The 57,671-nt window shown below is 66.7% G+C and carries 49 protein-coding genes and 1 pseudogene (2 of these 50 running past the window's edge); 25 read left to right on the top strand and 25 right to left on the bottom strand.

From position 1 onward, the window contains the following. From AC5Y4H_RS04160 to rpmF, 3 genes are all read right to left on the bottom strand, one after another. A protein-coding gene (locus AC5Y4H_RS04160) for a HAMP domain-containing sensor histidine kinase (protein ID WP_499978801.1) crosses the window boundary here: on the bottom strand, nt 1–148 show its beginning. Its footprint begins 1,424 nt before the window's first position; the window shows 148 of its 1,572 coding nt (coding positions 1–148); its start codon is at nt 146–148; its stop codon lies off the left edge, out of view. Nucleotides 149–164: 16 nt separating this feature from the next. Next, the gene (gene mprA, locus AC5Y4H_RS04165) at nt 165–851 is read right to left on the bottom strand and encodes a two-component system response regulator MprA (RefSeq protein ID WP_499978802.1); all 687 of its coding nucleotides are present in this window, start codon (nt 849–851) and stop codon (nt 165–167) included. 99 nt (nt 852–950) lie between these two features. Further along, nucleotides 951–1,124: a 50S ribosomal protein L32 gene (gene rpmF, locus AC5Y4H_RS04170; RefSeq protein ID WP_003872812.1), complete on the bottom strand. Its 174-nt coding sequence runs from the start codon at nt 1,122–1,124 to the stop codon at nt 951–953. A gap of 267 nt (nt 1,125–1,391) precedes the next feature. On the opposite strand from rpmF, the gene AC5Y4H_RS04175 reads away from it, so the two are divergent. The 7 genes from AC5Y4H_RS04175 to AC5Y4H_RS04205 all read left to right on the top strand — a co-directional run bounded on the left by AC5Y4H_RS04175 (nt 1,392) and on the right by AC5Y4H_RS04205 (nt 10,598). Further along, entirely contained in the window at nt 1,392–3,113 is a 1,722-nt protein-coding gene (locus AC5Y4H_RS04175; protein ID WP_499978804.1) for an acyclic terpene utilization AtuA family protein, read from the top strand. Next, the gene (locus AC5Y4H_RS04180; RefSeq protein ID WP_499978805.1) at nt 3,110–4,258 is read left to right on the top strand and encodes an acyl-CoA dehydrogenase family protein; all 1,149 of its coding nucleotides are present in this window, start codon (nt 3,110–3,112) and stop codon (nt 4,256–4,258) included. The genes AC5Y4H_RS04175 and AC5Y4H_RS04180 overlap by 4 nt, the downstream gene beginning before the upstream one ends. 88 nt (nt 4,259–4,346) lie before the next feature. Next, a complete protein-coding gene (locus AC5Y4H_RS04185) occupies nt 4,347–5,936 on the top strand; it encodes an acyl-CoA carboxylase subunit beta (protein ID WP_499979159.1) in 1,590 nt (529 codons plus the stop codon). A gap of 5 nt (nt 5,937–5,941) precedes the next feature. Next, entirely contained in the window at nt 5,942–7,921 is a 1,980-nt protein-coding gene (locus tag AC5Y4H_RS04190) for an acetyl/propionyl/methylcrotonyl-CoA carboxylase subunit alpha (RefSeq protein WP_499978806.1), read from the top strand. After that, nucleotides 7,918–9,084: an acyl-CoA dehydrogenase family protein gene (locus tag AC5Y4H_RS04195; RefSeq protein WP_499978808.1), complete on the top strand. Its 1,167-nt coding sequence runs from the start codon at nt 7,918–7,920 to the stop codon at nt 9,082–9,084. The genes AC5Y4H_RS04190 and AC5Y4H_RS04195 overlap by 4 nt, the downstream gene beginning before the upstream one ends. Next, the gene (locus tag AC5Y4H_RS04200; protein ID WP_499978809.1) at nt 9,084–9,863 is read left to right on the top strand and encodes an enoyl-CoA hydratase family protein; all 780 of its coding nucleotides are present in this window, start codon (nt 9,084–9,086) and stop codon (nt 9,861–9,863) included. The genes AC5Y4H_RS04195 and AC5Y4H_RS04200 overlap by 1 nt, the downstream gene beginning before the upstream one ends. A 132-nt stretch (nt 9,864–9,995) precedes the next feature. After that, nucleotides 9,996–10,598 (top strand): DUF1707 SHOCT-like domain-containing protein, encoded by a 603-nt coding sequence (locus AC5Y4H_RS04205; RefSeq protein ID WP_499978810.1) that lies wholly within the window; start codon nt 9,996–9,998, stop codon nt 10,596–10,598. 9 nt (nt 10,599–10,607) lie between these two features. On the opposite strand, the gene AC5Y4H_RS04210 is transcribed toward AC5Y4H_RS04205, so the two are convergent. From AC5Y4H_RS04210 to AC5Y4H_RS04240, 7 genes are all read right to left on the bottom strand, one after another. Continuing rightward, on the bottom strand, nt 10,608–11,456 hold the full coding sequence (locus AC5Y4H_RS04210; RefSeq protein WP_499978811.1) for an aldo/keto reductase: 849 nt from the start codon (nt 11,454–11,456) through the stop codon (nt 10,608–10,610). Between the two features lie 82 nt (nt 11,457–11,538). Further along, nucleotides 11,539–13,518, bottom strand: coding sequence for a vWA domain-containing protein (locus tag AC5Y4H_RS04215; RefSeq protein WP_499978813.1), 1,980 nt, complete (start codon nt 13,516–13,518; stop codon nt 11,539–11,541). After that, a complete protein-coding gene (locus AC5Y4H_RS04220; RefSeq protein ID WP_499979162.1) occupies nt 13,511–14,890 on the bottom strand; it encodes a sigma 54-interacting transcriptional regulator in 1,380 nt (459 codons plus the stop codon). The genes AC5Y4H_RS04215 and AC5Y4H_RS04220 overlap by 8 nt, the downstream gene beginning before the upstream one ends. 93 nt (nt 14,891–14,983) lie before the next feature. Then, nucleotides 14,984–16,564, bottom strand: coding sequence for a bifunctional phosphoribosylaminoimidazolecarboxamide formyltransferase/IMP cyclohydrolase (gene purH / locus AC5Y4H_RS04225; protein ID WP_499978814.1), 1,581 nt, complete (start codon nt 16,562–16,564; stop codon nt 14,984–14,986). Continuing rightward, the gene (gene purN, locus AC5Y4H_RS04230) at nt 16,561–17,205 is read right to left on the bottom strand and encodes a phosphoribosylglycinamide formyltransferase (RefSeq protein ID WP_499978815.1); all 645 of its coding nucleotides are present in this window, start codon (nt 17,203–17,205) and stop codon (nt 16,561–16,563) included. Before purN ends, purH begins: the two co-directional genes overlap by 4 nt. Before the next feature lie 135 nt (nt 17,206–17,340). Continuing rightward, the gene (locus tag AC5Y4H_RS04235; RefSeq protein ID WP_499978817.1) at nt 17,341–18,789 is read right to left on the bottom strand and encodes a cell division protein PerM; all 1,449 of its coding nucleotides are present in this window, start codon (nt 18,787–18,789) and stop codon (nt 17,341–17,343) included. Nucleotides 18,790–18,836: 47 nt separating this feature from the next. Next, a complete protein-coding gene (locus tag AC5Y4H_RS04240) occupies nt 18,837–19,742 on the bottom strand; it encodes a DUF5336 domain-containing protein (RefSeq protein WP_499978819.1) in 906 nt (301 codons plus the stop codon). A 254-nt stretch (nt 19,743–19,996) separates the two neighbouring features. Here AC5Y4H_RS04240 and AC5Y4H_RS04245 point away from each other — a divergent pair, with 254 nt between their 5' ends. Continuing rightward, nucleotides 19,997–20,845 (top strand): LLM class F420-dependent oxidoreductase, encoded by an 849-nt coding sequence (locus AC5Y4H_RS04245; RefSeq protein ID WP_499978820.1) that lies wholly within the window; start codon nt 19,997–19,999, stop codon nt 20,843–20,845. A 22-nt stretch (nt 20,846–20,867) separates the two neighbouring features. On the opposite strand, the gene AC5Y4H_RS04250 is transcribed toward AC5Y4H_RS04245, so the two are convergent. The 3 genes from AC5Y4H_RS04250 to sucC all read right to left on the bottom strand — a co-directional run bounded on the left by AC5Y4H_RS04250 (nt 20,868) and on the right by sucC (nt 24,591). Then, the gene (locus AC5Y4H_RS04250) at nt 20,868–22,391 is read right to left on the bottom strand and encodes an acetyl-CoA acetyltransferase (protein ID WP_499978821.1); all 1,524 of its coding nucleotides are present in this window, start codon (nt 22,389–22,391) and stop codon (nt 20,868–20,870) included. A 121-nt stretch (nt 22,392–22,512) separates the two neighbouring features. Next, nucleotides 22,513–23,415, bottom strand: coding sequence for a succinate--CoA ligase subunit alpha (gene sucD, locus AC5Y4H_RS04255; protein WP_499918483.1), 903 nt, complete (start codon nt 23,413–23,415; stop codon nt 22,513–22,515). Nucleotides 23,416–23,427: 12 nt separating this feature from the next. Further along, nucleotides 23,428–24,591 (bottom strand): ADP-forming succinate--CoA ligase subunit beta, encoded by a 1,164-nt coding sequence (gene sucC / locus AC5Y4H_RS04260; protein WP_499978823.1) that lies wholly within the window; start codon nt 24,589–24,591, stop codon nt 23,428–23,430. A gap of 329 nt (nt 24,592–24,920) precedes the next feature. On the opposite strand from sucC, the gene AC5Y4H_RS04265 reads away from it, so the two are divergent. Continuing rightward, a complete protein-coding gene (locus AC5Y4H_RS04265) occupies nt 24,921–25,961 on the top strand; it encodes a M23 family metallopeptidase (RefSeq protein WP_499978825.1) in 1,041 nt (346 codons plus the stop codon). Between the two features lies 1 nt (nt 25,962). After that, the gene (locus tag AC5Y4H_RS04270; RefSeq protein ID WP_499978826.1) at nt 25,963–26,553 is read left to right on the top strand and encodes a hypothetical protein; all 591 of its coding nucleotides are present in this window, start codon (nt 25,963–25,965) and stop codon (nt 26,551–26,553) included. A gap of 87 nt (nt 26,554–26,640) precedes the next feature. Here the strand turns inward: AC5Y4H_RS04270 and pcrA are convergent, their stop codons facing one another. Beyond that, nucleotides 26,641–29,043 carry a DNA helicase PcrA gene (gene pcrA / locus AC5Y4H_RS04275; RefSeq protein ID WP_499978828.1) on the bottom strand — a complete coding sequence of 801 codons (2,403 nt, stop codon included), beginning with the start codon at nt 29,041–29,043 and terminating at the stop codon, nt 26,641–26,643. A 379-nt stretch (nt 29,044–29,422) separates the two neighbouring features. On the opposite strand from pcrA, the gene AC5Y4H_RS04280 reads away from it, so the two are divergent. Together AC5Y4H_RS04280 and pgi are read left to right on the top strand one after the other, a co-directional pair. After that, entirely contained in the window at nt 29,423–29,743 is a 321-nt protein-coding gene (locus AC5Y4H_RS04280; protein ID WP_499978830.1) for a chorismate mutase, read from the top strand. Between the two features lie 130 nt (nt 29,744–29,873). Beyond that, nucleotides 29,874–31,538 carry a glucose-6-phosphate isomerase gene (gene pgi / locus AC5Y4H_RS04285; RefSeq protein WP_499978831.1) on the top strand — a complete coding sequence of 555 codons (1,665 nt, stop codon included), beginning with the start codon at nt 29,874–29,876 and terminating at the stop codon, nt 31,536–31,538. 3 nt (nt 31,539–31,541) lie between these two features. Here pgi and AC5Y4H_RS04290 read toward each other — a convergent pair whose 3' ends face one another. From AC5Y4H_RS04290 to cobF, 4 genes and pseudogenes are all read right to left on the bottom strand, one after another. Continuing rightward, on the bottom strand, nt 31,542–32,291 hold the full coding sequence (locus tag AC5Y4H_RS04290; protein WP_499978832.1) for an SDR family oxidoreductase: 750 nt from the start codon (nt 32,289–32,291) through the stop codon (nt 31,542–31,544). Between the two features lie 41 nt (nt 32,292–32,332). After that, a complete protein-coding gene (locus AC5Y4H_RS04295; protein ID WP_499979165.1) occupies nt 32,333–32,791 on the bottom strand; it encodes a zinc finger domain-containing protein in 459 nt (152 codons plus the stop codon). A gap of 162 nt (nt 32,792–32,953) precedes the next feature. Beyond that, a pseudogene (locus AC5Y4H_RS04300) lies at nt 32,954–33,295 on the bottom strand (DNA-formamidopyrimidine glycosylase family protein); the annotation flags it as partial. Beyond that, nucleotides 33,201–33,947 (bottom strand): precorrin-6A synthase (deacetylating), encoded by a 747-nt coding sequence (gene cobF / locus AC5Y4H_RS04305; protein WP_499978834.1) that lies wholly within the window; start codon nt 33,945–33,947, stop codon nt 33,201–33,203. The pseudogene AC5Y4H_RS04300 and the gene cobF, both read right to left, overlap by 95 nt. Nucleotides 33,948–34,071: 124 nt before the next feature. Here cobF and AC5Y4H_RS04310 point away from each other — a divergent pair, with 124 nt between their 5' ends. The 4 genes from AC5Y4H_RS04310 (at nt 34,072) to AC5Y4H_RS04325 (ending at nt 38,311) form a co-directional block, all read left to right on the top strand. Further along, nucleotides 34,072–34,977, top strand: a complete 906-nt coding sequence (locus AC5Y4H_RS04310; protein WP_499978836.1) for an AurF N-oxygenase family protein — start codon at nt 34,072–34,074, stop codon at nt 34,975–34,977. Nucleotides 34,978–35,231: 254 nt separating this feature from the next. Next, nucleotides 35,232–36,212: a DUF4873 domain-containing protein gene (locus tag AC5Y4H_RS04315; RefSeq protein WP_499979168.1), complete on the top strand. Its 981-nt coding sequence runs from the start codon at nt 35,232–35,234 to the stop codon at nt 36,210–36,212. Nucleotides 36,213–36,609: 397 nt separating this feature from the next. Continuing rightward, complete coding sequence (locus tag AC5Y4H_RS04320) at nt 36,610–37,332, top strand: STAS domain-containing protein (protein ID WP_499979171.1); 723 nt, start codon at nt 36,610–36,612, stop codon at nt 37,330–37,332. 112 nt (nt 37,333–37,444) lie between these two features. Further along, entirely contained in the window at nt 37,445–38,311 is an 867-nt protein-coding gene (locus AC5Y4H_RS04325) for an LLM class flavin-dependent oxidoreductase (protein WP_499978838.1), read from the top strand. 105 nt (nt 38,312–38,416) lie between these two features. Here AC5Y4H_RS04325 and AC5Y4H_RS04330 read toward each other — a convergent pair whose 3' ends face one another. Beyond that, a complete protein-coding gene (locus AC5Y4H_RS04330; RefSeq protein ID WP_499978841.1) occupies nt 38,417–39,223 on the bottom strand; it encodes an enoyl-CoA hydratase/isomerase family protein in 807 nt (268 codons plus the stop codon). A gap of 74 nt (nt 39,224–39,297) precedes the next feature. Between AC5Y4H_RS04330 and AC5Y4H_RS04335 the strand changes: the two genes are divergently transcribed. Further along, nucleotides 39,298–40,215, top strand: a complete 918-nt coding sequence (locus AC5Y4H_RS04335; protein ID WP_499978843.1) for an SAM-dependent methyltransferase — start codon at nt 39,298–39,300, stop codon at nt 40,213–40,215. Between the two features lie 13 nt (nt 40,216–40,228). Here the strand turns inward: AC5Y4H_RS04335 and AC5Y4H_RS04340 are convergent, their stop codons facing one another. Beyond that, entirely contained in the window at nt 40,229–42,169 is a 1,941-nt protein-coding gene (locus AC5Y4H_RS04340; protein WP_499978844.1) for a fumarylacetoacetate hydrolase family protein, read from the bottom strand. Continuing rightward, nucleotides 42,166–44,442, bottom strand: coding sequence for an ATP-dependent DNA ligase (locus AC5Y4H_RS04345; protein ID WP_499978845.1), 2,277 nt, complete (start codon nt 44,440–44,442; stop codon nt 42,166–42,168). Before AC5Y4H_RS04345 ends, AC5Y4H_RS04340 begins: the two co-directional genes overlap by 4 nt. 128 nt (nt 44,443–44,570) lie before the next feature. Between AC5Y4H_RS04345 and AC5Y4H_RS04350 the strand changes: the two genes are divergently transcribed. The 5 genes from AC5Y4H_RS04350 (at nt 44,571) to ku (ending at nt 50,305) form a co-directional block, all read left to right on the top strand. Continuing rightward, complete coding sequence (locus tag AC5Y4H_RS04350; RefSeq protein ID WP_499978846.1) at nt 44,571–46,097, top strand: mannitol dehydrogenase family protein; 1,527 nt, start codon at nt 44,571–44,573, stop codon at nt 46,095–46,097. Next, nucleotides 46,094–46,948, top strand: coding sequence for an HAD family hydrolase (locus tag AC5Y4H_RS04355; RefSeq protein WP_499978848.1), 855 nt, complete (start codon nt 46,094–46,096; stop codon nt 46,946–46,948). The genes AC5Y4H_RS04350 and AC5Y4H_RS04355 overlap by 4 nt, the downstream gene beginning before the upstream one ends. 34 nt (nt 46,949–46,982) lie before the next feature. Continuing rightward, nucleotides 46,983–48,395, top strand: a complete 1,413-nt coding sequence (locus AC5Y4H_RS04360) for a mannitol dehydrogenase family protein (protein ID WP_499978850.1) — start codon at nt 46,983–46,985, stop codon at nt 48,393–48,395. Next, nucleotides 48,392–49,303 (top strand): carbohydrate kinase family protein, encoded by a 912-nt coding sequence (locus AC5Y4H_RS04365; protein WP_499978852.1) that lies wholly within the window; start codon nt 48,392–48,394, stop codon nt 49,301–49,303. The genes AC5Y4H_RS04360 and AC5Y4H_RS04365 overlap by 4 nt, the downstream gene beginning before the upstream one ends. A gap of 96 nt (nt 49,304–49,399) precedes the next feature. Further along, nucleotides 49,400–50,305: a non-homologous end joining protein Ku gene (gene ku, locus AC5Y4H_RS04370; RefSeq protein ID WP_499978854.1), complete on the top strand. Its 906-nt coding sequence runs from the start codon at nt 49,400–49,402 to the stop codon at nt 50,303–50,305. A gap of 6 nt (nt 50,306–50,311) precedes the next feature. Here the strand turns inward: ku and pstA are convergent, their stop codons facing one another. The 4 genes from pstA to pstS (AC5Y4H_RS04390) all read right to left on the bottom strand — a co-directional run bounded on the left by pstA (nt 50,312) and on the right by pstS (AC5Y4H_RS04390) (nt 54,713). Further along, nucleotides 50,312–51,214 (bottom strand): phosphate ABC transporter permease PstA, encoded by a 903-nt coding sequence (gene pstA, locus AC5Y4H_RS04375; RefSeq protein WP_499978856.1) that lies wholly within the window; start codon nt 51,212–51,214, stop codon nt 50,312–50,314. 22 nt (nt 51,215–51,236) lie between these two features. Continuing rightward, nucleotides 51,237–52,211, bottom strand: coding sequence for a phosphate ABC transporter permease subunit PstC (pstC, locus tag AC5Y4H_RS04380; protein ID WP_499979174.1), 975 nt, complete (start codon nt 52,209–52,211; stop codon nt 51,237–51,239). A 30-nt stretch (nt 52,212–52,241) separates the two neighbouring features. Next, nucleotides 52,242–53,354, bottom strand: a complete 1,113-nt coding sequence (gene pstS, locus AC5Y4H_RS04385) for a phosphate ABC transporter substrate-binding protein PstS (RefSeq protein ID WP_499978858.1) — start codon at nt 53,352–53,354, stop codon at nt 52,242–52,244. A gap of 252 nt (nt 53,355–53,606) precedes the next feature. Further along, nucleotides 53,607–54,713 (bottom strand): phosphate ABC transporter substrate-binding protein PstS, encoded by a 1,107-nt coding sequence (gene pstS, locus AC5Y4H_RS04390; protein ID WP_499978860.1) that lies wholly within the window; start codon nt 54,711–54,713, stop codon nt 53,607–53,609. 245 nt (nt 54,714–54,958) lie between these two features. Between pstS (AC5Y4H_RS04390) and AC5Y4H_RS04395 the strand changes: the two genes are divergently transcribed. The 3 genes from AC5Y4H_RS04395 to AC5Y4H_RS04405 form a co-directional block, all read left to right on the top strand. Next, the gene (locus tag AC5Y4H_RS04395) at nt 54,959–55,750 is read left to right on the top strand and encodes an SDR family oxidoreductase (protein WP_499978861.1); all 792 of its coding nucleotides are present in this window, start codon (nt 54,959–54,961) and stop codon (nt 55,748–55,750) included. 23 nt (nt 55,751–55,773) lie between these two features. Next, a complete protein-coding gene (locus tag AC5Y4H_RS04400; protein ID WP_499978862.1) occupies nt 55,774–56,850 on the top strand; it encodes an NAD(P)H-dependent amine dehydrogenase family protein in 1,077 nt (358 codons plus the stop codon). Nucleotides 56,851–56,923: 73 nt separating this feature from the next. Beyond that, nucleotides 56,924–57,671, top strand: partial view of an Nramp family divalent metal transporter gene (locus AC5Y4H_RS04405; RefSeq protein WP_499978863.1) — the 5' portion only. 503 nt of this gene lie beyond the right edge of the window; 748 of the gene's 1,251 nt are visible here — the first part of the coding sequence; its start codon is at nt 56,924–56,926; its stop codon lies off the right edge, out of view.

Consider the following 57,671-nt stretch of genomic DNA (forward strand, 5'->3'; position numbering starts at 1 on the left):
CGGCGTAGACGGCGAAGGCCATCAACACCACGACCATGGCGACCATCGACATCGCCAGCAGCATGACCCGCCACCGCAACGACAGGGAGGGCGTTGCGCGCAGCGGCGGGCGCAGCGGTGGACGTTGAGGCCGGGGGAACCGGATCATTGAGGGACCCGCATCGTCACGGGGGCGTCTCCCGAAGGACGTAACCCACGCCGCGCACCGTGTGGATCAGACGCGCCTCCCCATCGGCCTCGGTTTTGCGCCGCAGATAGCCCACGTACACCTCCAACGCGTTGCCGGAAGTGGGGAAGTCGAACCCCCAGACCTCCTCGAGGATCCGGCTGCGGGTGAGCACCCGGCGCGGATTGGCGATCAACATCTCCAGCAGCGCGAATTCGGTACGGGTCAGGCTGATGCGGCGCTGTCCGCGGGTGACCTCGCGGGTCACCGGGTCGAGCGTCAGGTCGGAGAACGTCATCGCCACCGATTCGGCGTCGTCCTCCGGCTTGGTGCGGCGCAGCAGCGCGCGCATCCGGGCCAACAGTTCCTCCAGGGCGAACGGCTTCGGTAGGTAGTCGTCGGCGCCGGCGTCCAGCCCGGCGACCCGCTCCGACACCGAATCGCGCGCGGTGAGCACCAGGATCGGCAGGTCGTCACCGGTACTGCGGAGCTGGCGGCACACCTCGAGGCCGTCCAGCCGCGGCATCATCACATCCAGGACGAGCGCGTCGGGGCGATCGCTCGCGATCAATTCGAGGGCCTCGACCCCGTCATGGGCCAGCTCAACGGAGTAGCCGTTGAAGGACAACGACCTACGCAGCGACTCGCGCACCGCGCGATCGTCGTCGACGACCAGTATTCGCACGGCCCCTAGTTTCGTCCCACCGCCTGAGACTGACCTGAGAGGCGCGCCGTGAGGCGGTCGCAAGCGCGGCGAAGCCGGGCGCTGCGGGCAGCCCCCTGACTAGCGGCGGTCGAGGTCGATCAGACCGAGGCGGGCCGCCTTGAGCAGCCTGCGGGGCACTTTGTGCCGCTGACCTGCGACCGTCACACCGACGAGTTCGGTCTTCTCGGCCTTCCACTGCGCGCGCCGGCTACGGGTGTTCGCGCGCGACATTCTGCGCTTGGGTACGGCCATAGTCGGGCCTAACTCCTCAATGTGGGACTTGCTGGTTCGGCATGTCGCGCGGCGTGGCCGGTGGGCCGAACGGGCGACGATCGCATATCAGGATAGTCGCTGGTCCGCTTGTCGCCAAAATGGGCGTCTCGCACGAATTCCTGCCCGCCGGACGCGCCATGGGCAACCGCTCCGAAGTGGGATCCTTGACGTGACACCGACGGTACCCGATAACCTACCGGTTGGTTGGTTGGTCCGAACCGGTTAATCCCCGAATGGAGGACAGGCATGGCCTCTGCTTCCGGCGCTTCCGGCAGTTCCGGCGCCGTCCGGATCGCGAACTGCTCGGGGTTCTACGGCGACCGGCTGTCGGCCATGCGCGAGATGCTCACCGGCGGTGACGTCGACTATCTCACCGGCGACTATCTGGCCGAACTCACCATGCTGATCCTGGGTCGCGACCGGATGAAGCACCCCGACCGCGGCTACGCCAAGACCTTTCTGACGCAGCTCGAGGACTGTCTGGGCGAGGCCCGCGACCGCGGGGTCCGCATCGTCGCCAACGCAGGCGGCCTCAACCCGGCCGGCCTGGCCGACGCGATACGCGCGCTGGCCGAGCGCCTGGGCATCGACGCCCGGATCGCCCACGTGGAAGGTGACGACCTGTTGCCGCGCGCGGCCGAACTCGGGCTGGGCACCCCGCTGACCGCGAACGCGTACCTGGGTGCCTGGGGGATCGTCGATTGCCTCGACAACGGCGCCGACGTGGTCGTCACCGGCCGCGTCACGGACGCCTCGGTGATCGTGGGGGCGGCCGCGGCGCACTTCGGCTGGGAGCGCACCGACTACGACCGGCTCGCCGGCGCCGTCGTCGCCGGTCACGTCATCGAATGCGGGGTCCAGGCCACCGGGGGCAACTACTCGTTCTTCACGGAGATCCCCGACCTCACCCACGCCGGCTTTCCCCTCGCCGAGGTCAGCGCCGACGGATCCTCGGTGATCACCAAACACCCCGGCACCGGCGGCCTGGTCGACACTGACACGGTCACCGCGCAGCTGCTCTACGAGATCACCGGGGCGCGCTACGCCAACCCGGACGTCACCGCCCGGATGGACAGCGTCGAGTTGTCGTCCGACGGACCCGACCGGGTACGCATCAGCGGGGTGCGCGGCGAGGCCCCGCCGCCCACCTACAAAGTGTCGATGAACAGCATCGGCGGTTTCCGCAACTCGATGACCTTCGTGCTGACCGGCCTGGACATCGAGGCCAAGGCCGACCTGATCCGCCGGCAACTCGACGCCGCGCTCACCGTCAAGCCCGCCGAACTGCAGTGGTCCTTGGCCCGCACCGACCACCCCGACGCCGACACCGAGGAAGCCGCCAGCGCCCTGCTGCACTGTGTGGTGCGCGACCCCGACCCCGCCAACGTGGGACGCCAATTCTCCTCGGCCGCAGTCGAATTGGCGTTGGCCAGCTATCCGGGATTCCACGTGACGGCACCGCCGGGCGACGGCCAGGTCTATGGTGTGTTCACGCCCGGGTTCGTCGACATCACCCAGGTGCCGCACATCGCTGTGCGCGCCGACGGCACGCGTACCGACATCGCCTGCGCCACCGAGACGTTGGCTCTGGCGCCCGCGCCTCCCCCGCCGCTGCCCGAGCCGTTGCCGGCCGGCCCGACGCGGCGGGTACCGCTGGGTCGTATCGCGGCCGCCCGCAGCGGCGACAAGGGCGGTTCGGCCAATGTCGGGGTGTGGGTGCGCACCGACGAGCAATGGCGATGGCTGGCCAACACTTTGACCGTCGCACTGCTCAAGGAGCTGCTGCCGGAAGCGGCGGACTTCGACGTCGACCGTCACCTGCTGCCGAATCTGCGGGCGGTCAACTTCGTCATCGACGGCATCCTCGGCCAAGGCGTCGCTTACCAGGCTCGCTTCGACCCCCAGGCCAAGGGGCTTGGGGAATGGCTCCGCGGCCGCTACCTCGACATCCCGGAGAGTCTATTGTGAATCTTTGGACCACGCCCGAGCGCGAACAGTTGCGAAAGACGGTGCGCTCGTTCGCAGAACGCGAGATCCTGCCCCACGTCGACGAGTGGGAGCGCACCGGCGACCTGCCACGCGAATTGCACCGCAGTGCCGGGGCCGCCGGGCTGCTGGGCGCGAACTTCCCCGAATCTGTCGGCGGTGGCGGTGGTGACGGCGCCGACGCGGTGATCATCTGCGAGGAGATGCATCAGGCCGGAGCGCCGGGCGGCGTGTTCGCGTCGTTGTTCACGTGTGGCATCGCGGTGCCGCACATGATCGCCTCGGGCGACCAGCGGCTCATCGACTCGTTCGTTCGCCCGACGCTGGCAGGCGAGATGATCGGTTCGCTCGCGATCACCGAACCCGGGGGCGGTTCCGACGTCGGACATCTTCGGACCTCGGCGGTTCGCGACGGTGACCACTACATCGTCAACGGCGCCAAGACTTACATCACGTCCGGAGTCCGGGCCGACTATGTGGTGAGCGCGGTGCGCACCGGAGGCCCGGGCGCGGGCGGGGTTTCGCTGCTGGTGGTCGAGAAAGGTACGCCGGGCTTCGAGGTGACCCGCAAGCTGGACAAGATGGGTTGGCGGTCCTCGGACACGGCCGAGCTGTCCTACACCGACGTTCGCGTCCCGGTGGCAAACCTGGTGGACGCCGAGAACAGTGGGTTCGCCCAGATCGCCCAGGCCTTCGTCTCCGAGCGGATCGGCCTTGCCGCACAGGCCTATTCGAGCGCGCAACGCTGCCTGGACCTGACGGTGCAGTGGTGTCGCGATCGCGAAACGTTCGGTCGCCCACTGATATCGCGGCAATCGGTGCAGAACACGTTGGCCGAGATGGCCCGTCGCATCGACGTCGCCCGGGTCTACTCGCGCAGCGTGGTGGAGCGGCAGCTCGCCGGCGAGACGGACCTGATACCGCAGGTGTGTTTCGCCAAGAACACCGCGGTCGAGGCCGGCGAATGGGTGGCCCACCAAGCCGTTCAGCTGTTCGGCGGTATGGGTTACATGGCCGAATCCGAGGTCGAACGCCAATACCGGGACATGAGGATCCTGGGCATCGGCGGGGGAACGACCGAAATCCTCACTGCATTGTCCGCCAAACTGCTGGGATTCCAATCATGATTTCACCGCCTCCTTGCCCCCTCGCTGCTTCGCGGCTGGGGGTGCCCCCACATCGCTTCGCTCTGCATCGTCGGCGGTGGTCATGACCGTGCTGCAGTCCACCCTCGACGCGGAGGCCACCGCTTTCACCGACGCGGCGTCGGCGGCGATGGCGAAACTCGAGGAGATCGACAGCGAGCTGGCCAACGCGCTTGCCGGCGGCGGGGCCAAATACGTTGAGCGCCATCACGACCGCGGCAAGCTGACGGCACGTGAGCGCATCGAACTGCTGGTCGACCAGGACTCGCCGTTCCTGGAACTCAGCCCGCTGGCCGCGTGGGGCAGCGCCTTCAAGGTCGGCGCCAGCACGGTCACCGGCATCGGCGTGGTCGAAGGCGTCGAATGCATGATCGTCGCCAACGACCCGACGGTCAAAGGCGGCACCAGCAATCCGTGGACCCTGAAGAAGATCTTGCGGGCCAACCAGATCGCCTTCGAGAACCGGCTTCCGGTGATCTCCCTGGTGGAGTCCGGCGGAGCGGACCTGCCCACGCAAAAGGAAATCTTCATTCCCGGCGGACGGATGTTCCGCGACCTGACCCGGCTCTCGGCGGCCGGGATCCCTACCATCGCATTGGTGTTCGGCAACTCGACCGCGGGCGGCGCCTACGTCCCGGGCATGTCCGATCACGTGGTGATGATCAAGGAGCGCTCCAAGGTCTTCCTCGCCGGTCCCCCGCTGGTGAAGATGGCCACCGGTGAGGAATCCGACGACGAATCGCTCGGCGGCGCCGAAATGCACGCCCGGGTCTCGGGTTTGGCCGACTACTTCGCCGTCGACGAACTCGACGCGATCCGGATCGGCCGCCGCGTGGTGGCCCGGTTGAACTGGGTCAAGCGGGGGCCGAAGCCCAAACCGGTCACCGCGCCGTTGTTCGACACCGAGGAGCTCATCGGCATCGTGCCCGCGGATCTGCGCATCCCGTTCGATCCCCGGGAGGTGATCGCCCGCATCGTCGACGGCTCCGAATTCGACGAATTCAAGCCACTGTACGGGTCCTCGCTGGTGACGGGCTGGGCCCAGCTACACGGCTACCCGATCGGCATCCTGGCCAACGCGCGTGGCGTGCTGTTCAGCGAGGAGTCCCAGAAGGCCACCCAGTTCATCCAGCTGGCCAATCGCTCCGACACGCCACTGCTGTTCCTGCACAACACCACCGGCTACATGGTGGGCAAGGACTACGAAGAGGGCGGGATGATCAAGCACGGCTCGATGATGATCAACGCCGTGTCCAACTCGACCGTCCCGCACATCTCGCTGCTGATCGGCGCGTCCTACGGAGCGGGCCACTACGGCATGTGCGGCCGCGCCTACGATCCGCGGTTCCTCTTCGCGTGGCCGACGTCGAAGTCCGCGGTGATGGGCGGCGCCCAGCTTTCGGGCGTGCTGTCGATCGTGGCCCGAGCGGCCGCCGAGGCGCGTGGCCAGCAGGTCGACGAGGAGGCTGACGCGGCGATGCGGGCCGCGGTCGAGGGCCAGATTGAAGCCGAATCGCTGCCGCTCGTGTTGTCCGGGATGCTCTACGACGACGGGGTGATCGACCCGCGAGATACCCGCACCGTATTGGGAATGTGTCTGTCCGCCATCGCCAATGGCCCGATCAAGGGAACGTCGAACTTCGGCGTCTTCCGGATGTGAGCCCCATGATCACACGAGTCCTTGTCGCCAACCGGGGCGAGATCGCCCGGCGGGTGTTCGCCACCTGCCGTCGGCTCGGCGTGGGCACCGTCGCCGTCTACACCGACCCCGACGCCGGCGCGCCGCACGTCGCCGAGGCCGACGCCCGGGTGCGGCTGGACAAGACCAACGACTACCTCAACGCTGCGGCCATCATCGCCGCCGCCCGCGCCGCGGGCGCCGATGCGATCCACCCCGGTTACGGGTTTCTCTCGGAGAACGCCGAATTCGCGGCCGCCGTCCAGGACGCCGGCCTGACGTGGGTGGGCCCGCCGGTGGATGCGGTGCGCGCGATGGGCTCCAAGATCGAGTCCAAGAAGCTGATGGCCGCGGCCGGGGTGCCCGTGCTCGACGAGCTCGATCCCGACACCGTCACCGAGGCCCAGCTGCCGGTTCTGGTCAAGGCCTCGGCGGGCGGCGGGGGTCGCGGCATGCGCGTCGTTCGCGAATTGTCCGCGCTCGCCGGCGAAGTCGCTGCGGCCAGCCGGGAAGCGCAGTCGGCCTTCGGTGACCCGACGGTGTTCTGCGAGCGCTATCTGCCCACCGGCCATCACATCGAGGTTCAGGTCATGGCCGACACCCACGGCACGGTGTGGGCGGTCGGCGAACGCGAATGCTCGATTCAGCGGCGGCACCAGAAGATCATCGAGGAGGCCCCGTCGCCGTTGGTGGAGCGCACGGTGGGGATGCGCGCCAAGCTGTTCGACGCGGCCCGGTTGGCCGCCGAGGCCATCGGCTACACCGGGGCGGGGACGGTGGAGTTCCTCGCCGACGACGACGGCGAGTTCTACTTCCTGGAGATGAACACCAGGCTGCAGGTCGAACACCCGGTCACCGAAGAAACCACGGGGCTCGACCTCGTCGAACTGCAGCTCGCCGTCGCCGACGGCGACCGTCTCGACGCGCAACCTCCTGCCGCGCACGGACATTCGATTGAGGCTCGGCTCTACGCCGAGGATCCCGCCCGCAACTGGCAGCCGCAGGCCGGTCTGGTGCGCGCATTCGAGGTGCCGTCCGTCCGGGCGGAGTTCAGCTCGCTGGGGCAACGGACCGGGATCCGGCTGGATTCGGGCGTCGACGACGGATTCACCGTCTCCATCCATTACGACCCGATGCTCGCCAAGGTCATCTCGTACGCCCCGACGCGCCGTCAGGCCTCGCTGGTTCTCGCCGACGCGTTGGCCCGCGCCCGTGTGCACGGGGTACGCACCAACCGCGATCTGCTGGTGAACGTGCTGCGGCATCCGGCGTTCCTCGACGGCGCCACCGACACCGCGTTTTTCGAGACCCACGACCTGGCGCGGCTGGCGGCGCCACTGGGTGACGCCCCCGTGGTGCGCCTGTCCGCCATCGCGGCCGCGCTCGCCGATGCCGCACACAACCGTGCTGGCGCGCCGGTGTTGAGTGCGGTTCCCAGCGGTTGGCGGAACCTGTCATCGGGCCATCAGGCCAAGGCCTATCGCGACGATCAGGGTGACGAGCATCGCATTCGATACCGTTTCACCAGAACCGGATTAGCGCTTCCCGAAGACCCCTCGGTGCAGCTGGTGTCGGCCACGGCCGATGACGTCGTACTGCGGGTCGACGGGGTCGACCACGGCTTCTCGGTGCGGCGCTACGATTCCGATGTCTACGTCGATTCCGCGCGTGGACCGGTTCACCTGGTCGCGCTGCCGCGTTTCCCCGAGCCCGGTTCGACGGTCGAAAAGGGCTCGCTGGTGGCGCCGATGCCCGGCAGCGTCATCCGGCTCGGTGCCTCCATCGGCGACACCGTCACCGCCGGCCGGCCGCTGATCTGGCTGGAGGCCATGAAGATGGAACACACCATCGCGGCCCCGGTCGACGGTGTGCTCGCCGAACTCAATGTCAAGACCGGTCAGCAAGTCGAAGTTGGCGCTGTGCTGGCAAGAGTGGAAGCGCCGCAATCAGAAGGAGATCAAGCATGACCGACACCAGCTTCATCGAGAGCGAGGAGCGTCAGGCCCTACGGAAGTCGGTGGCAGCGTGGGCGGCCAACTACGGCAGCGAGTACTACCTGCGCAAGGCCCGCGCGCAGGAGCACACCGACGAATTGTGGTCGGAGGCAGGAAAACTCGGCTTCCTCGGGGTGAACCTGCCAGAGGAGTACGGCGGTGGCGGCGCCGGAATGTATGAGCTGTCGTTGGTCATGGAGGAAATGGCGGCGGCCGGTAGCGCGCTGCTGCTGATGGTTGTCTCGCCCGCCATCAACGGCACCATCATCAGCAAGTTCGGCACCGAGGAGCAGAAGAAGCGCTGGATCCCCGGCATTGCCGACGGCACGTTGACGATGGCGTTCGCCATCACCGAACCGGACGCCGGCTCGAACTCGCACAAGATCACCACGACCGCCCGCCGGGACGGCAGCGACTGGATTCTCAAGGGCCAGAAGGTCTACATCTCCGGCATCGACCAGGCTCAGGCGGTGCTGGTGGTGGCCCGCACCGAGGAGGCCAAGACCGGAAAGTTGCGCCCCGCGCTGTTCGTCGTGCCCACCGACGCCCCGGGCTTCAACTACACCCCGATCGAAATGGAGTTGATCAGCCCCGAACGCCAGTTCCAGGTCTTCCTCGACGACGTCCGGCTGCCCGGCGACGCGCTCGTCGGCGCCGAAGACGCCGCCATCGCACAGCTTTTCGCCGGGCTCAACCCCGAACGCATCATGGGCGCGGCGAGCTCCGTCGGGATGGGACGGTTCGCCCTCAGTCGGGCCGCCGACTACGTCAAAACCCGTCAGGTGTGGGGCACGCCGATCGGCGCGCACCAGGGCCTGTCACATCCGTTGGCGCAGTGCCACATCGAGGTCGAGCTGGCAAAGCTGATGCTGCAGAAGGCCGCCACCCTCTACGACTCCGGCAACGACATGGGCGCGGCCGAGGCCGCAAACATGGCCAAATACGCTGCGGCCGAGGCGGCTACGCGGTCGGTGGACCAGGCGGTCCAGTCGATGGGCGGCAACGGACTGACTAAGGAGTACGGCGTCGCGGCCATGCTGGCCTCGGCCCGGTTGGGCCGCATCGCTCCCGTCAGCCGCGAGATGGTGCTGAACTTCGTCGCGCAGACATCGCTGGGCCTGCCCCGAAGCTACTGATGGACGCTCTGGTCGAATACGCCGGGCCCGCCGACACGGGCGGGCCCTACGCGCGGCTGACGCTGAACTCGCCGCACAACCGCAACGCCCTGTCCGCCACGCTGGTCAGCCAGCTGCACGAGGGGCTGCGCGAGGCCTCCGCCGATCCGGCGGCACGGGTGGTGGTGCTGGGCCACACCGGCGGCACCTTTTGTGCCGGTGCAAATCTGAGCGAAGCCGGCGGGGGCGACCCCTTCGACATGGCCGTCGCGCGGGCCCGCGAGATGGCCGCCTTGATGCGGGCCATCGTCTCCTCGCCGCTGCCGGCGATCGCCGCGATCAACGGGCACGTCCGGGCGGGCGGATTCGGTCTGGTGGGTGCCTGCGATATCGCGGTCGCCGGGCCGCGCAGCACCTTCGCGCTGACCGAGGCAAGGATAGGCGTTGCACCGGCGATCATTTCGTTGACGCTGCTGCCGAAACTGTCGGCGCGGGCCGCGGCGCGCTACTACCTGACCGGCGAGACGTTCGATGCCGAGCGGGCTTGTGACATCGGATTGATCACCGAGGCCGCCGAGGACGTCGACGCCGCGGTCGACAAACTGGTCACCGACATCGGCCGTGGTTCGCCTCAGGGCCTCGCGGCTTCCAAGGCACTGACCACGGCCGCGGTGCTGGAAGGTTTCGACCGGGACGCCGAGCGGCTCGCCGAAGAATCGGCCCGGCTCTTCGTGTCCGACGAGGCCCGCGAAGGCATGCTGGCATTCCTGGAGAAGCGTCCGCCCAACTGGACGAGTTAGCCACCGAGAAGTTAGCCAGATGTCAAACAAAGGGCCCGGCCCGAGGGTAGGCCGCGCGGCGCGGGCGGGTGCAACGTTGCAGTTTAGCCAATCCCCTTGCGGCAAAACCTGGACGTCGTAGGCTCGTGGGTGATGAGCAACTCAACGCAACGGGATGCGGAGGACACGCGCGGCGAGCCGTCACGCGCGGCCGATACCGACCGCATCCAGATTGCGCAGCTGCTGGCGTACGCGGCCGAACAGGGCCGCCTGCAGCTGAACGACTACGAAGACCGTTTGACCAGGGCCTACGCGGCGACAACGTATGAGGAATTGGATCAGCTGCGGGCCGATCTGCCCGGCACACCGGTGAGCCCGCGCCGAGGCGGCAAGCCCAATCCGGCGCCGTCGACCCTGCTGCTGGCGTTGATGAGCGGCTTCGAGCGCCGCGGCCGATGGAACGTCCCGAAGAAGCTCACCACCTTCGCCCTGTGGGGCAGCGGGGTGCTCGATCTGCGCTACGCCGACTTCACTTCGACCGAGGTCGACATTCACGCGATGTCGATCATGGGTGTGCAGAACATTTTGCTGCCGCCCGAGGTCAACGTCGAGGTCCACGGCCGCGGCGTGATGGGAAGCTTTGACCGCGCCGTCCTCGGCCAGGGCACGCCCGGCGCCCCGACCGTCCACATTCGTGGCTTCTCGCTATGGGGCGGGGTCGGCATCATTCGTAAGGCCCGCCGCCCGCGCGGTTAGCAGAGGCGGTTAGTCGGGCACGTAATCGAACGTGTCGGGGTTGGGGCCGCTGCGTCCCGATTCGCCCTTGTCCAGAGCCGAGATCGCGTCCATGTCGGAGTCGTCCAACTCGAAGTCGAACAGCTCGAAGTTGGCTTTTACTCGTTCCGGCGTCACCGATTTCGGGAAGACGATGTCGCCCCGCTGGATGTGCCAACGCAACACCACTTGCGCCGCCGATTTGTCGCGGGCGTCGGCGATGCGGTTGATCACCGGATCGTCGAGCACGCGGCCTTGAGCTATCGGCGACCACGCCTCGGTGGCGATGCCGTGCTCGCGTCCGTACGCGCGCACTTCGTCGTTGCTGAAGTAGGGGTGCACCTCGATCTGGTTGACCGACGGGACGGTGTCGGTCTCGTTGGCGAGCCGTTGCAGATGTGGCACTTGGAAATTCGAGACACCGATGCTGCGGGCGCGTCCGTCGCGCGCGAACTCTTCGAAGACCTTCCACGTCGAGACGAAGTCGCCGTCGTAGAGCGTGGGCAGCGGCCAGTGGATGAGGAACAAATCGACGTAGTCGGAATCCAGCTTCTTCAGCGTCTCGTCGAAGGCGCGACGGGCGTCGTCTGGCTTGTGAAATCCGTTGTTGAGCTTGCTGGTGACGAAGACCTCACCGCGGTCGACACCCGCATCGCGAATGCCTTGTGCGACTTCCTTTTCGTTGCCGTACATCTCGGCCGTGTCGATGTGGCGGTATCCGATCTCGAGCGCCTTCTGCACCGCCGCGGCCGTCTCGTCGGGCTTGATCTGGAACACACCGAAACCCAGCTGCGGAATGCTGACACCGTCGTTGAGTTCGATCGTTGGAACCTGGCTCATGCATCTCCTCCTTCAGGAGTCCCTGTACCCAGTCCGGAGCACACCTATCCCCCGACTGGTGCCGCCACGCGCGGCGCAACGGTCAGCGGCGGCGAGACCGCAGGTAGTCGCCCACCACGGCCGCGCCCAATCCATCGAGATCGGGCACCACGACCCGCCCCTCGACGCGGCGGGCGACCTGGTCGATGAACCGTGCAAGGCCCGGGTCGCTGCCCAGCCGGAAGATGGTGATCTGGGCGCCCAGCCGCGCCATCTCGTCGAAGCCTCGCACGGTGTGCGCGATGGTCCGCGGATGCGGTGGGTAATCGAAGAACACGGTCGTGCCGTCGCCGTCGAAGTCCTCCAGGTGCGCGGTGGGCTCACCGTCGGTCACCACCAGCACCACGGGCTGGGCATTCGGATGCCGGCGCAGGTGCCGACCGGCCAGCGCCAGCGCGTGATGCAGGTTGGTGCCCTGCTCGTACACGCCCTCGAGCCCGGTGAGCTCCGCGGCGGTCACCGTCCGGGCGTATCGGCCAAAGGCGATGATCTGCAAGGCATCCGAACGAAAACGCGTACACACCAGGTGGTTGAGCGCCAGCGCCGTCTGCTTCATGGGCAGCCACCGATTCTCCATCACCATGGAGAACGAGGTATCGACCAGCAGCGCGACCGCGGCCTGCGTACGTGTTTCCGTCTCGGAGACCTCGACGTCGTCGACGGTGATCTTCAACCGCGCGTCGCCGCCGTCCAGCGTGGCGGTTCCCGCTTGCCGCAGAACGGCGTTGGTCAATGTGCGGGAGATGTTCCACGGTTCGGTGTCACCGAACTGCCAGGGCCGGGTGGCGCCGGTGAGTTCGCCGGCCGCTCCCGCGCGCCGATGGTCGCGCTCACCGCGGCGCCCGGAAAGTTGTTGTGCCACATCACGTAGCGCCGTCTCGCCGAGGCGGCGCATGGCCTTGGGTGACAACCGCCACTGGCCGTCGGAGCCGCGGTCCAAAAACCCCTGATTGACCAGCGCGCGTTCCAATTCGGCAAGGGTGCGGGCGTCGACGGCCGCCTCGTCCCCGAGCTGGCGCGCCAGCGCATCCAGGTCGACGTCGTCCATGGTGGCGCCCGGATAGCTCTGCGACAGCTGCTCGGCCACTTGCTCCAGCTCGGCGATGTCGGACAGCGCCTGGGTGCCCTCGCCCATCCCGAACGGATTGTCACCGGAGAACTGCTCGGACCCGCTCCAGTCCTCTCCCGGGCGCGCCGCCTGCAGATGCGCATCGAGCCGGTTCAGCGCCTGCATCAGCGACGGTGACCCAAAAGCCTGCTGCGCCAAAGCATCCAGCTCCGCACGCTGCTCTGCGCTCAAGCTGTTGCGAAAACGCTGCGCGGCGGCGGCACGCTTGGCCAGCGAGTCCAGCAATTCATCGACGTTGCGCGGGTTCTCCGGAAAGAACTCGCCGTGTTTGTCCATGAAGTCTTCGAAGTCCCGTTGGGTGTCCTCGCCGCGGGCGTGCTTGTCCAGCAGGTCGTTGAGGTCGTTGAGCATGTCGTTGACCCGCTGGCGATCCTCGTCGGTGGCGCCTTCCAGCGCCTGCTTCATGCCCGCGAAGCGTTGGTCCAGCATTTCGCGACCGAGCAGATCCTTGATCTGGTCGTACTTTTCGCGTGCCTCGCCGCTGCGCCAGTTGTAGTCGGAGAGCTCCTGGACCGCCTTGGCCGGCGACGACGGCAGCGCGTCCAGCTGCAGTTCGCCGAAGCGGGCGTCGTCATCGAGCGCGCGGGCCAGCTCCTTGCGCTCGGCCAGCACGGCCTCGTCCAGGAGTTTCTTGATCTCCTGGAGCGTCCCATCCAAGTTGTTGCGCCGCAACAACTCCCGTCGTCTCCGGTTCGCCTCGGCGGCCAGCCGGTCGGCGCCTGTCATGTTCTTGGTGCCGCGGCGCAGCAGCTCGGACAGCGCACGGCGCGGCGACGTGCCGGCCATGACATCCTGGCCGATCTGTTCGAGCGCCTCGCGCAGATCCACCGGTGGGGCCAGCGGGTCGGGCCCGCCGGTGTACGCCGAGTAGCGCGAGGAGTGCCCTCTAGCCATAGACGGTCTGGCCCTCCTCGGATACCTTGTCGATGCGCTTGGCCAAATACAGGGCCTCGAGCGCCAGTTCCAGCGCCGCGGCGCGTTCGCCTTCCGACTGCGCGCCGAGCTTGGCGGCAATCTTGTCCACCACCGGCAGGCTCGGCACCGCGGCAAGCACATCTTTGGCCGAGACCCGCTCGCCCGTCGTGACCGCCGAACCGCCCTCGACCGCGGCCACCAGCGAGCCGACGTCGATGCCGCCCAACGCCCGGGACGCGGTGTCCGCGGTGGCCCGGCGCAGCAGGTGTTCGAGCACGGCCTGTTCGCGGCCTTCCTCGCCGGATTCGAATTCCAGCTTGCCGCGCAGGACGTCGATCACCGTGCCCAGATCGACGACCCGGGCCACCGGGTCGGTCTCCCCCAACACAGCGCCGCGGTGTCGCGCCGCGGCGGCGACCGTCTCGGCGGCGGCGATCGCGAACCGCGCCGACACCCCGGAACGTTGATCGACGGAGTTGGACTCCCGCAGATAGCGCGCGAATCGGGCGATTATCTGCATGAGGTAGTCGGGGACCTGGGCGGACAGGTGCGCTTCCTGCGCGACGACACCGACTTCCGCTTCGAGCTCAAGCGGGTAGTGAGTCCGGATCTCCGCTCCGAAACGGTCTTTGAGCGGGGTGATGATGCGTCCGCGGTTGGTGTAGTCCTCGGGGTTGGCGCTGGCGACCACCAGCACGTCCAGCGGCAGCCGCAGAGTGTAGCCGCGGACCTGGATGTCGCGTTCCTCCATCACGTTGAGCATCGACACCTGAATGCGCTCGGCGAGGTCGGGCAGTTCGTTGACCGCGACGATGCCGCGGTGGGCGCGGGGGATCAGTCCGTAAGCGATGGTTTCCGGGTCCCCCAGGCTGCGGCCCTCGGCGACCTTGATCGGGTCGATGTCGCCGACCAGGTCGGCGACGCTGGTGTCCGGGGTGGCGAGCTTCTCCGTGTAACGCTCGCTGCGGTGCTTCCACTCGACCGGCAGGTCGTCGCCCAGGGTGGCGGCCTTGCGGATGGACTCCGGCGTGATCGGCGAGAAGGGGTGCTCGCCCAGTTCGGCACCGGCGATCACCGGCGTCCACTCGTCCAGCAATCCGGTCAGCGCGCGCAACAACCGGGTCTTGCCCTGGCCGCGTTCACCGAGCAGGACCAAGTCGTGGCCCGCGATCAGCGCGCGCTCCAGCTGGGGCAAGACGGTGTCGTCGAATCCCAGAATGCCCGGCCAGATGTCATCTCCCTCGGCGAGCGCGGTGAGCAGATTTTCGCGGATTTCCTGCTTGACTCCCCGTTCACGGTGACCGGCGGCACGCAGTTCGCCGACGGTGCGGGGCAGGTTGGTCGGTGAGATCACCACTCCACGCTACGACGCGCGCTCGGACGCGTCATGCCAAGGGCGTTCACCTAACGCTTATTGACACCCACGTCGCGGCGCGCACCATGACTAATGCGCGAAGTGACGCGCCCCAGTGAGATACAGCGTGATGCCCGCGTTGGTGGCCGCCGCGGTCACCTCGTCGTCGCGCACCGATCCGCCGGGGTGCACGATCGCCTCCACTCCGGCGCCGGTCAGCGTCTCGAGTCCGTCGGGGAACGGGAAGAACGCGTCCGAGGCCGCGACCGCACCGGGCACCCGCTCACCGCCGCGTTCGACGGCAAGCCGCGCGGCGTCGACCCGGTTCACCTGACCCATGCCCACGCCGATGGTGGCGCCGCCGCCGGCGATCACGATCGCGTTCGATTTCACGGCCCGGCACACGCGCCATGCGAACACCAGGTCGGCCAGCGTCGCCGGATCGGCGGGGGAGCCGGTGGCCAGAGTCCAGTTCACCGGGTTGTCGCCGTGCGCGTCCAGCTCGTCGCGCTGCTGTACCAACAGGCCACCGCTGATCGGCCGCAGCTCGGTGCCGCCGCTGAGCGGCTCCGAACCCACCAGCACCCGAATGTTCTTCTTGCGGGTCAACACCTCGAGCGCGGCCGGCTCGTAGGCCGGGGCCACGATGACCTCGGTGAAGATGGTGCTGACGTATTCGGCCATTTCCAGGCTGACCTCGGTGTTGGCCGCGATGACCCCGCCGAACGCACTCAGGGGATCACATTCGTGCGCCTTGCGATGCGCATCCGCGACCGATGTCGAGATGGCGATCCCACACGGGTTGGCGTGCTTGATGATCGCCACGCAGGTCTGCTCGTGGTCGAAAGCGGCCCGCCAGGCCGCGTCCGCATCGGTGAAGTTGTTGTAGGACATCTCTTTTCCGTGCAGCTGCTCGGCCTGCGCCAGTCCCGGCCACGCGGCAGGGTCGCTGTAGAGCGCGGCCTGCTGGTGCGGGTTCTCGCCGTAGCGCAGCATCGCCGAGCGCCGCCAGCTGCGGCCCAGCCACTTCGGGAAAGTCGTCGGCGGGTGTTCGGGGGCCAGTGTCGACTCCATCCAGCTCGCGACCGCGGTGTCGTATTCGGCGGTGTGCGCAAACGCGAGCGAGGCCAGCTTTTTACGCTCGGCGAGGCTGAAGCCGCCTTCGCGTACCGCGGCGAGCACGCCGTCGTAGCCCCGGGGATCGGTAATCACCGCCACACTGGGATGGTTCTTCGCCGCGGCCCGCACCATCGACGGGCCGCCGATGTCGATCTGTTCGACGCATTCGTCGATGCTGGCTCCGGAGTCGACGGTCTCGGTGAAGGGGTACAGGTTGACGACGACGAGCTCGAACGCGGCGATGCCGAGCTCCTCGAGTGCGGCGGCGTGCTCGGGTTTGCGAAGGTCGGCCAGCAGGCCCGCGTGCACGCGCGGGTGCAGTGTCTTCACCCGGCCGTCGAGCACCTCGGGAAAACCGGTCAGCTCCTCGACCCGGGTCACCGGAATGCCTTTGTCGGCAATGACCTTCGCCGTGGATCCGGTCGAGACGATCTCGACGCCCGCACTCGCCAGCCCCTGCGCGAGGTCGACCAACCCGGTCTTGTCGTACACGCTGATCAAGGCGCGCCGGATCGGCCGTTTGGCGTCTTCGCGCCAGTCATCCGTGCTCATCGGTTCATCGCCTTTCCGATCGTCGCTCTTCTCCCGACCAGGGTCAGGCCGCCTGTCGCGATCCCGGCCACCACGTCCACCAGTAGCTTCCGTTCGGTGACTTTGATGCGTTCGTGCAAGGTCTCTTCGGTGTCGCCATCGAGCACCGGAACGGATTCCTGCGCCAGAATCGGCCCGGTGTCCGTCCCGGCGTCCACCAGGTGCACCGTACAGCCTGTGAGCTTCACACCGTAGGCCAGCGCGTCGGCCACGCCGTGCGCACCCGCGAACGCCGGCAGCAGCGTCGGGTGCGTGTTGATGACGCGGCCCTGGAATCGCGAAAGAAATTGTGGCCCAAGTATTTTCATGAATCCGGCGGAGACCACCAGGTCGGGCGAGTGCGCGGCGGTGGCCTCGGTGATGGCCGCGTCCCAGGCGTCGCGGTTTGCGTGGTCGCCGAGGCGGACGGTGAACGCGGGCACGCAGGCGGACGCGGCGATCTCAATGGCCAAGCAATCGCGATCGGCGCCGACGGCGACCACCCGAGCGGGGTAGTCCGCGACGGCCGACGTCAACAGAGAACTCAGCAGCGATCCGGTGCCCGACGCCAGCACCACCACCCGTGCCGGTGCGTTCGGAGGCACACGGAGCGGTTCGACCACATCGGCGAGCCTACTGTCGGCGTAGTCGCCCTGACGATCAGGCTGGCCGCAGGGCAATTGCCCGCCTTTGAGCGACAATCGCCCGGTACAGCGCCCGCCCGCGCCGTGGCTGCCGCTGCGAGGCGGGCAAAAGCCCTAATCTCCGGGGTCTCGCTCGGGGGCCCCCGGCTCCGGCTCGGCGGGAGGCTGGTCGTCGACCGGCGCGTCGGGTTCGGCGTAGGCGACCGGCGCGCCGGAGTCGGCGGCGTCAGCCGGGGCACCGGATTCCGACGTGTCGTCCGGGGCATCGCCCGGGCCGACCACATCGGCCGGCGCCTCGGCGGCCGGGTCGACCGCAATCGCGTCCTCCCCCGCCGCGTCCCCGCGAGGCCGATCGTCATCGAAAACGCCCGTCAAGTCCGCGGATTCCTCGGTCACCGCGGCGGGTGCGGGCCTGGCCTTGAGCCGACGGGGACGACGCCTGACCCCACCGCTCATCACCACGGTGACCCCGCCGACGACCGCGAACCAGAAGAAGACGCCGATGAGCAACGCACCCTGATCCACACCGACGTGGCCGAAGTTGCCCAGCTGGCCACTGCCGGCGTACGCGAGCAGCGACATCACCAGCGCCCCTATGACCGCGGCGACCAGCAACTTGGCCGCGGCGGCCAGCGGCGGCAGCGCGCGCCGGGCGCACTGCTGGCCGACCGCCACACCGGACGACGCGCCGATGATCAATAGCGCCACCCAAACCGGCCCCAACGGAGGCCTGGGGACGGCGGCCAGCACCGGCAAGGCCGGGATGTCGCCACCGAACACGGTGAACGAACTGAATGTCGCGAACCCGATGTGCGCGCTGGACCCGACGGCCATCGCCGCGGTGCCCACAATCACGTTGGGCGCGTAGAGCATTGACAACAGGGTGAGGCTGAACTCCCCGAAGATCGAATCGGTGATGCCGTAGAGGTCCTGCATTGTCGACCAGTGCACGACCAGCGATCCCGCCGTCACCAGGCCGGAGAGTCCGAGCAACGCGAGCAGGCCGGCGGTGGCGGCGCGCAGGGACTCGCCCAGCCAAAACGGCAGTGGCGACGCCGCCAACGCGCGTGGGCCTACCCGGGACCACACACCGATCCCGGCGCCGGCGGCATGAACCACGAGCACGCTGAGGAAAGCGCGCAGCGCGCTGGGCGTCTGCAGCTCGGTGATCACCGACGACGCGTCGTGGATGACGGCCAGGGCGATCGCCGTCAAAAAGAGCGGACCGCCCAGTGCCGAGGCGATGACCCAGCGGACGACCAGCCATGACGAGCGGGGCGTGGTAGCGCGTGCCGTGTTGCGTGCGGTCGCCCAGACCATCAGAAGGACCGGCAGCAGCGGCATCACACCCAGTTCGCGGCCACCGATCGACACAGGGACCTGGTGCACTCCCAGCCACATGCTGGCGATGGCGCCCAGCGCACCGGTCATGTCGCTGTTGGCGATCAACAGCTGGATCAGCGTGACCGCGGCGATGATGACCAAAGCCACCACCGCCGGGGCGAACGCGACCCTGGCGAGGTCACGCGCCTGGCGAGCGCCTGCTGCCCGGTTGTCCTCCACCCGTGTCACTCTGGGGCACGTCCCCGACTAGGCGCGACAGCGCACGGTTAGGAGGGCGCTGGCCCAGACGGTGACGACGGCGACTGCTGCTCGTGGCCGTGCTGACCCCCACCCTGCTCGGAGAAGTTGGTCGTCGCGGAACCGGCATCCGATCCACCGGCGTTCGGCGGCGGGCTGAAGCTGGGGAAGCCGGTGGGCGGTGTGGACGAGCCGTGCTGCGCGGACGGCTGGGGGCTCGACTGCGGCGAGGGCTGAGCGCCGAAACCGCCGGTCGGAACGCCGCTCTGGGTGGGCGCCGAGCTCGGCGTGTAGCCGCCGTACTGCGACCCGTATCCCTGCGGCGACTGCTGCTGGCCGCCGTGCTGCTGAGCACCCGGCTGCTGACCGTAGTAAGGCTGCTGACCATACTGCCCGTATTGCCCGTACTGGCCGTATTGCGCGTAGGGGTCGTACTTGGGCCGCGGCGCCGGCGCGGTGATCACCCCGGATTCCAGCAGGACTACGACCACCGCGGCGATGGCTTGCAGCACGACGGCCGCCACCAGCGGCCACATCGCCCAGCCGATCGAGAAACCGGCGGGCAGGTTGATCGTCTCGGTGATGGCCAGCAAGGCACCCAGAACCGCGATCACCGCGACGATTCCCGGATAGTTCTTGGTCTTCGGCAGCAGGCCGAGCCCGGCGAGCAGAGCGGCCAGCACCGCGACCACTACCGCGGTGCCCGCGTCGCCGGCGCGTCCGCCGATGCCCGGGCCGAGGTCGGCGCCGATGGTGAAGGTGGGACCGAAGTTCAGGAGGTAGGCCGCCAGTCCGAGGACCACCACCGCGATGTTCAGGTAAAACGGCAGCTTGCTCGTTCCGTCGTCATCTTTGGCGAAGGACGGTGTGCCGCCCGCATAGGTGCCGCCGGGTTGCGCCGGTGGATAGCCCGGGCTTCCGGGAGAGTAGGTCATGACTCCTCCTGTTGCTTCCAGTGCCTTCAACTGCCTGGCGGTCGCCACGGTTGCAGTGCAACGCTGTGCTTGCGGGCGCCTCGCTGCGTTAGCGACGCGGTCGATCACCCACGCTAGCGCACGTGTGGTGGCCCGTGCCGTTGCCACTGGCTTGGACGGCGCGGCCCACACCGGCGCCGCGGCGGGCCGCTCGCGAGACGGTCCGTGTCATTACGGCTTGCTCAGCGGAGGTAGAACACGTTCTAATTCTCTGCATGGATTACGGGCTTGTGCTTTTTACCAGCGATCGCGGCATCTCCCCGACGAAGGCCGCGAAGCTGGCCGACGATCACGGCTTTGCGACCTTCTACGTGCCAGAACACACTCACATCCCGGTGAAGCGCGAGGCAGCTCACCCCACGACGGGCGACGAATCGCTGCCCGACGATCGCTACATGCGGACACTAGACCCATGGGTAAGCCTGGGCGCAGCGTGCGCGGTCACGTCCCGGGTGCGGCTGTCCACCGCGGTGGCCCTTCCGGTCGAGCACGACCCGATCACCTTGGCGAAAAGTATTGCCACCCTTGACCACCTGTCCGGCGGCAGGGTCAGCCTGGGCGTCGGGTTCGGCTGGAACACCGACGAACTCGCCGACCACAACGTGCCCGCGGGCCGGCGCCGCACCATGCTGCGCGAATACCTCGAAGCGATGCGGGCGCTGTGGACCGAGGAAGAGGCCGAGTACGACGGCGAATTCGTGAAATTCGGCCCAAGCTGGGCGTGGCCCAAACCCGTGCAATCGCACATCCCGGTGCTCGTGGGCGCCGCGGGCACCGAGAAGAACTTCAAGTGGATCGCGCGCAGCGCCGACGGCTGGATCACCACCCCGCGCGATTTCGACATCGACGAGCCGGTCAAGCTGCTGCACGACACCTGGGCGGCGGCGGGCCGCGGCGGGGCTCCCCAGATCGTGGCGCTGGACTTCAAGCCGGTGCCCGAGAAGCTGGCCAAGTGGGCAGAGCTGGGGGTGACCGAGGTGCTGTTCGGCCTGCCGGATAGGTCCGAGGACGAGGTGGCCGCCTACGTCGAGCGGTTGGCGGGCAAGCTCTCGGCGATGGTTTAGGTCGTCGCGGGCACGACGGGTCCTAGCCCAGGGAAGCCCTGTTTCCGTTGTCGGTCGACCACACCGAGATTTCCGCCCCCAGTGGGTCGCCGTCGCTCATCAACGCGACGAGGTCGTCGTCGTCGGTGGTCGCCATGAATCGCATGTCGTCCGCGGCGAGCCTGCCGACGATGATGCCGGTGCGCACAGGCCAGTCGTAGCGCACGGAGTAGGTCTCGATGGTCGCCGCGCCGTCGGGTGTCTTCGTGACGTCGACCTTTGGCAGCGCGTCGATCTCCTTCTTCAGCTCCGCGCAGTTGTCGGTGCGCCAGTTCACCGGTGTAGTCGAGTAGATACCGACCGAGTACTTGCTCATGATGCCGCCGTTGGCGCCGACGAGGCCGAATCGCCCTGGCTTGTCCCGCATCTGGGCGACCGTCTCGGCGATACCGTGCAGCGAGTAGCTGTTGCCGGGACCGCCGAAGTATGGCAATCCCCCGGTCAGGGTCAGGCCGCGCGCGTCGTCGCCGTCGATGCCCAGGGCGTCGCAGATGACGAACACCGGGAACGGGAAGCAGCTGTACAGATCGAAGGTGTCGATGTCGTCGACGCCGATTTGAGCTACCCGCAACGCTTCTCGGGCCGCGTGGACCGCGGCGGGACTGGCACCGAGGTCGACGCGATCGAGCATCGCCTGTTCGATCATGTCCGAGTGGCCGTGCACGAAGACCCACTTCTCCTCCGGCACGCCCAAACGGGTCGCCGCCTCCACTGATGTCAGCACCGCCGCCGCGCCCTGGTTGACCTGATCGCGAGCGACAAGCAGACGGGGGTAGGGATCACAGATCATTCGGTTGTCGTCGGTGATCGTGACGATCTCCTCGACCGACCGGTCGACCGGCGATGACGAAAGCGGGTTCTTGGCAGCCACTTTGGACATCGGTGCGAACAATTGGGCCATCTCGCGCCGATAGTCGGCCACGCTGAACCCGAGACGGGCGCGGCGGGCGTTTTCCAACAGCCCGTACTGCACGGGAGCCCCGGTCAGGCCGTGCTGGATCGTGTAGTCGTCGATGTAGCTGGAGATCTGGTGGCCCCGATCCTCCAGTTGGCCCTCGACGTGTTCGGTGAAGTCGGGCTTGTCATCGCGGTTGGCGAAGTAGCGGGCCGTCGAACCCGGCTCCGAGCCCATGATCAGTACGACATCGGCGGCGCCCGCCGCGATTGCGCTGCCCGCCTCAGTGACGAGCTTCTGCGGCCCCTGCCCACCGACCGGTTCGAGCACCACGCGGGCGGGATCGCCGCCGAGCCGGTTCATCACCGAACGGGGGTAGTTGTTCGACTTGCCGAGCCTCGCCGGCATCGGTCCGGAGATCTCGAACTGCCGCAGCGCGAAGACCGTGTCGACGGCCTTAGCAACGCTTTTGGCGCCGGTGTCGGCGAGAGCCGCCCGCGCGGCCTCGGTCGCGAGGTCGACCGCGGACATGCCCCGATAGTCGGGGTCGTCGATGCGCTCGGTGAACTGGCCGACCCCGACGAGCACCGGAGTTCGCGGATCGACCGCCATTACAAACCTCCCGGCAACTGTTAGTTCGACAGGCTAACCGATGGCTGGCACCAAAACGAAACTGCGGCCAGCTCGCGGAGTGAAATCGCGATCTGACCGCAGTCTCGGGTCTCGGAAAGGACTACAGGCTCTGCAGGATCTTCCGGGCCAGCTCCGCCGTCTCCGACGGCGTCTTGCCGACCTTGACGCCGGCGGCCTCGAGGGCCTCCTTCTTGGCGGCCGCGGTGCCCGACGAGCCGGACACGATGGCGCCCGCGTGGCCCATCGTCTTGCCCTCCGGGGCGGTGAATCCCGCGACGTAGCCGACGACCGGCTTGGAGACGTTGGCCTTGATGTAGTCGGCCGCACGCTCCTCGGCGTCGCCGCCGATCTCGCCGATCATCACGATGACCTTGGTGTCGGGGTCCTTCTCGAACGCCTCGATGGCGTCGATGTGGGTGGTGCCGATCACCGGGTCACCACCGATCCCGATCGAGGTGGAGAAGCCGAAATCGCGCAGCTCGTACATCATCTGGTAGGTCAGGGTGCCGGACTTCGACACCAGCCCGACCGGGCCGGGGCCGCTGATGTTGGCGGGCGTGATGCCGGCCAGGGCCTCGCCCGGGGTGATGATGCCGGGGCAGTTCGGCCCGATGATGCGCGTCTTCTGCCCCTTGTCGACGTTGTAGGCCCACGCAAACGCGCTGTCCTGCACCGGGATTCCCTCGGTGATGACTACCAGCAGCGGGATCTCGGCGTCGATGGCCTCGATGATCGCGTCCTTGGCGAACTTCGGCGGCACAAAGACGACCGACACGTTCGCGCCGGTCTCCTTCATCGCTTCGGCGACGGTGCCGAACACCGGCAGCTCGACGTCCTTGCCGACCGGATCCACGTGCGACACGGTGGTTCCGGCCTTGCGCGCGTTCACGCCGCCCACCACCTGGGTGCCGGCCTTGAGCATGAGCGCGGTGTGCTTGGTGCCCTCACCGCCGGTGATGCCCTGGACGATGACCTTGGAGTCTTTGTTCAAGAAGATCGACATGGCTTGGCTCCCCTACTTGTTCGCCAGCTCGGCGGCTTTGTCGGCACCGGCGTCCATGGTCTCGGCCTGGATCACCAGCGGGTGGTTGGCTTGGGCCAGGATGCGGCGGCCTTCGTCGACGTTGTTGCCGTCGAGCCGGACCACGAGCGGCTTGTTGGCCTCGTCGCCGAGCATGTTCAGCGCGGTCACGATCCCGTTGGCGACGGCGTCGCACGAGGTGATACCCCCGAACACGTTCACGAACACGCTCTTGACCTGCTTGTCGTTCAAGATGACGTCCAGGCCCGCGGCCATCACCTCGGCCGACGCGCCACCACCGATGTCGAGGAAGTTGGCCGGCTTCACGCCGCCGTGCTTCTCGCCCGCGTAGGCGACGACGTCGAGCGTCGACATCACCAGACCGGCACCGTTACCGATGATGCCGACCGAGCCGTCCAGCTTGACGTAGTTGAGGTCGTGCTCCTTGGCCTTGAGTTCCAGCGGATCGGTGGCCTCGCGGTCCTCGAACTCGGCGTGGCCGGGCTGGCGGAAGTCGGCGTTAGCGTCCAAAGTGACCTTGCCGTCCAGCGCCAGAATCTGGTCCTGCGGGTCGCGCACCAGCGGGTTGACCTCGACCAGGGTGGCGTCCTCGGCGACGAAGACCTCCCAGAGCTTGTTGATGGTCACCGCCGCGGCGTCGAGCACCTCGGCGGGCAGGTGGCCCTGCTCGGCGATGGAACGCGCGGTAGCCAGGTCGACACCCTTGACGGCGTTCACCGGGACCTTGGCCAGCCGCTCCGGCTTGGTCGCCGCGACCTCCTCGATCTCCATGCCGCCCTCGACCGAGCACATCGCCAGGTAGGTGCGGTTGGCGCGGTCGAGCAGGAAGGAGATGTAGTACTCCTCGGCGATGTCGCTGGCCTCGGCGACCAGCAGCTTCTTCACGACGTGTCCCTTGATGTCGAGACCGAGGATGTTCTTGGCGTGCTCGTAAGCGTCTTCGGGCGTCGCCGCGTACTTGACGCCACCCGCCTTGCCGCGTCCACCGACCTTCACCTGCGCTTTGACCATCACCGGACGGCCGATTTCGGTCGCGATCTCGCGAGCGCCCTCGGCGGTGTCGGTCACGCGTCCCGGCGTAGTCGGTACGTTGTGCTTGGCGAACAACTCTTTTGCTTGATACTCGAAAAGGTCCATGGACTCTCTGTCTTCGCTCGACTCAACAACTAGGCCTCTTGGTGGGCGCTGCCGCACTCGGCAACTCGCACGGACGAACTGTATCCACCCCTCAACCGCCCACTACGGCCGCGTCCGCCGATGTGGCACAGCTCACGAGCGAGGGGTTGACCGTCCGCGTGATCCAAATCACAATTCCGCCCGGATTTTCCATCGAGGTTGCCAGCCCCGCGCGTTAGCGGATACCTTCCTAGGGTCCAGATAACGTTATGGTCACGATACGAGGACATTTCAGGTTGTCCCAGCACCGTTTTGCCCGGTCTTCTGCCGTAACTGAAGGCGTCGTGAGGGTGGGTCGCGCGGCAGGCGCCCGATGGGCCGAAGCCCCGCATCGCACCGAAGTCACGGAAATCCTTCCGCTCGACGGCTTTGACTTCGACGACTTCGATTTCAGCGACGACGCCGGCGAGCTCGGTGACCTGGACTTCAGCAACGACTCTCCCTTCGACAACGAAGCGCAGGTGCTGCTGGCACCCGAACTCGACGACCTGCACGAGGCCGACGACGTGCGCCCAGTCTGGCTGGCCGCACCCGTCACCGAGGTGCTGCCCCGGGTGATCGTCGAGCCGCGCGGCGAGCGACGTCCGGCCCGCTCACACACCGACGTCGTAGGCGTCCGCCGCGCAGGACAACACCGCAAGCAACCGACCAGCGCGGCCCGGGGCCGCCTGCTGATCTCGGCGATGGCGGCAGGTGCCGCCGCCGCGGCCGCCCACACGGCCACCGGCCACGCCGACACCCCCAAGACCGACGCCGTGCTGACCGCCAATGCGTCGGCGCTCACCGGCGGGGCGGGCACCAACACCGTCCGCGGGCCGCAGGTGATCGCCGCCGCGCCGGCGGCCACCGCCGCGCTGCACAACCAGGAGCTCGCCAAGGGTGTCGCCTTCGCCAACGACCGCGCCGAGCGCGAGGCGCGGCTCTCCCAGCCGCTCTACGTGATGCCGACCAAGGGCATCTTCACCTCCAACTTCGGCTACCGCTGGGGCGTGCTGCACGCCGGTATCGACCTGGCCAACTCCATCGGGACACCGATCTACGCGGTGTCCGACGGCGTGGTCGTCGACTCCGGTCCGGCGAGCGGCTACGGGATGCTGGTCAAGCTGCGCCACGCCGACGGGACGGTCACGCTCTACGGCCACATCAACACCACGCTCGTCAGCGTCGGTGAGCGCGTGATGGCCGGCGACCAGATCGCGACGATGGGCAACCGGGGCAATTCCACCGGCCCGCACCTGCATTTCGAGGTGCTGCAGGGCGGCACCGAACGAATCGACCCCGTGCCGTGGCTCGCTAAGCGTGGTCTTACAGTCGGCAACTACGCTGGCTGAGGTGACCGAGCCGAACGAAGAACCTTCCGGTCCGCGTCCGTCTGAGCCCACGCCCGAGCACGATCCGCCCTCCGACTCACGGACCCGGATCATCCGGCGCGCGCCCACCGGGCCCATCCCGACCACGCCGGACGCCCCGACCACACACATCGCCCCCCAGTCGCCGCCATACCGCGCCGGTTCTCGTGCGGGTCGCACCGGTTATGCCGGAGTACCGGCCCTTGAGCCCTCCGATCGGACGGCCGTCGCCGCGTGCGCGGTGAGCATCATCAGCGGCTGGGCCACGTCGGTGGTGGCCACCGATCTGATCGCCGGTTGGTGGCGAACCGATCGCCTGTTCTGCATCGCGGTCGCGTTCCTGGCAATGGTGTTCGCGGGCACCACGGTGTCCGGCGTGATCATGCTGCTGCAGCGCCGCTCGATCAGCCGCTACCTTCTGATGGCCGGCGCGCTGGTCGCCTTTCTCACCTACGTCGGGGTGTTCATCGCCGGGGCCCGGGTCGCGTGGGTGGTGCACCTGCTGCCGATCTTGCCGATCGCCACGGTGGTGCTGGTGCTGCTTCCGCAAACCAAACGCTGGCTAGAGGCCTGACCTTCGCCGAACCTGCACCGAGGGGGACGATTTCGCCGATTTTCCAACCGGAGTGCACGTTCGACGCGGTTGATCGTCGCCCCGGGGCTAGATCTTGCTGAGCGGGGCGTGGTTGTGCATCAGCTTCACCCGGCCCGAGCTGCCGAAGTCGATCAGCGACATCGCCGATTCTCCGACGCCGGACACCTCCTCCACCCGGCCCAGCCCGTACTTGTCGTGCGTCACCCGGTCGCCCGGTGCGAGCACCAATAGCGGGCGTTTGCTCATCCCCGAGCGGGTCGGGGCGGCCCGCGGCGTGCCGAACCGGCCGGCACCGCTCACGGGCGCGCTGAATGACGGGGCGGGCGCCGCGCGACGCCATTCGATGAGTTCCTGCGGAATCTCCTGCAGAAAGCGCGATTCCGGGTTGAGCATGGGTTGTCCCCAGGAGGACCGGACGATCGCCCTGCTCAGGTAGAGCCGTTGGCGGGCACGGGTGATCCCGACGTAGGCGAGCCGCCGCTCCTCGGCGAGTTCCACCGGGTCGTCCAACGACCGCATGTGGGGGAACATGCCGTCCTCCCAGCCGGTCACGAATACCACAGGAAACTCAAGGCCCTTGGCGGTATGCAGCGTCATCAAAGTGACCATGCCCGCGCCGTCTTCGGGGATCTCGTCGCTATCGGAGACCAGCGAGACCCGCTCCAGAAACTCCGCCAGCACACCGGTATCCGGCACGTCTTCGTCTTCGGGGGTTTGCAGGGACTCCCCCAGTGCCGCGGCGTTGGCCCGATCGGTACTGAATTCGTGCGCCACGCTGACGAGTTCGTTGAGGTTGTCCAACCGCGCGAGTTCCTGGGGATCGGTGGAGGATTCGAGTTCCCGGCGGTAGCCGGTGCGTTCGAGCACAGACTCCACCAGGTCTCCCAGGTCGTCGTCCAGGCGTCCCCGCAGCTCATCCAGCAGCTCGACGAAACCGGCGATCGACTTCTCGGCGCGTGAATTCAGCATCGGCACTTTGCCTTCGGCCGCGGCCACGAGCGCGTCGGCGAAACTGGCGCCGGTGTTCTCGGCGTACACCGCCACGCAGGCCTCGGCACGATCGCCGATACCGCGGCGCGGCGTGTTCAGGATGCGCCGCAGGCTGACCGTGTCCCCCGGGTTGTCCAGCACCCGCAAGTAGGCGACGATGTCGCGGATCTCCTTGCGCTCGTAGAAGCGCACTCCCCCAACGACTTTGTAGGGGATTCCGGCGCGGATGAACACCTCTTCGAACGACCGGGACGAGTTGTTGGTGCGGTAGAAGACGGCGACGTCGTTGTAGGTGATCTCGCCCTTCTCGGCGAGCGCGTCGATCTCCTCGGCGACGAATCGGGCTTCGTCGTGCTCGTTGTCGGCGACGTAGCCGACGATCAGCTCACCGGCGCCTTCGGCGGTCCACAGCCGCTTGTCGCGGCGTCCGGAGTTGCGGGCGATCACGGAGTTGGCCGCGGACAGGATGTTCTGCGTCGAGCGGTAGTTCTGTTCCAGCAGAATGGTTGTCGCGTCCGGGTAATCGCGTTCGAAGTCCTCGATGTTGCGGATGGTGGCGCCGCGGAACGCATAGATCGACTGGTCGGCGTCGCCGACCACGCACAGCTCCGCGGGTGGCACCTCTCCGGATACCTCGTCAGTGCCGGGCTTGTTCGGCGCTCCCAGCTTCGCCTCGCCTCCGCCGTCTCCGGCGAGCCCCGCTGAACCGCCGCCGCGGCCGACCAGCTCGCGCACCAGCACGTACTGCGCGTGATTGGTGTCCTGGTACTCGTCGACGAGGACATGCCGGAACCGCCGCCGATAGTGCTGGGCGATCTGCGGGAAGGCCCGCAGCACCGCCACGGTTTCCCCGATCAGGTCGTCGAAGTCCAGCGCGTTGGCGGCCCGCAGCCGCCGCTGGTATTCCCCGTAAACGCTGGCCACGGTCCGGGACAGCTCGTCGGAATCGTCGGTCAGGTTCCCCACCGCGGCGGCGGGGTCGATCAGCTCGTTCTTCAGATTGGAGATGGCGTTGGCCAGCAGCCGTGGCGAGTAGCGCTTGATGTCGAGCCCCATGTCGCGCCCGATCATCTGCAGCAGGCGCCGTGAGTCGTCGGCGTCATAAATGGAGAAGTTGGAGTTGAGGCCCTCGATCAGGGACGCCTGGTTGCGGAGGATGCGCACGCAGGTCGAATGGAAGGTGGACACCCACATCGCGCGAGCCCGGTTGCCCACCAGGCGCACCACCCGTTCGCGCATCTCGGCGGCGGCCTTGTTGGTGAAGGTGATGGCCAGCACCTGACCGACCCCGACACCGCGTTCGGCGATCAGGTAGGCGATGCGGCGGGTCAACACCGCGGTCTTTCCCGAACCCGCGCCCGCGACGATCAGCAGCGGGGAACCCTCGTGCACCACCGCTTGGCGCTGTTGCGGATTGAGGCCCTCGAGCAGCTGATCTGCCTCGGAGGCCGGCTTGGCATCTGTTGCGTGCACACTCATGTCAGTCCAAACTTACCGCCGCCCACTGACGCGCAGCGCCTGGCATCAAACCACGTTAGTGGCCGGAGCCGCCGGCACGGCGTCACGCCGACTCGCGAGAATTCGGCGTGTCGGAATGCAATTTGTTGTCCGACGACGTAATTGCAATCACGGCAGAAATTCACAGCTAAACCGCGGTTTTTTGCACGTTTACTGTTTTTGATGGCAAACTCGATTCGTGCTCAACGTGCAGTGTCGGCGACGCTCCTCGACACAGGAGTGGCGCCGCCGATTTCCCTACGGGTACCGGTTCGCGGTGCCCGTGGCCTAACTGCTTCCGCAGAGCCCCGTGGTCCGCTTTCGGCACTCGGGGCTCGTCTTTTGTGAGGCCCGATACTGCATGAGACCAGAACCCCCACATCACGACGAAGACGCGGAGTCAGCAGAGATGAACATCGAGATGGCGGAGGCCCAGGAGGTCACCGACATAGACGAGTTGCGCCACGAGATCGACCGGCTCGACGCCGCGATTCTCGCCGCGGTGCAGCGGCGCACCGAGGTGTCGCGGGCGATCGGCAAGGCCCGAATGGCGTCCGGCGGCACACGGCTTGTCCATAGCCGCGAAATGAAGGTCATCGAGCGCTACAGCGAGCTCGGCCCCGAAGGCAAAGACCTGGCGATACTGCTGCTGCGGCTGGGCAGGGGCCGGCTGGGTCACTGACCGCGACCACCGGCCGCCGGGCGCAGAGCTCACCCCTGCACCTGGCTCCGTCACGCCACAGCCCATAGTGTCGAAGCATGACCCGCGTCAACGACGATGCAGAGCGAAGCGATGAAGAGGAGCGACGCCAATGACCTCCGTGCACATCCTCCCCGACATCACCGCCACCCCGGCGTGGGACGCCCTGCGCAGGCATCATGACCAAATCGGCGATACCCATCTGCGCCAGTTCTTCGACGACGATCCCGATCGCGGCCGCGAGCTGACCCTCTCCGTCGGCGATCTCTACATCGATTACAGCAAGCACCGCATCACGCGAGAAACGCTGCGGCTCTTGGTCGATCTCGCGCGCACGGCCAACCTCGAAGAGCGTCGCGACCAGATGTTCGCCGGGGTGCACATCAACACCTCGGAGGATCGCGCGGTCCTGCACACCGCGCTGCGCCTGCCCCGGGACGCCGAGTTGGTGGTCGACGGCGAAAACGTTGTTCAAGAAGTGCACTCGGTGCTCGACGCCATGGGCGAGTTCACCGACCGGTTACGCAGCGGTGAATGGACCGGGGCCAGCGGGAAACGGATCAGCACGGTGGTCAACATCGGCATCGGCGGATCGGACCTGGGCCCGGTGATGGTTTATCAGGCACTGCGGCACTACGCGGATGCCGGGATCTCGGCGCGTTTCGTCTCCAACGTGGACCCGGCCGACTTGATCGCCACCCTGGCCGACTTAGACCCCGCCACAACGCTTTTCATCGTCGCGTCCAAGACGTTCTCGACGCTGGAAACCCTGACCAACGCCACGGCCGCACGCCGCTGGATCACCGAAGCCCTCGGTGACGCCGCGGTGTCCCAGCACTTCGTCGCCGTCTCCACCAACAAGCGCCTCGTCGACGATTTCGGCATCAACACCGACAACATGTTCGGGTTCTGGGATTGGGTCGGCGGCCGCTATTCGGTGGACTCGGCGATCGGCCTGTCGGTGATGGCAGTCATCGGCCGACAAGCCTTCGCGGACTTCCTTTCCGGATTCCACATCGTCGACCGGCACTTCAAGACCGCGCCACTGGAGTCCAACGCGCCCGTGCTGCTTGGTCTTATCGGTCTTTGGTATTCCGACTTCATGGGTGCGCAATCGCGCGCCGTGCTGCCCTATTCCAATGACTTGGCACGTTTCGCGGCGTATCTGCAACAGCTGACCATGGAATCCAACGGTAAGTCGACCCGCGCGGACGGAAGCCCGGTCACCACCGACACCGGTGAAATCTTCTGGGGCGAACCGGGAACCAACGGGCAGCACGCGTTCTATCAGCTGCTGCATCAGGGCACCCGGTTGGTGCCCGCCGACTTCATCGGGTTCAGCCAACCGCTGGACGATCTGCCCACCGCCGAGGGCAGCGGCAGCATGCACGACTTGTTGATGAGCAATTTCTTCGCCCAGACCCAGGTGCTGGCATTCGGCAAGACCGCCGAAGAGATCGCTGCCGATGGCACGCCCGCGGACGTCGTGCCGCACAAGGTGATGCCCGGCAACCGGCCGTCGACCTCGATTCTGGCTAACCGGCTCACCCCGTCGGTGTTGGGTCAGCTGATCGCGCTCTACGAACATCAGGTCTTCACCGAGGGTGTGATCTGGGGAATCGACTCGTTCGACCAATGGGGCGTGGAACTGGGCAAAACCCAGGCCAAGGCCCTGCTTCCGGTGATCACCGCGGACGGCTCGCCGGAGCCGCAGTCCGACAGCTCCACCGACGCGCTGGTGCGTCGCTATCGCAGCGAACGCGGGCGAACCAGCTGAATCTCAGGCGAACATCTTGGTCAGCTGAGGCGGCAGCATCCGCATCACCTGCACCAGCGGTGCCCACGGCCACCACGGCACCGCGGCCCGGCCGGGCTCCCGTTCCATGGCGGCGACGAGGGCGTTGACGCCAGTTTCGTTGTCCACCATCAACATCGTGCTGTTCGACTTGGCCGTCATCTCCGACTCGATGTAGCCGGGCTCGATGACCGACACCTTGACGGGCCCCTTGGCGTATTCGGCGCGCAGCGATTCGCCCAGTGAGCTCACCCCGGCCTTGCTCGCCGCGTAGGCCGCCTTGACTCCCGGCACGCCCTTGTTGGCGAGCACCGAGGAGATCAGCACCAGGTGGCCTGCACCGGTCTTGTTGAACATCTCCAAGGCGGTCTCGATCTGCACCAGAGCCGACACCAGGTTGGTCTCGATGGTGGCCTTGTTGGCCCACAGCTTGCCGGACCCCAGTTTTGCGCCCTTGCCGATGCCGGCGTTGACGACGATGCGGTCGATGCCGCCCAGTTCGTCGCTGAGTTCGGCGAACACCTTGGGAACGGCCTCGTGGTCGTTGACGTCCAGCGCTGCGACCGCGATGTTGATGCCCGGATACTTCTGCGACAGCTCGGCTTTCAGCTCGTCGAGCCGATCGGTGCGGCGCGCGCACAGCGCAAGGTCGCGGCCCTTCGCGGCGAACGCGCGCGCCATCCCGGCGCCCAGGCCGGAGCTGGCGCCGGTGATGAGGATCTTCTGGCGAGTCATCGGGGCAGCATATCGACAGGTGTCAACTCGCGGTCCGGCGACTACTTCAGCAAACGCGACATGCGCCGGTCGGCCAGGATCTTGCCACCGGTCTGACACGTCGGGCAGTATTGAAAAGACTTGTCCGCGAACGACACTTCGCGCACGGTGTCCCCGCACACCGGGCAGGGCAACCCGGTGCGGGCGTGCACCCGCAATCCGGAGCGCTTCTCACCCTTGAGCGTGGCCGCCCCCTGCCCGACGGACCGGCTCACCGCATCGGTGAGCACCGAGATCATCGCGTCGTGCAGCGTGGCCAGCTGCGCGTCGGAGAGCTTGCCGGCGGTGGCGAACGGCGAAATGCGGGCGACGTGCAGGATCTCGTCGCTGTAGGCGTTGCCGATCCCGGCGATCACCTTTTGGTCGGTGATGACCGTCTTGATCCGGCCGGTGTTCCCCGCCAACAAATCGCCCAGCGCGTCCACGTCCAGGTCCAGCGCGTCCGGCCCGAGGGCGGCGATCCCGGGTACCTGCGCCGGGTCGTCGACCAGCCACACCGCCAGGCGCTTCTGGGTGCCGGCCTCGGTGAGGTCGAAGCCGGGTGCCTCACCCGGCGTGCCCAGGTGCACTCGGAGCGCGATCGGGCCCTTGCCGGGCCGCAGCGGCGCCACGGCCAGTTTGTCCGACCACCGCAACCAGCCCGCCCGCGACAGATGCGCGATCAGGTAGAGGTTGTCGCTCCGCAACCCGAGGTACTTGCCCCATCGCTCCGCCCCCACCACGGTCTGGCCGTGCAACGCGCTGATCGGCGGGTCGAAGGTCTTCAACACGGACAGGGCGGCGATGTCGACCCGGCCGATCGTCAGGCCGACGGCATGGCGCCGCAGATGGTCGACCAGCGCTTCGATCTCGGGTAGTTCGGGCACAGTTTCAGTGTGCCGGTCTAAGCAAATAGGTGTCCATGATCCAGCCGCGCCGGGCGCGGGCTTCGGCTCGCAGCGAAACGATGCGGGGTCCCACTTCACCGACGGTGCCCGCGATGAGCAGTTCGTCATCGGTGCCGAGGTAGGCGCCCCACCAGATTCGCGTGTCGGGCGGACAGACCTGGAACGAGCAGTCGGCGTCGAGCATCACCACGGCGGATCCGGGGATCGGCCCGCGGTTGCGCAGTTGCCTGCCTGTGGTGATCAGAACGGGTTCGCCGACCTCGTTGAGCGGGATGCGGTGCCGCGCGGTCAGCGCCTGCACGGCGGTGATGCCCGGGATGACGTCGAATGTGAAGTCGACCCGGGCCGCCACCGCGTCGAGGATACGCAAGGTGCTGTCGTAAAGCGACGGGTCGCCCCATGCCAATAAGGCCCCGACGCCATCCGGCCCCAGCTCGGCGGAGATCGCGTCGGCCCAAATGGCCGCGCGCGCGGCGTGCCAATCCGCAACCGCGTCCCGGTAGTCACCATCGGCCGTCCGCTTCGGGTCGGGCAGCTCGACGAAGCAGTAGCCCGGCTCACGGATGAAGCGGTCGCAGATCTCGCGTCGCAGCGCGACCAGGTCGCTCTTCTGCTCGCCCTTGTCCATCGCGAAGAAGACCTGGGTGTCGTTGAGCGCCTCGATCGCCTGCACCGTGATGTAGGCGGGGTCGCCGGCACCGATGCCGATGACGTGAATGTGCCGGCCCACTACGTCGCCTCCCGATGCTCGTTGCCCGTCAGATTGCCGAATCGCGCCCTTCACCATCTAGCCGGGACCGCAAGTACCCAGTACCATGGGTACCGTCTGAAGCACCCAATGGAGGGAGCGGCGCATGACCTCAGCGGTGAAGCCGGCAGGGCCCAGTCGCGAAGAATTCTCCGATCGCCTGCTGAAGGGCTCGGTCAAGAAGTCTTATGAGCCCGTCGTCGACATTGACTGGGACGCCCCGCTCGACCCGGACAAGTTCTATCTGCCAGCGCGGCTGGTGTCGCTCTACGGCACGCCGATGTGGGACGAGATGACCCGCGAACAACAAATCGAGCTGTCCCGCCAGGAACTGGTCAACACCTTGTCGGCCGGCATCTGGTTCGAGAACATGCTCAACCAGTCGCTGCTGCGCACGATCCTGCACGAGGACCCGACGAGCAAGTCGACGCATTACAAGCTGACCGAACTCGGCGACGAGACCCGACACATGGTCATGTTCGGCAAGGCCATCGAACGCGTCGGCGCCAAGCCGGTACGCCCGCGGCGGTTCCACAGGATGATCATCAACTTGCTGCCGTTGGCTTTTCAGCGCGGCTCGATGCTCTGGGTGGCGGCCCTGATCGGTGAGGAGATCTTCGACTCGCTGCAGCGCCAGATGATGGACGACCCGGAGCTGCAGCCAATCATCCAGCGGCTCATGCGTATCCACGTCACCGAAGAGGCGCGCCATATTCAGTTCGCTCGCGACGGCGCCCGCAAGCGCGTCGTCGAGATGCCCGGGCTCAACCGCTGGTTCATGGCCAACATCAACGGCCTGGGCGGCTACTTTTTCAACTACCTGTTCAGCAACCCCGTCCCTTATGCGCGAGCGGGTCTCGACCCCAAGCGGGCCCGAAAGGCCGCGCGCACCAGTCCGCATCGGCGCGACGTGCAGGTTGCCGGCTTCGCTCCACTGGCGGCGTTCTTGACCGAGGTCGGCCTGATGGGCTCGATCGCACGGCGCGGCTGGAAGCGCAGCAGATTTCTGTGACACAGCCGGGCGACCGCGCCGAGCACCGCTGTCACATCGCCGTGGTCGGTGCGGGCGCGGCCGGCAGGAGCGCCCAAACCGCCTTGCTGGCAGCCGGTTTCACCGATCTCGTCGTCCTCGACGAACGCGTTGAAAGGTCACGCTTCGACGACGGCACGGACACCTGGCTGTTGACGACGGCCGATGGTGAAGTCTTTCGGTCCGACATCGTCGTCGCCGCCTACCGTCCGGTCCAGCGGCCGTGGCGGCCCCGCATCGCCGGAAGCGACGGGTTTCGCGGCGAGTCGTTTCACGCCGCGGCGTGGGATCCCGGATTCGATCCGTCCGGCAAGCACATCGCGGTCGTCGGGACCGACGCCTCCGCCGCACACCAAATTGATCGGCTGGCCCACACGGCGGCATCGGTCACCGTGTTCCCCCACGCCCCGCGTCGCGTCGTCAGCGAGGTGCCGGCGTGGTTCACGCGGGTCACGCGCTGGCCGCGCCGCCACATTCGGCGGGCCGGCCGGCCCTCGGTCGTGATCGACGCGTCGGGCATCGAGGCGCTGACCGCGTCGGGGGTGCGCACCCGCGATGGTGTCGACCACCGCGTCGACGCCATCATCTACGGCACCGCATTCTTCGTTCCGCAGGACGTCGCCGATGAGACGTTGGTCGGCGCGGCCGGACTGCCGATCCGTCGGGCCTGGCACGACGGCATGGAGCCGTTCTACGGGGTGGCCTTTCACGGGTTTCCCAACTACTTCTTCATCACCGGACCCGATCCGGACGCGCAGGCGCGCTACGTCGCCGAGTGCCTGAAAGCCATGGGGCGCACCGGCAGTCGTCGCATCGAGGTGCGTGCCAGCAGCCAGCGGGTGTTCAATGAGCGGGCTCAGTTGCGTGCCGCCGAGCCGCCGCCGGTGGCATCGGCCTTCGACCTCTCGGCCAGTACGCCCGCCGGCGAAGACACCTACGACGGCGCCGCCATGCTGGAAATCGCCGGCACCCGTCACTCGGTGCGGGTCCGGCTCACCGGTCATCTGGACCCGATCGACGGCCACTACCACTGGCAGGGAACGGTGTTCGGTTGCGCCTCGGAACCGTTGTCCGGCGAAATCCTCAAGCAAGCGCGGACCGGCACGCTAACGGTCGGTGAGCGCAGCGCGCCGGCACGCATCGTCGAACGAACGCCCTGGGGGACTCATTCGGTCGCTGGGGTGGGCGCGCCCCCGTACGTCCTGAGCAACCACTGAGCCATCCGCACCGGCCGACCGGGCAGTGCGCCGGTCGTGCCTTCGCGCTGGTTGAAGCCCCGGTCACCAGACATACCTAAAAGTTTGGCGGAACTCAGCGTGTGGTAATCCCGAAGAAAGTCGGGTGCTGCGCGTTGGGTTCATGGGGCGTCGCGTCGCGTGGTCGACTTCCCCACGGTGGAGGGCCGCATGGTGGTTTCGTTGCGAGCTTGCGATACGGATTTGCCGGATCCCGATCGCAGCCTGCAGTTTCCGACGGGATCGAGGCCGCCGGGCCTCCGATTAGACTTTTGCCGCTGAGAGCGGATACTCAAGCAATCGGCCCGGCAGAATGCGAGGAGCGCGAAATGGAACCGGACGTCAGGACCGGGCCGGGATGAGCCCGGTGGCCGTGGCAATGCGGACAGATGACTCGGTTGCCGTTCTGACCGTCGACGGTGAGCTTGATGCCGCCCAAGAGACTCCACTCCGCGAACGCATCCTCAAGGCCAAGTTGGATGACGCCGCCGCCGTGATAGTTGACGTCTCCGGACTCAAGGTGCACACCGAATCGGCATGGTCGGCCTTAATGGGCGCGTATTGGCAGCTCGGCAGCGTCCCCCACATTCCGATCGTGTTGGTCTGCACCGACCGGACGGCCCGCGAAGCGATCACCCGTAGCGGCGTCGCCCACTTCATGCCCATCTACTCGAGCGAAAAGGCCGCGTTCAAGGCGCTGGGCCAGAATAGCCGTCGCCCGGTGCGGCGCGCCGATGTTCAGCTTCCCGCCGACCTGACCAGCCTGCGCGAATCGCGGCGCTTGGTTCGCGAATGGCTTACCACCTGGTCGCAGTCCAAGCTCATTCCGGTGGCCCTGGTGGTGGTCAACGTATTCGTGGAGAACGTGCTCGAACACACCGCCAGCGTCCCGGCCGTGCGAATCGAAGCGCAAGGCACCACCGCGACCATTGCGGTGTCCGATGCGAGCGCCGCGCCCGCGATACGACTTCCGTCGCCGAAGAAGGGCATCGACGTGTCCGGGCTGGCGATCGTCGAGGCGTTGTCTCGAGCCTGGGGCAGCACGCCCACCTCGTCGGGTAAGACGGTGTGGGCTGTCATCGGCCCCGAGAACCAGCTGTAGTCCCAAACCCGCTCTAGTCGACGACCCCCTGCTCGTCGCGCCAACTCCCGGTTGTGCTGAAACTAGAACACGTTCTAATGTCGAGGGACGACCCTTCAGGAAGGCAGATGACGTGCGGTTTACCTATGCAGAGGCGATGACTGACTTTAGGTACTACATCCCGCTGGCCAAAGCAGCCGAGGCGGCCGGCTACGACGCCATGACGATCGCCGACAGCATCGCCTACCCCTTCGAATCCGACTCGAAGTACCCCTACACCCCGGACGGCAACCGCGAGTTCCTGGACGGCAAGGAGTTCATCGAAACCTTCGTGCTGACTTCGGCATTGGGTGCGGTGACCACCAAGCTGCGGTTCAACTTCTTCGTGCTCAAACTGCCCATCCGGCCACCGGCGTTGGTGGCCAAGCAAATCGGCTCGCTGGCCGCGATGACCGACAACCGGGTGGGTTTCGGAGTCGGCACCAGCCCGTGGCCCGAGGACTACGAGCTGCTGGGCGTCCCGTTCGCCAGGCGCGGTAAGCGGATGGACGAATGCATCGAGATCATCCAGGGGCTCACCACTGGTGACTATTTCGAATTCCACGGCGAGTTTTACGACATCCCGAAGACCAAGATGACGCCGGCCCCCACCAAGCCCGTTCCGATTCTGATCGGCGGGCACGCCGATGCGGCACTGCGTCGCGCCGCGCGCCTGGACGGCTGGATGCACGGCGGCGGCGACCCCGAGGAGCTCGACCACCTGCTGGCCAAGCTCAACAAGTTCCGCGAAGAGGCCGGCAAGACCGGGCCGTTCGAGATCCACGTCATCTCGGCCGACGCCTACACCGCGGACGGCATCAAACGCCTCGAGGACAAGGGCGTCACCGACGTCATCGTCGGATTCCGGATCCCCTACATCAAGGGCAATGACACCGAGCCGCTGGACAGCAAGATCCGCAACCTGGAGATGTTCGCCGAGAACGTGATCGCGAAACTCTAGCGGCGGTCACAAGCGCGGCGCGGCCGGGCGCAGTGGGCCGCCGCCATCAGGCCCCGACGGCGGCACGAGCGCGGCCGCCGGTCGCCGGTCGCCGCGGGAAAAGCGTTACAGCACATCCCATTTCGGTGCGCGCTTTTCCCGGTGCGCCATGGCCGCCTCGACGGGGTTGTTCGTGAAGCCGCTGAGGATCTGGGTGCGGTTCTCGATCTCTATGGCATGGCGCAGGCTGGGCGCGTCCAGCGCGGCGTTGAGCCCAATCTTGGTCTGCCACACGCCGTATGCGTTGTTCTCGGCGATCGAGCGGGCCAGCTTGAGCGCGGCCGGCATCAGCTCATCGGGGGCGACGACCTCGTGCACCAACTTGATGCGATAGGCCTCGGCCGCGTCGATGATGCGGCCGGTGAGCATGAGTTCGCGCGCCACCCCGGCACCGACGATCTTGGGCAGCAGGTAACTGGTACCCATGTCCATCGACGAGAAGCCCGCCTTGATGAACACGGAACCGAACCGGGCCCGCTCCGAGGCGACGCGGATATCGCAGACCAACGCGAACGCCAGGCCACCCCCGACGGCGACACCGTTGACCGCGCCGATCACCGGCAGGTCCATCTCGTAGATCCGGGTGTACAGGTTGGCCAACCGAACCTGGGAGTCGTAGTTGACTTTGAACGCCGGCGTGGTCGGCCTGCTCTGCGTCCACGCCTGACCGGTGCCGCTCAAGTCCGCACCGGCGCAGAATCCGCGTCCGGCGCCGGTCAGGATCGCTACCCGATACTCACCTTTGTCCAGCACGTCCAGGGCCTGATGGACGCCGTCGATCAACGACCCGTCGATGGCGTTGAGGCGCTCGGGCCGATTCAGGCTGATGCAGGCGATGTTCTCTTCGAGAGGTTCCAGTGTCACTGCAGGCATAGGGGAACCGTAGGCGACGACGCAATTTACCGGCGAGGCATACCGTGGTTTGCGACCGCATCGAAGGAGAAGCCATGGCACGAACCGAAGGTGACACCTGGGACCTGGCCAACAGCGTGGGGGCCACCGCCACCATGGTGGCCGCGGCCCGGGCGGCCGCCACCAGACGCCCACAACCGGTCGTCACCGACGAGTTCGCAGAACCGCTGGTGCGCGCCGTCGGGATCGACGTGTTCACCAAGTTGGCGGCCGGCGAACTCGATTCAGCCGACCTCGAGGATGGCGTCGCATTTTCGCGGATGGTGGACACATTCGCCGCCCGGGCCCGGTTCTATGACGATTATTTCGCTGCGGCGGGCCAGGCCGGCCTACGCCAGGTGGTGATCGTGGCCTCGGGTCTGGATTCGCGGGCCTACCGGCTGCGGTGGCCGGCCGGGACGACGGTGTACGAGATCGATCAGCCGGAGGTGATCGCGTTCAAGACGGCGACGCTGGCCGAGATGGGTGCGGCCCCGACCGCCGAACTCCGCACGGTGGGTATCGATTTGCGCGAGGATTGGCCGGCGGCTTTGCAGGCGGCGGGCTTCGATCCGGCGCAGGCGACGGCATGGCTCGCCGAAGGAGTGCTGATCGGGTTCCTTCCGCCCGAGGCCGAAGTCCGCTTGCTGGACGCCATCATTCCGTTGTCCAGCGAGGGCAGCCGGTTCGCCGCCGACTTCGGGACCGTCGCCCCGGCCACGCCAGAGGGACGGGAACAGTCCCGGCGCTCGACCGAGGGCTGGCGAAGGCACGGGCTCGATTTGGACATCGCCGGTTTGGCCTACCCGGGCGAACACACCGACGTCGCCGCACACCTTGCTGCAAACGGGTGGGATACCACCACATTTGGGCTCACCGATTTGTTTTCCGCCGCGGGTCTGCCGGAATTGGGGCCCGTCGAGCACCAGGTTCCCGCCGCCACGATCAGTTTCGTCAGGGCGATGCGGCCCTAGCCGGCGCAACTGGTCACGCGGACCGTTTGGCCAGCCATTCGGCCTGCATCACCAGCAGGGCCATGACCTCCAATTGCGGTGTCTGCGGGTCCAGTTCGCGGTATCTCTGGTAGACGTTGACGACGACGCGCTCGGCGTCCAGCCAAGTCGCGTACTCGCCGAGGTCGATGGTGTCGGCGGCCTCGGCCCACGACAGCCCCCGGCGGTGCGCGGCCTCCGCCTGTTCGGCAACATGCACGAGATAGCCACGTACCGCGCGGATTCCATCTGGATCGGTGACCGGGCCGTGGCCGGCGACCACTGTCGCCGCGTCCAGCGCGATCATCGCGTCGCACGCCGCGACCCAGTTGCCGATGGGGCCCGCCCACACGATGGGCGTGCAACCGATGAACAGCAGGTCACCGCCGAACAGCACGCCCGCATCGGGCACGTGCACCACCGAGTCGGCGGCGGTGTGCGCGGGACCCAGGTTCAGCACGTCGATCCGCCGTCCGCCGACCTCGACACACAGCGTGTGCTCGAAGGTCTGATCGGCGTTGCGCAGCGTGATGTTGCTGAAGTCGAAGTGCCCGAATCGTTCTCGCGTGTACGGGGTGGCCACCGGCCCGAGGTTGGCGGTTTGCGCCATGGCCAGCATCTCCGGCGCCATGCCGTGCTCGATCTCCTCGGCGGTACCGCGCGCCGCGATGATGCGCACCGACGCGTCCAGCAGTTGGTTGCCGTGGGTGTGGTCGCCGTTGGAGTGAGTGATCACTGCGTCGGTGATGGGCGCCGACCCGGTGATGGGTCGCATCGCGGTGAGCATCTCGCGCGTCAGTGGCAGGTCGAACAGAGTGTCCACCAACAGGGACGCACCCTCGCCGGCGATCAGGCCGGCGTTGCTCCACCCGTAGCCGCCATCCGGCAGCGTCCACGCCCACACCCGGTCGGCGACCTGATGTAGCCCGCGGGTGTAGGGGACCCGTGTCGGTGCCCGGTTGACCCGCTGCGCGACGGGCATGGCATCCGGATTGGGCCGGGGGGCCAACGCGTGTGGCGCGCTGCTCGCGCGGACGATTTGCCGGGTCTCCCCCAAGCCCTGGACCCGCAGCGTGACGATGTCGCCGTCGTGCAGCCATCCCGGAAACGATTCCAGCGCGGCAGGATTGAGGTGCTCGACCAGGGTGCAGGTGGGCACCGTCCCGGAGCCGATGACGTCGCCCGGATTGAGGGTGACGCCGCGCGAGGCGTAGGAGATGACTTCGCCGAAGGTCCAGTCCATCTGGGCCGTCGACCCCGTGCCGATGACCTTGTCGTTGACCAGGGCGGTGACCTGCAGGTCCAGCCTGGCGTCGCGGCGGTAGGGCTCGAGCTCGTCGGGGGTCACCAGGTAGGGACCCAGCGTCACCCCGCTGTCCTTGCCCTTGCCCTGTCCGATCCCCAGTTGGCTTTCCATCTGTTGCAGATCGCGCGCGGACCAGTCGTTGAAGATGGTGTAGCCGATGATCGCCTGCTCGGCCTGTTCGACGGTGAGGTCCTTTCCGCCGGTCCCGATGACCGCGGCGATCTCCAATTCGAAGTCCTGCCAAGCGCTGCCGGGCGCGGTCGGCGCGTCGTCGTACGGCCCTAAAACGGTTGCCGGGCAGGCGAAGTAAAACGCCGGGATTCGGTACCAGCTGTCGGCCAGCAGCCGCCCGGCGCCCAGCGCGGCTTGGCAGTTGCGCATGTGGTCGAGGAAGCACAGGGAATCCCGGATCGACGGCGGACGCGGAATGGGTGCCAGCAGTCGTACACCGGCGGCAGGCACCGTGGCCGCAGGAGAACGCTGCGCCTCCTCACCCGCTTGCCGCAGTCCCTCAGGGCCGCGCGCGACGAGGTCGAGCAGCGCCGCTCCCGGCGGCATCGCATAGATGGTGTCGCCGGAGAGGACCCCGACGCGCTCGCCGTCATCACCCTGGTAGGTAACCCATTTCACTCCCGGACCACCTCGCTCGCTTCCTTGTCCGTCCGCAGCCCCCGCCAACTCGATTGGCGCAGCCGGTTGTCCGGGGTCCACTCGCTGTAGCGCACCTCCCCGACGAGAACCGGCTCCACATAAGTCACGCCCCGGGCTTCGCTCCGGGGCAGCGGTGGGTGGAACGGGGATTCGTCGGTATGCAGCGGCGCCAGCGTCTTCTTCAAGTTAGCCAGGTCACGTTCGGTGAATCCGGTGCCGACGCGGCCGGCGAAATGCAGGCCGTCGGCGGTGGGGATGCCCATCAGCAGTGAGCCGATGCCGCTGCTACGTCCGCCCTCTCCTGCCTTCCAGCCGCCGATCACAACCTCCTGGGTGTTCCAGTGCTTGTCCTTGATCCACGACGACGAGCGCCGGCCGGGCTGGTACGTGGAGTCACGCCGCTTGGCGATCACCCCCTCCCAGCCGCGCTTGCCCGAGTGTTCCAGCGCTTGTGCGCCATCTCCGGGGAGTAGCTCGGGGACGATGAGATCGCTGCTGGCGCCGAGCATTTCCAGCACCTTTCGCCGGTCCCGATAGCTGGCCCGCAGTAACGAGCGGCCGTCGAGGTACAACACGTCGAACGCCCAGAATTCGACGCGTGAGCCTCGGCCCCGGTTCTGCATCTCGTGGAAGTTGGGCACACCCGAAGGATCCAGGACCACGGCCTCTCCATCGAGGATCACGTGGTGCTCGGCGAGATCTTCGGCCAGCGAACGCAGTTCAGGATATTCACCCGTCACTTCGCGCCCGCGCCGCGACCGTACCCGGATGGTGCCGTGGTCGACCTCGAGCAAAAGCCGGTAACCATCCCATTTGCCTTCGAACGCCCATTGGCTCGGCTTCAGGGTCGCCACGGAACCGTGGGTGGCCAGCATGGGGGCGATCGTGTCGAACTCGAAGACCTTCTGGTCTTTCATCCGGTGCGCCAGCCACTGGTCCCCGTTGGTCTGGATCAGTGCATAGCGTCCGGAGATCTTGCTGCCGTGCAGATTGACGATGACTTCGCCCTTTTCGGCGGAGTCATTGAACTTTTCGGCCTCGTAGGTCCCGGAGTCCCAGATGATCACCTTCCCCGCGCCGTACTCCCCTTTGGGGATGAGGCCCTCGAACCCGCCGTATTCGAGCGGATGGTCCTCGGTGTGGACCGCCAGATGGTTCACCGAGGTTGTTTCGGGCAGGTTCTTCGGCACCGCCCACGACACCAGCACGCCGTCTCGCTCCAGGCGGAAGTCGTAGTGCAGCCGACGGGCGTGGTGCTCTTGGATGACAAAGCTATTACCCTGTCCCACAGCGGGTTTCGGCGCCGGAATCGGCTCCGGAGTTTTCGATGCATCGCGCATGCTGCGGTATTTACTCAGTCGATCCGGTACCGGCGCTTGTCTTGCCGAGGCGTCCAGCTCCGCAAGCAGATCGCCGTCGCGGGCGACCCGGTCCAGCACCTCGTCGTACCGCAGCTGGCGCAGCGATGGGTCGTCGAGTTCCTCCCAGGTGCGCGGCGCCGCGACGGTGGGTTGTTCACGTCCGCGCAGCGAGTACGGCGCGATGGTGGTCTTGGCGCCGTTGTTCTGACTCCAGTCCAGAAAGATCTTCCCGGCCCGCAGGCTCTTGGCCATGGTCGACGTCACCAGCGTGGGCATCGTCTTTTCCAGTTGTTGCGCAACACGTTTGGCCAACACCGTTGCGCCCTTGCTGCTCACCGGCTCCTGCAACGGCGTGTAGAGATGCAGGCCCTTGCTCCCGCTGGTGAGTGGATACGTGGGCAGCCCGATTCCGGTGATCAGCTCGCGCACCGCGCGCGCCACCTCGGCCAGCTGGGCCATCGTGACGCCTTCGCCCGGGTCGAGGTCGAACACCAGTCGAGTCGCGGGGCCGGGCTTCAGTTCTTCGGCCCGGCTGCGGGTCCACTCGGCGACGAAGCGCCACTGCGGTACGTGGACCTCCAGCGCGGCCTGTTGGGCGATCCAGGCCAGCCCGTCGACGCTGTCGATGATCGGATACGTCGTCGTTCCGGATCGATGGGTCACGCTGGCGCGTGGCAGCCAGTCGGGCGCCGACGCGGCCAGTTGCTTCTCGAAGAACGATTCTTCATCGACGCCGTTGGGCCAGCGCTTGCGCGTCGCCGGACGCCCGGCGATGTGCGGGATCATCGCCTCGGCGATTTGCGTGTAGTAGTCGAAGATCTCGCTCTTCGTGGTTCCTGTGGCGGGATACAGCACTTTGTCGGCGTTGGTCAGTTTCACCCGCGGCGCCATGCTGTCAACCTACGCGTTTCGCGCGTGTTAACCGCGTTGACCACCGGTAATCGCGCGCCGTCAGATTAATGGTGTGACATGACCCACGGATGGGTATACCCACCGGCCGTTCGGGGCACAGGAACACGATGTTTGATCTGATCCCCTCCCCCTGGCGTCCAGAAAGCGGCGTCCCGCTGAGCGACGCGACACTACGACTGCACTCGCAACGAGTCGACGTTCCGACGTACGACCGGTCGGCCCTCGGCCGCGGAGTCGTCCACATCGGCGCGGGCAACTTCCACCGCGCACACCAGGCCGTCTACTTCGATGACCTCGCTCGCTCGGGCATTTCGGGACGTTGGGGGGTCACCAGCGTCAGTCTCCATTCCCCCGACCTCAAACACCTGCTATCGGCGCAGGACGGGCTGTACACCGTCGTACAGCGGGGCCACGACCGCCAGACCGCCCGCGTGGTCGGCTCGATCGGTTCCGTTCATTACGCGCCGAACGACGGCGCGGCGGTCCGCGACGCCCTGGCGGACCCGCAAACCCGCATCGTCAGCCTGACCATCACCGACAACGGATACTTCCTGAATCCGGTCACCGACGAATTCGACGCCGACCACCCCGACGTGCGCGCTGACCTCGTCGCCTCCGGCAGCTACGCCACGGCATGGGGATACCTGGCCGAAGCTCTCGATCGGCGTCGCCGCGCTGGCGTCGCGCCGTTCACCGTGCTGTGCTGCGACAACGTTCCCGGCGATACCCAGCCGGCAAGAACCGCGCTGGTGTCGTTCGCCGCGCTGAAGGATCCCGGGCTTGCCCGCTGGATCGAGACGCACGTCGCGTTCCCGTCGACCATGGTCGACCGCATCACCCCGCAAACCACGAAATCGGAACGCACGTTCGTCGAGGAGACGTTCGGTGTCGCCGACAGATGGCCAGTGGTGACCGAGCCGCACAGCCAATGGGTGATCGAGGATTCGTTCAGCAACGGGCGGCCACCGCTCGACGAGGTCGGTGCCGAATTCGTCGCCGATGTCAGCGACCACAAGTTGATCAAAACCCGCCTTCTCAACGGCACCCACATCGCACTCGCGTGTCTGGCCATCCTGGCCGGCTACCAGCGCACCGACGAAGCGATGCGCGACCGCGTCATCTTCGATTACGTGGACAAGCTGCTGCGCGACGAAATTCAGCCGCTGCTGCCCGCGGTTCCGGGGATGAACACACCTGAGTACCGGGACACCTTGCTCGATCGGCTCAGCAATTCCCGGATGAGTGACCAGCTGTCGCGGCTGGCCCGCCGCGGCACCAGCAAGATCGCGACGTTCGTGCTGCCGTCTTTGCAGGAGGCGATCGCGCAGGGCAGGCCGCACACACTGTTGATGGTGGCCGTCGCCGGATGGGCCCGTTATATGCGGGGCCACGACCTCGACGGGCGCAAGCTCCGCCTGGAAGACTCGCAGGCGATACCGGTGGCCAGGCTGGCCAATATGGCACGCAGCAATCCTGATCCGCTGCTGAGACATGAGATGTTCGCCGAGGTGCGCGCGGTTCCCGGTTTTGCCGAGCGCCTGGGCGCCATGATCGCCGAAATCGATGACCGCGGTGTGGTGCCCACGCTGCGCGATGCCTTGCGCAACGAGGAGTGGGAGTTGGTGTCGCGATGAGTGGGCTTACCTTTGTGCGCGCCTTCGACCCGGCGCCGATCACGACCTTGCTGTGCGACGCCGATGACAACCTGTTCGGGTCGGAGAGGCCTGCGTTCGACGCGTCGACCGAGGTGACCAACCGTTTCCTGGCCAGGTTCGGTGTCACCGCGCCGCTCAGTTGCGAGGAGCTGCGCAAGCGGGCCGTCGGAAAAAACTTCCGTAACACGGCCCTCGACCTGGCGGTGCAGTGCGGAGTGCCGCTCGATGAGGCGTTGGTCCAGGGCCGTCCCGCAGCGGTGGTCGCCTCGGCCGGCGACTTCGCGGGCGGCAACGCGTTGTCCGCCGACGAGCTCGAGCAGTGGGTGCGCGAGGAGCGCGAGCGGGTCACCGCGCATCTGGCGGTCACCCTGACCCCCGATCCGGAGGTGCTGGAGCCGTTGCGAAGCCTCGCGGGCCGCTACGCGCTCGCGGCGGTGAGCTCCAGCGCCACCGGGCGCCTTCGCGCGTGCTTCGCCGCCACCGGCCTCGACTCGCTCATATCGGAGGCGGTCACTTTCAGCGCGGAGGATTCGCTTCCTGTGCCGACGAGCAAGCCGGACCCGGCGGTGTACCTGCACGCCGGGCAGGTACTGGGCGTCGCCCCGGAACAGGGGCTGGCCATCGAAGACTCCGTGGCCGGCGTGACATCCGCGGTCGCGGCCGGCTACGCCACCATCGGCAACCTGATGTTCGTGCTACCTGACGAACGAGATTGCCGCCGTGAGGAATTGATCGATGCCGGAGCGGTCGCGATCACTGATTCGTGGCGCGCGATCGCGGATGTGCTGCTGTTATCTGCAATGCCGGCTGAAGGATCCCGAGCCGGATGACGATCCGGGCATCGACCCGGGGAGGAGTTGGCCAATGGAGGCTAGCGGAATCAATCTGAACAACGCGGCGCTCGCGTCGGTGCCGATCGACGCGCCCAACTACGACCGCAGCAGGGTGACCGTCGGGATCGCGCATATCGGCGCGGGTCATTTCCATCGCGCACATCAGGCCGCGTACATCAACCTGCTGATGCAGCAGGGCCTGGCGCACGAGTGGGGCATCTGCGGCGTGGGGGTCATGCCCGCCGACTGGACCATGCGTGACGTGCTCGAGGGTCAGGACGGGCTCTACACGCTGATCCTGGAAAATCCCGACGGCAGTCGGGATGCCCAGGTGATCGGCTCGATCATCGACTACCGTTACGCGCCCGACGATCCCGAGTCGGCGCTGGACGTGCTGGCGGCGGCGACCACCCGGATAATCTCGCTGACCATTACCGAGGGCGGCTATCGTGACCCGGACGGGCCCGCGTTCGCGTTGATCGTCGAGGCGTTGGACCGGCGACGCCGGCGCGGGATCGCCGCGCCGACGATCGTTTCCTGCGACAACATCGAGAACAATGGTGAGGTCGCCAGGCGTACCGTGCTCGCCAGCGCCGAGCGCATAGATCCCGAGTTGGCCGAGTGGGTCTCGGAGCACGCCCGGTTCCCGAGTTCGATGGTCGACCGCATAACTCCGGCAACGACTTTGGAGATGGCCGCGGAGGTGCGGCGCGACTTTGGCGTCAACGACCGGTGGCCGGTGGTGGCGGAGCCGTTCACCGCCTGGGTGATCGAAGACGACTTCGCCGACGGCCGGCCACCGCTCGAACGATCGGGCGTGCTCATGGTGGACGATGTGCGCCCGTACGAGCTGATGAAACTGCGACTGCTCAACGCCGGACACCAGTGCCTCGCCTACTTCGCCCATCTGTGCGGCTTCGAATTCGTCCATGACGCCGCGCGTGATCCGTTGTTCGCCACGTTTTTGCTGTCCTACTTCGACACCGAGGCCATCCCGACGCTCCCGCAGGTACCCGGGATCGAGCTGCATGACTACGGCCGCACGCTGGTCGAGCGGTTCGCCAACCCGGCCGTACGCGACACCGTCGCGCGGCTGTGCGCATACTCGTCGGACCGCATCCCGAAGTGGTTGTTCCCCGTGATCTGCGACAACCTGGCGAACGACGGGCCGGTTCAACTGGCGGCCGCCGTGGTGGCCAGTTGGGCCCGCTATGTCGAGGGCACCGACGAATGGGGTAAGCCCTACGAGGTGTTGGACCAACTGGCGGACTCGCTCATTCCGATCGCCCGGTCGCATCACGAGAATCCCACCGCATTCATCGAGGTCACTGCGGTGTTCTGCGATCTGGCCCACCAGCCCCGCTTCGTCGAGGCGTACCGCTGGGCGCTGGATTCATTGCACAGCAAGGGAGCTCGTGCGACGCTGGCGGCTTTGGTGCAATGACCCGCGGGCTGGTGATCGGTGAGTCGCTGATCGACATCGTCGACGGCGAGGAGCACGTCGGTGGCAGTCCGCTCAACGTTGCCGTCGGACTTGGCCGCCTCGGCCGTGGGGTCGATTTCCTGACTTCGATCGCCGACGACTCGTATGGCCGTCGCATCATCGATTACGTCGAATCCGCAGGGGTGCAACTTGTTTCGGAAAGCCGGGCGGCGGCGGAGCACACGGCGACTGCGCGGTCAACCATCGCCGAAGACGGGTCAGCGGAGTACGTGTTCGATTTGGATTGGCGGCTCTCCGGAACGCCACCGGTTGCCCCGCCGCTCTTCGTCCACACCGGATCGATTGCCGCCGTGCAGGATCCGGGCTGTCTGGCGGTCGCGGCGCTGATCGATACCTATCGCGTCTCGGCCACGGTCACCTTCGATCCCAACGTACGGCCGTCGCTGATCGCCGACCGGGGGCTGGCCATCGCGCGGATCGAGCACCTCATCGAACACTGCGACGTGGTGAAGGTCAGCGAGGAAGATCTGCGCTGGATCGATCCCACGCAGCCGCCCGAGCACGTAGCGCAGACGTGGCTGCGGTTGGGCCCCTCCATCGTGGCGATGACGATGGCCGATCGCGGCGCCATGGCATTCTGCGCAGCGGGGGCCGCCCGGGTGCCGACGCGCGCGGTTCGTGTGGTCGACACCGTCGGCGCCGGCGACTCCTTCATGGCCGGTTTGCTCGACGCGCTATGGGAGTCCGGATCGTTGGGCGGCGATCGGCGCAGCGAATTGCGCGCAATCAGCGTGGATGCGCTGACGACGGCGTTGGAAGCGGCGAGCCTGAATGCTGCGCTCACCATCGCTCGCGCGGGAGCCGACCTGCCGGATCGGGCCGCGCTGGATGCCGCTTCGCGACGTTAGCCGCGTACCGCGACCGTTGGAGTCCGAGGCCGGCAATCGCAGGTCGTAGCCCTGTCGTGCTGTTTTGCCATCGGCCCTACGGGCATACTGACTTGCATGCGCTCCATCTGGAAGGGTTCCATCGCGTTCGGGCTGGTGAATGTCCCGGTCAAGGTGTACAGCGCCACCCAGGACCACGACATCAAGTTCCACCAGGTGCACGCCAAGGACAACGGCCGCATCCGTTACCAACGCGTCTGCGAGGTGGACGGCGAAGCCGTCGAATACCGTGACATCGCGCGGGCCTACGAATCCGACGACGGTCAGATGGTCATCATCACCGACGATGACATCGCCACCTTGCCCGAGGAACGCAGCCGCGAGATCGAAGTGCTGGAGTTCGTTCCGGCCAGCGAGGTGGACCCGATGCTGTTCGACCGCAGCTACTTCCTGGAGCCCGATTCGAAATCATCGAAATCTTATGTGCTGCTTGCCAAGACGCTCGCCGAATCCGATCGGATGGCGATCGTTCACTTCACGCTGCGCAATAAAACTCGGCTGGCCGCGTTGCGCGTCAAGGACTTCGGCAAGCGCGACGTGATGGTGGTGCACACCCTGTTGTGGCCCGACGAGATCCGCGACCCGGACTTCCCCATCCTGGACAAGAAGGTCGAGATCAAGCCGGCCGAACTCAAAATGGCCGGTCAGGTGGTGGAGTCGATGGCCGAAGACTTCAATCCCGACCGCTACCACGACACCTACCAGGAGCAGCTACAGGAGCTGGTCGACGCCAAACTTGAAGGCGGAGAAGCGTTTACAACCGAGGAGCAGCCAAAGGAGCTGGACGAGACCGAAGATGTCTCGGATCTGCTCGCCAAGCTGGAGGCCAGCGTGAAGGCGCGTTCCGGCAACGGCAAGGCACCCGCGAAGAAGGCCGCGGCGAAAAAGGCTCCCGCGAAGAAGGCGGCCGCCAAAAAGGCACCGGCCAAGAAGGCGGCCAAAAAGGCGGCGTCGAGGTCCTGACTCGGGTCAGCGCCTGCGGGTTGCCAGGAAGCGGGTCAGCGCCGCGACGATGTTGATCACGGCGACCATGATGATCAGGGTCAGCGCCGCACCCCAGATCCGCAGGAAACCGGCGTGTTCGGGGTTGGTGAGCTCCGTGTAGATCAGCAGTGGCAGTGACGCCATGTTGCCATGGAAGATGTCGAGGTTGATCGATCGGCTGTAGCCGACGAGCACCAGCACCGGCGCGGTTTCACCGATGACACGCGCGATGGCCAACAGGATTCCGGACACGATGCCGGGCATCGCGATCGGGAAGACGATGCGCACGATCGTCTTCCATTTCGACACACCGAGCGCGTAGCTGGCCTCCCGCAGGTCGTCGGGCACCAGCCTGAGCATCTCCTCGCCCGAGCGCACCACCACCGGCAACATCAGCAGGACCAGGGCCAGTGCCACCGCGAACGAACTCTGCTGAAAGCCGAGGGTGGCTATCCAGAGGCTGAAGACGAACAGCGCCGCCACGATCGAGGGCACCCCGGCGAGCACGTCGACCATGAACGTCGTCAGCCGCACCAAGCGTCCGGTTCCGTATTCCACCAGAAAGACCGCGGTCATCAGGCCCAGCGGCACGGCCATGGCAGCGGCAACCCCCGCTTGCACCAGCGTGCCGTAGAGCGCGTGGTAAATGCCACCGGCGAACTGCTCCGGCAGCACCCCGTGCAGCGAGTGGGTCCACCAGCCCGACCGCGTGACCGCGTACCAGCCCCGTTGGACCACGATCCACAACACCCAGATCAGCGGCACCAGCGCAACGCAGAACGAACCGAGGAAGAAAATCGTCGCGGCGTTGTTGGTGATCCGGCGGCGGAAGCTCAGCGGCCTGAACACCTCGACCTTGACCGGCCGGTCCAGCGCTTCAACGGTCATAAGCGCCACTCCTCGCCGCGCCTCATCCGTTGACCTTGCCGCCGGCGATCGCGCGGGCGAGCGCATTGACGATGAACGTCAAGACGAACAGCGCGAATCCCGCCGAGATGTACGCCCCCGTGGGCAGCGGGGCGCTGAACTCGGCGGCGGCCGAGGCGATCTTCGAGGCGAATGTGTAACCGCCGTCGAACAGCGACCAATTTCCCGGGCGGGCGGCCGAACGCAAAATGATCAGCACCGCCACCGTCTCGCCGAGCGCGCGGCCGAGCCCCAGCATCGAGGCCGCGATCACACCGCTGCGCCCGAACGGCAGCACGGTCATCCGCACCACCTCCCACTTGGTGGCGCCGAGCGCCTGCGCGGCCTCCATCTGGATGTGCGGGGTCTGCCGAAACACCTCCCGCGAGACGGATGTGACGATCGGCAGGATCATCACCGAAAGCACGACGCCGGCGGTGAAGATGGTGCCGCCACCGGCCAACGAGACATTGCCCTGCTTGAACAGGAACAGCCAACCGAAGTGATGGTTGAGAAACGCGGCCACCGGCTCGATCTGGGGCGCGAGCACAAAAATTCCCCACAGCCCGAAGATGATCGACGGCACCGCGGCCAGCAGATCCACCACTGCGCCGAAGGGCCGCGCCAACCGCTTCGGCGCGTACTGGGTGAGGAACACGGCGATACCGACCGCGACGGGGACGGCCAGCACCAGCGCGCTGAGCGAACTGAGCACCGTGACCATGAGCAGGTCACGGATGCCGAAGGCCAGTTTGTGCGGATCGCTGGTGCTGAACTTGGCGCTGGTGAAGAAGTTCGCGTGGTTCACGCGTAACGCCGGGACGGCACGCAGTAACAGGAATACCGCGATCAACAGGATCGCGATCACAATCGTCGAACCCGCAGCGGCGGCCACCAACTTGAACAGCCGATCAGCCCGACGCCCCACGTGTTCACTCAGCGTTGTTAGTGCCGGCTTCTGCGTGGTCGACGGGCTGATTGCGGTTCCTCGTGTCACGACCACCTCAGGCTATGTGATGGTGTTGATCGAAGTAGACAACCTTGACTTGAACGAGTCAGGGATAGGGATGTAGCCGTTGTCGGCCAGCCCGTTCTGCCCTGTACCGATGGTGCTTTGCAGGAACGCCTTCACGGCCGTACCGACCTGCGCGTCGGGATACTTCGAGCAGACGATCTCATAGGTGGCCAACACGATCGGGTAGGAACCGGCCTGGGTGGGCTTGTAAAAGGAGAGCGTGTCCAGCACCAGGTCGTTCCCTTGACCGGCGATCTTGGCCCCAGCAATCGTCTTGCCCACCGAGTCGGCGCTGATCGACACCGCGTCCGGGCCGGCCGAGGTGACGATCTTGGCCATGTTCAGTTTCTGCGCCTGAGCAAACGACCATTCGTTGTAGGTGACGGACCCCTCGGTCGCCTTGATCGCCGCCGAGGTGCCGTCGTTGCCCTTTGCTCCCTCGCCGACGCCGCCCTTGAATGTCTTGCCGGCGCCTTTGCCCCACGCACCGTTGGAAGCGGCATCGAGGTACTTCTGGAAATTGTCGGTGGTGCCGGATTCGTCGTTGCGGAACACGACGTGAATCGGCTCGGCGGCCAACGCGACGCCCGGGTTGAGCGCCTGGATGGCGGGGTCATTCCACGTCGTGATCGCGCCGTTGAAGATTTTGGCGGCCGTGGCGCCGTCCAGGCTCAGTGAACTGAGCCCCGTGACGTTGTAGGTGATCGCGATCGGGCCGAAAACCACTGGGAGATTCAACGCCGGCGATCCGCAACGTTGTTGCGCCGCGGCGTATTCGTTGGCGGCCAGCGGCGAATCGGAACCACCGAAATCCGTTTGTTTGCCGTTGAATTCGCTGATTCCCGCGCCCGAACCGTTAGCGGTGTAATTCAGCGTCTGGCCGGGGCAGGCCTGCTCGAACGCGTTGACGAACCGAGTCATGGCGTTGGCCTGAGCCGTCGAGCCGCTGGCCTTGATCGCCTTCTTCCCTCCGCAGCTCACGTTGCCCGATGAGGCGCCGCTCGTCGCGCTCGCGCCGCTCCCGTTGTTATCGCTTCCGCACGCCGACAACACCAGCGCGCCGGCGCTCAGCACACTCAGCACGGCACCAAATCGGTTGAGGTTCAATTCGCTTCCTTACGGTAGGGATGACGCAGGATCGCCACCGGTCGGTAGCCGCCGCGCCCGACCAGCCCGTCTCGCAGCCACGAAGCTAACAGTAACAAGGTGAACGTTGAGCAAATTGATCGGCGATCAGCGCTGAACGCGATGCCACCGGGCGGCAACGGGGGCGGGAGCAGACTTCACTTTGTTCGGGCGCCCACCGACAGCAAAGACCTCGCCCGGATATACCTCGTAGCGTGGGCGCCGGTTCTCGCATCAAGAAATGGCATTGATGGAATCCGCCAGCCGCGACTTGAATGACGCGGGTACCGGGATATACCCGTTTGCCGCCAGGCCGTTCTGCCCGTCACCAATAGTGCTTTGCAGGAACGCCTTTACCGCCGCACCGACCTGTGGATCGGGATATTTCGAGCACACGATCTCGTAGGTGGCCAACACGATCGGGTAGGAACCCGGCCGGGTCGGCTTGTAGAACGAGAACGTGTCGACGACCAGGTCGTTGCCCCGGCCGGTGAGGGTGGCGCCGGAAATCGTTTTACCGACCGAGTCCGCGCCGATCGCCACCGGGTCCGGGCCGGCCGCGGTGACGATCCTGACCATGTCGAGGCCCCGCGCCGAGGCGAACGACCATTCGTTATAGCCGATCGATCCTTCGGTCGCCTTCACGGCCGACGACGTGCCGCCATTGCCTTCGGCGCCCTCGCCGACGCCGCCGCTGAAAGCCTTTCCGATGCCCCTGTCCCACACACCGTCGGACGCGGAGTCCAGGTACTTCTGGAAATTGTCCGTGGTTCCGGATAGGTCGCTGCGAAAGGTGACGTGGATGGGCTCGGCGGGCAGTGCGACGCCAGGATTCAGCGCCTTGATGGCGGGATCGTTCCAGGCGGCGATCGCGCCCTTGAAGATCTTCGCGGTGGCGGAGCCGTCCAGGATCAGCGAGTGGACGCCCTTGAGGTTGTAGGTGATCGCGATGGGACCGAAAACCACCGGCAGGTTCCAGGCAGCAGAACCGCATCGGGCCTCGGCCGCGAAGTATTCGATCGGGGCCAGCGGCGAGTCCGAGCCCGCGAAATCGGTTTGATTGCCCGTGAATTCGCCGATGCCAGCACCCGAACCGTTGGGGGTGTAGTTCAGCGTCTGGCCGGGGCAAGCCCGTTCGAACGCACCGACGAAGCGGGTCATCGCGTTGGCCTGGGCGGTCGACCCGCCGGCCTTCAGCGCCTTCTTGCCGCCGCAACCGACCTGGCTCGACGGACTCGCCCCGCTTCCCCAGGCTCGGGTGTCATTACTCCCGCATCCAGACAACACCAGCACGCCGACCGTCAGGACACTCAACGCGACACCAAATCTGTTGCGCCTCAAGTTACTTCCTCACGGTGAAGACCAGTCACGATCACCGCCGTTCAGCTAACAGCACCAAGGTTAACGGCGGGCGAATGACGTAACGGCGCGGGCGAGGCCGCAGGGCCCTCGGGCGCATGCCCGCCTCCTCGCGAGCCTCGCACCACGCTCATATGCAAAAGTAGAACGTGTTCCAGAAATGCCCAATCCGAGACGGCGCGGCTTGCTACCGTGTCGGCTGACACCGAAACGAAGAGAGGCCGCCAATGATCCTTGACAGGTTCCGTCTCGACGACAAAGTCGCCGTCATCACCGGTGCAGGCCGCGGCCTCGGGGCGGCCATCGCGCTGGCCTTCGCCGAGGCGGGTGGCGATGTTCTGATCGCCTCACGCACGGAGTCCCAACTAGAAGCCGTCGCCGAACAGGTTCGAGCCGTCGGACGGCGGGCCCACGTCGTGGCCGCCGACCTGGCGCACCCCGAGTCCACAGCGCAGCTGGCCGCCAAGGCGGTCGAGGCGTTCGGAAAACTAGACATCGTCGTCAACAACGTCGGCGGGACAATGCCCAACACGCTGCTGACCACCTCGACGAAGGATCTCAAAGACGCTTTCACCTTCAACGTCGCCACGGCCCACGCGCTGACCCTGGCCGCTGTCCCGTTGATGCTGGAGCACTCCGGCGGCGGCAGCATCATCAACATCACCTCGACCATGGGTCGGCTGGCCGGGCGCGGTTTCGCCGCTTACGGCACCGCCAAGGCCGCCCTGTCCCATTACACCCGGCTGACCGCCCTCGACTTGTGCCCGCGCATTCGTGTCAACGCAATCGCGCCCGGATCGATCCTGACCTCCGCACTTGACGTTGTTGCCTCCAACGACGAGCTGCGTGCACCGATGGAGAAGGCCACCCCGATGCGCCGCCTCGGCGATCCCGTCGACATTGCCGCTGCCGCAGTATATTTGGCGTCTCCCGCCGGGAGCTTCCTCACCGGCAAGACGCTCGAGGTCGACGGTGGTCTGACCTTCCCCAATCTCGACATACCCGTCCCGGACCTGTGACCCCGACCGTCAAGGAGCTAGTCATGCCCATCCCCGTCGTCCAACTGGGCACCGGCAACGTCGGTATCCACGCCCTGCGGGCGCTCATCACCAACCCCGAATTCGAACTGAAAGGTGTCTGGGTGTCCTCGGACGCCAAGGCCGGCAGGGACGCGGCAGAGCTTGCGGGTCTTACGGAGGCGACCGGCGTGGTTGCCAGCACCGACCTGGATGCAGTGCTCGCCACCGGACCGCAATGCGCGGTCTACAACGCTCTGGCCGACAACAGGCTGCCCGAGGCACTGGAGGACTACCGACGCGTCCTGGCGGCGGGGATCAATATCGTCGGCAGCGGCCCGGTCTTCTTGCAGTATCCGTGGCAGGTCATCCCCGAGGAACTCATCAAGCCCTTGGAAGATGCGGCGCGCGAAGGGAATTCGAGCCTCTACGTCAACGGTATCGATCCCGGCTTCGCCAACGACCTGTTGCCTATGGCGCTGGCGGGTACCTGCCAGAGCATTGAGCAAATTCGGTGCATGGAGATCGTCGACTACGCCACATATGACAGCGCCGCGGTCATGTTCGACGTCATGGGCTTCGGCAAGCCGCTGGACGAGCTTCCCATGCTGCTGCAGCCCGGGGTGCTCAGCCTGGCCTGGGGGTCGGTGATCCGCCAACTCGCTGCGGGCCTGGGCATTTCGCTCGACCAGGTCACCCAGGACTACGTTCGCGTACCAGCCCCGGAGGACTTCGACATCGCCTCGGGTCACATCGCCAAGGGCACCGCCGCGGCGCTGCGCTTCGAGGTGTTCGGCATGGTCAACGGCGACCCCGTCGTCGTCCTCGAGCACGTCACCCGGCTGCGCGAGGACTTGTGCCCCGAGTGGCCGCAGCCCGCTCAGGAGGGCGGTTCCTACCGCATCGAGATCACCGGCGAACCGTCCTACGCCATGGATGTCTGCCTGAGTAGCCGAAAGGGCGATCACAACCACGCCGGCCTGGTGGCAACCGCGATGCGCGTGGTCAACGCGATTCCCGCGGTAGTTGCCGCCCAGCCGGGCATCGTGACGACCCTGGATCTGCCGCTGGTCACCGGGAAGGGGCTCTACGTCGGCCGCTGAGGCGCGAGGGCGGGAAACGCGGAGCCCCTGACGGTCGCGCCCGGATGTTCGGTTAACCTCACTTTAATATTCGGTGCAGGGAATCGAGGTCGACACGTTGGGGCAACGCACCCAGGGCTCGCTTAAGGGCAACTGGTACTTGCTGGGGCCCGCGTTCGTCGCCGCGATCGCCTACGTCGACCCGGGAAACGTCGCCGCCAACGTCAGCGCCGGCTCGCAGTACGGGTACTTGTTGCTGTGGGTCATCGTGGTGGCCAATGTGCTTGCGGGCCTCGTGCAGTACTTGTCGGCGAAGCTGGGGCTGGTCACCGGACGTTCCCTGCCCGGCACGATCGGTAAGCGGATGGGACGCCCGGCGCGGTTGATCTACTGGGCCCAGGCCGAACTCGTGGCCGTGGCGACCGATGCGGCCGAAGTCGTCGGCGGGGCAATCGCCTTGCACATCCTCTTCAACTTGCCGCTGCTGGCCGGCGGGCTGATCACCGGCGTGGTGGCCTTGCTGCTGCTGGGGATTCAGGACCGGCGCGGACAGATCATTTTCGAGCGGGTCATCACCGGCCTGCTGCTCGTCATCGCGATCGGTTTCGCGGCGAGCTTCTTCGTCAAGACTGCGCCGCCGGAGGAGATGCTCGGCGGGCTGGTGCCGCGGTTCCACGGCACCGAAAGCGTGCTGCTGGCGGCCGCCATCTTGGGCGCCACCGTGATGCCGCACGCGGTCTACATGCATTCGGGCCTGGTGCTGGACCGGCACGGGCATCCCGCGGAGGGGTCGCATCGGCGCCTGCTGCTGCGCGTCACCCGCTGGGATGTCGTGCTCGCGA

It is taken from the genome of Mycobacterium sp. NGS58 (genome assembly GCF_059812385.1).

Coding starts and splice junctions, on each gene's coding strand:
- AC5Y4H_RS04190 (WP_499978806.1), top strand. CDS start 5,942: ATGATCACACGAGTCCTTGTCGCCAACCGGGGCGAGATCGCCCGGCGG.
- AC5Y4H_RS04400 (WP_499978862.1), top strand. CDS start 55,774: ATGCCCATCCCCGTCGTCCAACTGGGCACCGGCAACGTCGGTATCCAC.
- sucD (WP_499918483.1), bottom strand. CDS start 23,415: ATGTCGATCTTCTTGAACAAAGACTCCAAGGTCATCGTCCAGGGCATC.
- AC5Y4H_RS04310 (WP_499978836.1), top strand. CDS start 34,072: ATGACCTCAGCGGTGAAGCCGGCAGGGCCCAGTCGCGAAGAATTCTCC.
- AC5Y4H_RS04215 (WP_499978813.1), bottom strand. CDS start 13,518: ATGGCTAGAGGGCACTCCTCGCGCTACTCGGCGTACACCGGCGGGCCC.
- AC5Y4H_RS04355 (WP_499978848.1), top strand. CDS start 46,094: ATGAGTGGGCTTACCTTTGTGCGCGCCTTCGACCCGGCGCCGATCACG.
- AC5Y4H_RS04365 (WP_499978852.1), top strand. CDS start 48,392: ATGACCCGCGGGCTGGTGATCGGTGAGTCGCTGATCGACATCGTCGAC.
- AC5Y4H_RS04240 (WP_499978819.1), bottom strand. CDS start 19,742: ATGACCTACTCTCCCGGAAGCCCGGGCTATCCACCGGCGCAACCCGGC.
- sucC (WP_499978823.1), bottom strand. CDS start 24,591: ATGGACCTTTTCGAGTATCAAGCAAAAGAGTTGTTCGCCAAGCACAAC.
- pcrA (WP_499978828.1), bottom strand. CDS start 29,043: ATGAGTGTGCACGCAACAGATGCCAAGCCGGCCTCCGAGGCAGATCAG.
- AC5Y4H_RS04200 (WP_499978809.1), top strand. CDS start 9,084: ATGGACGCTCTGGTCGAATACGCCGGGCCCGCCGACACGGGCGGGCCC.
- purH (WP_499978814.1), bottom strand. CDS start 16,564: ATGAGCACGGATGACTGGCGCGAAGACGCCAAACGGCCGATCCGGCGC.
- AC5Y4H_RS04320 (WP_499979171.1), top strand. CDS start 36,610: ATGCGGACAGATGACTCGGTTGCCGTTCTGACCGTCGACGGTGAGCTT.
- AC5Y4H_RS04250 (WP_499978821.1), bottom strand. CDS start 22,391: ATGGCGGTCGATCCGCGAACTCCGGTGCTCGTCGGGGTCGGCCAGTTC.
- AC5Y4H_RS04205 (WP_499978810.1), top strand. CDS start 9,996: ATGAGCAACTCAACGCAACGGGATGCGGAGGACACGCGCGGCGAGCCG.
- AC5Y4H_RS04360 (WP_499978850.1), top strand. CDS start 46,983: ATGGAGGCTAGCGGAATCAATCTGAACAACGCGGCGCTCGCGTCGGTG.
- AC5Y4H_RS04345 (WP_499978845.1), bottom strand. CDS start 44,442: ATGGCGCCGCGGGTGAAACTGACCAACGCCGACAAAGTGCTGTATCCC.
- AC5Y4H_RS04290 (WP_499978832.1), bottom strand. CDS start 32,291: ATGACTCGCCAGAAGATCCTCATCACCGGCGCCAGCTCCGGCCTGGGC.
- pstA (WP_499978856.1), bottom strand. CDS start 51,214: ATGACCGTTGAAGCGCTGGACCGGCCGGTCAAGGTCGAGGTGTTCAGG.
- AC5Y4H_RS04335 (WP_499978843.1), top strand. CDS start 39,298: ATGGCACGAACCGAAGGTGACACCTGGGACCTGGCCAACAGCGTGGGG.
- AC5Y4H_RS04395 (WP_499978861.1), top strand. CDS start 54,959: ATGATCCTTGACAGGTTCCGTCTCGACGACAAAGTCGCCGTCATCACC.
- pgi (WP_499978831.1), top strand. CDS start 29,874: ATGACCTCCGTGCACATCCTCCCCGACATCACCGCCACCCCGGCGTGG.
- AC5Y4H_RS04350 (WP_499978846.1), top strand. CDS start 44,571: ATGTTTGATCTGATCCCCTCCCCCTGGCGTCCAGAAAGCGGCGTCCCG.
- AC5Y4H_RS04330 (WP_499978841.1), bottom strand. CDS start 39,223: ATGCCTGCAGTGACACTGGAACCTCTCGAAGAGAACATCGCCTGCATC.
- rpmF (WP_003872812.1), bottom strand. CDS start 1,124: ATGGCCGTACCCAAGCGCAGAATGTCGCGCGCGAACACCCGTAGCCGG.
- ku (WP_499978854.1), top strand. CDS start 49,400: ATGCGCTCCATCTGGAAGGGTTCCATCGCGTTCGGGCTGGTGAATGTC.
- AC5Y4H_RS04245 (WP_499978820.1), top strand. CDS start 19,997: ATGGATTACGGGCTTGTGCTTTTTACCAGCGATCGCGGCATCTCCCCG.
- AC5Y4H_RS04195 (WP_499978808.1), top strand. CDS start 7,918: ATGACCGACACCAGCTTCATCGAGAGCGAGGAGCGTCAGGCCCTACGG.
- AC5Y4H_RS04210 (WP_499978811.1), bottom strand. CDS start 11,456: ATGAGCCAGGTTCCAACGATCGAACTCAACGACGGTGTCAGCATTCCG.
- AC5Y4H_RS04280 (WP_499978830.1), top strand. CDS start 29,423: ATGAGACCAGAACCCCCACATCACGACGAAGACGCGGAGTCAGCAGAG.
- AC5Y4H_RS04175 (WP_499978804.1), top strand. CDS start 1,392: ATGGCCTCTGCTTCCGGCGCTTCCGGCAGTTCCGGCGCCGTCCGGATC.